The organism is Aquimarina aquimarini (assembly GCF_900299535.1).
GTDB classification, from domain to species: domain Bacteria; phylum Bacteroidota; class Bacteroidia; order Flavobacteriales; family Flavobacteriaceae; genus Aquimarina; species Aquimarina aquimarini.
The window spans coordinates 1-57,671 of the sequence record NZ_OMKE01000018.1 but is presented as its reverse complement, the minus strand read 5'-3'; the positions used below and the strand labels follow the sequence as shown (position 1 = coordinate 57,671).

46 protein-coding genes (1 of these 46 running past the window's edge) are annotated in these 57,671 nt (G+C 34.0%); 18 read left to right on the top strand and 28 right to left on the bottom strand.

Annotation, left to right across the window (positions count from 1 at the left end; all coding sequences use genetic code 11):
* On the bottom strand, positions 1-337 hold the beginning of the coding sequence (gene gdhA / locus DG508_RS10105; protein WP_108868024.1) for an NADP-specific glutamate dehydrogenase. 1,007 nt of this gene lie to the left of the window's left edge; 337 of the gene's 1,344 nt are visible here — the first part of the coding sequence; its start codon is at positions 335-337; its stop codon lies beyond the left edge, outside the window.
* A 102-nt stretch (positions 338-439) separates the two neighbouring features.
* Complete coding sequence (locus DG508_RS10100; RefSeq protein WP_108868023.1) at positions 440-1,579, bottom strand: cystathionine gamma-synthase; 1,140 nt, start codon at positions 1,577-1,579, stop codon at positions 440-442.
* Between the two features lie 114 nt (positions 1,580-1,693).
* Here DG508_RS10100 and DG508_RS10095 point away from each other — a divergent pair, with 114 nt between their 5' ends.
* Positions 1,694-2,473, top strand: a complete 780-nt coding sequence (locus DG508_RS10095) for a DUF3298 and DUF4163 domain-containing protein (protein WP_108868022.1) — start codon at positions 1,694-1,696, stop codon at positions 2,471-2,473.
* On the opposite strand, the gene DG508_RS10090 is transcribed toward DG508_RS10095, so the two are convergent.
* Positions 2,468-2,923, bottom strand: a complete 456-nt coding sequence (locus DG508_RS10090; protein ID WP_108868021.1) for a DinB family protein — start codon at positions 2,921-2,923, stop codon at positions 2,468-2,470. The genes DG508_RS10095 and DG508_RS10090 overlap by 6 nt on opposite strands.
* A gap of 181 nt (positions 2,924-3,104) precedes the next feature.
* Between DG508_RS10090 and DG508_RS10085 the strand changes: the two genes are divergently transcribed.
* Together DG508_RS10085 and DG508_RS10080 are read left to right on the top strand one after the other, a co-directional pair.
* Positions 3,105-3,452 carry an arsenate reductase family protein gene (locus tag DG508_RS10085; protein ID WP_108868020.1) on the top strand — a complete coding sequence of 116 codons (348 nt, stop codon included), beginning with the start codon at positions 3,105-3,107 and terminating at the stop codon, positions 3,450-3,452.
* Positions 3,453-3,455: 3 nt separating this feature from the next.
* Complete coding sequence (locus DG508_RS10080; protein ID WP_108868019.1) at positions 3,456-4,349, top strand: DMT family transporter; 894 nt, start codon at positions 3,456-3,458, stop codon at positions 4,347-4,349.
* A 38-nt stretch (positions 4,350-4,387) separates the two neighbouring features.
* Here DG508_RS10080 and DG508_RS10075 read toward each other — a convergent pair whose 3' ends face one another.
* Positions 4,388-4,864 (bottom strand): acyl-CoA thioesterase, encoded by a 477-nt coding sequence (locus tag DG508_RS10075; protein ID WP_108868018.1) that lies wholly within the window; start codon positions 4,862-4,864, stop codon positions 4,388-4,390.
* Between the two features lie 228 nt (positions 4,865-5,092).
* Between DG508_RS10075 and DG508_RS10070 the strand changes: the two genes are divergently transcribed.
* Both DG508_RS10070 and DG508_RS10065 read left to right on the top strand, forming a co-directional pair.
* Positions 5,093-6,061: a YheT family hydrolase gene (locus tag DG508_RS10070; protein ID WP_108868017.1), complete on the top strand. Its 969-nt coding sequence runs from the start codon at positions 5,093-5,095 to the stop codon at positions 6,059-6,061.
* A 640-nt stretch (positions 6,062-6,701) separates the two neighbouring features.
* Positions 6,702-9,995, top strand: coding sequence for a GEVED domain-containing protein (locus tag DG508_RS10065; RefSeq protein WP_234418213.1), 3,294 nt, complete (start codon positions 6,702-6,704; stop codon positions 9,993-9,995).
* 86 nt (positions 9,996-10,081) lie between these two features.
* Here the strand turns inward: DG508_RS10065 and DG508_RS10060 are convergent, their stop codons facing one another.
* Together DG508_RS10060 and DG508_RS10055 are read right to left on the bottom strand one after the other, a co-directional pair.
* Positions 10,082-10,795 carry a 3'-5' exonuclease gene (locus tag DG508_RS10060; protein ID WP_108868015.1) on the bottom strand — a complete coding sequence of 238 codons (714 nt, stop codon included), beginning with the start codon at positions 10,793-10,795 and terminating at the stop codon, positions 10,082-10,084.
* Complete coding sequence (locus DG508_RS10055) at positions 10,785-11,951, bottom strand: serine hydrolase domain-containing protein (protein WP_108868014.1); 1,167 nt, start codon at positions 11,949-11,951, stop codon at positions 10,785-10,787. The genes DG508_RS10060 and DG508_RS10055 overlap by 11 nt, the downstream gene beginning before the upstream one ends.
* A 234-nt stretch (positions 11,952-12,185) precedes the next feature.
* Here DG508_RS10055 and DG508_RS10050 point away from each other — a divergent pair, with 234 nt between their 5' ends.
* Positions 12,186-12,401 (top strand): VF530 family protein, encoded by a 216-nt coding sequence (locus tag DG508_RS10050; RefSeq protein WP_108868013.1) that lies wholly within the window; start codon positions 12,186-12,188, stop codon positions 12,399-12,401.
* Between the two features lie 133 nt (positions 12,402-12,534).
* On the opposite strand, the gene DG508_RS10045 is transcribed toward DG508_RS10050, so the two are convergent.
* The 3 genes from DG508_RS10045 to DG508_RS10035 all read right to left on the bottom strand — a co-directional run bounded on the left by DG508_RS10045 (position 12,535) and on the right by DG508_RS10035 (position 17,914).
* The gene (locus DG508_RS10045; protein ID WP_108868012.1) at positions 12,535-15,996 is read right to left on the bottom strand and encodes a DUF5689 domain-containing protein; all 3,462 of its coding nucleotides are present in this window, start codon (positions 15,994-15,996) and stop codon (positions 12,535-12,537) included.
* A gap of 307 nt (positions 15,997-16,303) precedes the next feature.
* Complete coding sequence (locus tag DG508_RS10040; protein WP_108868011.1) at positions 16,304-16,783, bottom strand: hypothetical protein; 480 nt, start codon at positions 16,781-16,783, stop codon at positions 16,304-16,306.
* A gap of 156 nt (positions 16,784-16,939) precedes the next feature.
* Positions 16,940-17,914, bottom strand: coding sequence for an endonuclease/exonuclease/phosphatase family protein (locus DG508_RS10035; protein ID WP_108868041.1), 975 nt, complete (start codon positions 17,912-17,914; stop codon positions 16,940-16,942).
* Positions 17,915-18,036: 122 nt separating this feature from the next.
* Here DG508_RS10035 and hflX point away from each other — a divergent pair, with 122 nt between their 5' ends.
* Positions 18,037-19,245, top strand: coding sequence for a GTPase HflX (hflX, locus tag DG508_RS10030; protein WP_108868010.1), 1,209 nt, complete (start codon positions 18,037-18,039; stop codon positions 19,243-19,245).
* 9 nt (positions 19,246-19,254) lie between these two features.
* On the opposite strand, the gene DG508_RS10025 is transcribed toward hflX, so the two are convergent.
* Complete coding sequence (locus tag DG508_RS10025) at positions 19,255-20,283, bottom strand: DUF3078 domain-containing protein (protein ID WP_234418212.1); 1,029 nt, start codon at positions 20,281-20,283, stop codon at positions 19,255-19,257.
* A 285-nt stretch (positions 20,284-20,568) separates the two neighbouring features.
* Between DG508_RS10025 and DG508_RS10020 the strand changes: the two genes are divergently transcribed.
* The 3 genes from DG508_RS10020 to DG508_RS10010 all read left to right on the top strand — a co-directional run bounded on the left by DG508_RS10020 (position 20,569) and on the right by DG508_RS10010 (position 25,524).
* Positions 20,569-21,576, top strand: coding sequence for a dienelactone hydrolase family protein (locus DG508_RS10020; RefSeq protein WP_108868009.1), 1,008 nt, complete (start codon positions 20,569-20,571; stop codon positions 21,574-21,576).
* Between the two features lie 114 nt (positions 21,577-21,690).
* Entirely contained in the window at positions 21,691-24,957 is a 3,267-nt protein-coding gene (locus DG508_RS10015) for a S41 family peptidase (protein ID WP_108868008.1), read from the top strand.
* Between the two features lie 156 nt (positions 24,958-25,113).
* A complete protein-coding gene (locus tag DG508_RS10010; protein ID WP_108868007.1) occupies positions 25,114-25,524 on the top strand; it encodes a hypothetical protein in 411 nt (136 codons plus the stop codon).
* Positions 25,525-25,697: 173 nt separating this feature from the next.
* On the opposite strand, the gene DG508_RS10005 is transcribed toward DG508_RS10010, so the two are convergent.
* The 6 genes from DG508_RS10005 to hemB form a co-directional block, all read right to left on the bottom strand.
* Positions 25,698-26,177 carry a methylated-DNA--[protein]-cysteine S-methyltransferase gene (locus DG508_RS10005; protein ID WP_108868006.1) on the bottom strand — a complete coding sequence of 160 codons (480 nt, stop codon included), beginning with the start codon at positions 26,175-26,177 and terminating at the stop codon, positions 25,698-25,700.
* Positions 26,174-27,259 carry a CNNM domain-containing protein gene (locus DG508_RS10000; RefSeq protein ID WP_108868039.1) on the bottom strand — a complete coding sequence of 362 codons (1,086 nt, stop codon included), beginning with the start codon at positions 27,257-27,259 and terminating at the stop codon, positions 26,174-26,176. The genes DG508_RS10005 and DG508_RS10000 overlap by 4 nt, the downstream gene beginning before the upstream one ends.
* 79 nt (positions 27,260-27,338) lie before the next feature.
* Positions 27,339-27,857 carry a DinB family protein gene (locus DG508_RS09995; RefSeq protein ID WP_108868005.1) on the bottom strand — a complete coding sequence of 173 codons (519 nt, stop codon included), beginning with the start codon at positions 27,855-27,857 and terminating at the stop codon, positions 27,339-27,341.
* Positions 27,854-28,264, bottom strand: a complete 411-nt coding sequence (locus DG508_RS09990) for a c-type cytochrome (protein WP_108868004.1) — start codon at positions 28,262-28,264, stop codon at positions 27,854-27,856. The genes DG508_RS09995 and DG508_RS09990 overlap by 4 nt, the downstream gene beginning before the upstream one ends.
* A gap of 6 nt (positions 28,265-28,270) precedes the next feature.
* A complete protein-coding gene (locus tag DG508_RS09985; protein WP_103864901.1) occupies positions 28,271-28,657 on the bottom strand; it encodes a permease in 387 nt (128 codons plus the stop codon).
* 121 nt (positions 28,658-28,778) lie between these two features.
* Positions 28,779-29,753, bottom strand: a complete 975-nt coding sequence (gene hemB, locus DG508_RS09980) for a porphobilinogen synthase (protein WP_108868002.1) — start codon at positions 29,751-29,753, stop codon at positions 28,779-28,781.
* A gap of 282 nt (positions 29,754-30,035) precedes the next feature.
* Here hemB and DG508_RS09975 point away from each other — a divergent pair, with 282 nt between their 5' ends.
* Genes DG508_RS09975 through DG508_RS09965 form a run of 3 tightly spaced genes read left to right on the top strand, consistent with a single transcriptional unit; the run spans position 30,036 to position 35,154 of the window.
* Complete coding sequence (locus DG508_RS09975; RefSeq protein ID WP_108868001.1) at positions 30,036-30,917, top strand: ABC transporter ATP-binding protein; 882 nt, start codon at positions 30,036-30,038, stop codon at positions 30,915-30,917.
* Complete coding sequence (locus tag DG508_RS09970; protein ID WP_108868000.1) at positions 30,914-34,516, top strand: ABC transporter permease/M1 family aminopeptidase; 3,603 nt, start codon at positions 30,914-30,916, stop codon at positions 34,514-34,516. Before DG508_RS09975 ends, DG508_RS09970 begins: the two co-directional genes overlap by 4 nt.
* Positions 34,517-34,530: 14 nt before the next feature.
* The gene (locus DG508_RS09965; RefSeq protein ID WP_108867999.1) at positions 34,531-35,154 is read left to right on the top strand and encodes a hypothetical protein; all 624 of its coding nucleotides are present in this window, start codon (positions 34,531-34,533) and stop codon (positions 35,152-35,154) included.
* Positions 35,155-35,277: 123 nt separating this feature from the next.
* Here DG508_RS09965 and DG508_RS09960 read toward each other — a convergent pair whose 3' ends face one another.
* The 12 genes from DG508_RS09960 to DG508_RS09905 all read right to left on the bottom strand — a co-directional run bounded on the left by DG508_RS09960 (position 35,278) and on the right by DG508_RS09905 (position 46,393).
* Positions 35,278-35,670 carry a hypothetical protein gene (locus tag DG508_RS09960; RefSeq protein ID WP_108867998.1) on the bottom strand — a complete coding sequence of 131 codons (393 nt, stop codon included), beginning with the start codon at positions 35,668-35,670 and terminating at the stop codon, positions 35,278-35,280.
* 211 nt (positions 35,671-35,881) lie between these two features.
* Positions 35,882-36,055 carry a hypothetical protein gene (locus DG508_RS09955; protein WP_199912774.1) on the bottom strand — a complete coding sequence of 58 codons (174 nt, stop codon included), beginning with the start codon at positions 36,053-36,055 and terminating at the stop codon, positions 35,882-35,884.
* Between the two features lie 69 nt (positions 36,056-36,124).
* Positions 36,125-36,676 (bottom strand): hypothetical protein, encoded by a 552-nt coding sequence (locus tag DG508_RS09950; protein ID WP_108867997.1) that lies wholly within the window; start codon positions 36,674-36,676, stop codon positions 36,125-36,127.
* Between the two features lie 120 nt (positions 36,677-36,796).
* A complete protein-coding gene (locus DG508_RS09945) occupies positions 36,797-37,789 on the bottom strand; it encodes a hypothetical protein (RefSeq protein ID WP_108867996.1) in 993 nt (330 codons plus the stop codon).
* Positions 37,789-40,806, bottom strand: coding sequence for a hypothetical protein (locus DG508_RS09940; protein ID WP_108867995.1), 3,018 nt, complete (start codon positions 40,804-40,806; stop codon positions 37,789-37,791). The genes DG508_RS09945 and DG508_RS09940 overlap by 1 nt, the downstream gene beginning before the upstream one ends.
* Before the next feature lie 4 nt (positions 40,807-40,810).
* Positions 40,811-41,812, bottom strand: coding sequence for a PAAR domain-containing protein (locus DG508_RS09935; RefSeq protein WP_108867994.1), 1,002 nt, complete (start codon positions 41,810-41,812; stop codon positions 40,811-40,813).
* Between the two features lie 37 nt (positions 41,813-41,849).
* Positions 41,850-43,679, bottom strand: coding sequence for a type VI secretion system Vgr family protein (locus DG508_RS09930; protein ID WP_108867993.1), 1,830 nt, complete (start codon positions 43,677-43,679; stop codon positions 41,850-41,852).
* Positions 43,680-44,460: 781 nt separating this feature from the next.
* Positions 44,461-44,709, bottom strand: a complete 249-nt coding sequence (locus DG508_RS09925; protein WP_234418211.1) for a hypothetical protein — start codon at positions 44,707-44,709, stop codon at positions 44,461-44,463.
* Positions 44,710-44,763: 54 nt separating this feature from the next.
* Positions 44,764-45,249, bottom strand: coding sequence for a hypothetical protein (locus DG508_RS09920; RefSeq protein WP_108867992.1), 486 nt, complete (start codon positions 45,247-45,249; stop codon positions 44,764-44,766).
* A gap of 273 nt (positions 45,250-45,522) precedes the next feature.
* The gene (locus DG508_RS09915; protein ID WP_108867991.1) at positions 45,523-45,795 is read right to left on the bottom strand and encodes a hypothetical protein; all 273 of its coding nucleotides are present in this window, start codon (positions 45,793-45,795) and stop codon (positions 45,523-45,525) included.
* 67 nt (positions 45,796-45,862) lie between these two features.
* The gene (locus DG508_RS09910; protein ID WP_103864115.1) at positions 45,863-46,084 is read right to left on the bottom strand and encodes a hypothetical protein; all 222 of its coding nucleotides are present in this window, start codon (positions 46,082-46,084) and stop codon (positions 45,863-45,865) included.
* Between the two features lie 57 nt (positions 46,085-46,141).
* Entirely contained in the window at positions 46,142-46,393 is a 252-nt protein-coding gene (locus DG508_RS09905) for a hypothetical protein (protein ID WP_108867990.1), read from the bottom strand.
* Between the two features lie 113 nt (positions 46,394-46,506).
* Between DG508_RS09905 and DG508_RS09900 the strand changes: the two genes are divergently transcribed.
* From DG508_RS09900 to DG508_RS09880, 5 genes are all read left to right on the top strand, one after another.
* Entirely contained in the window at positions 46,507-48,258 is a 1,752-nt protein-coding gene (locus DG508_RS09900; protein WP_108867989.1) for an AraC family transcriptional regulator, read from the top strand.
* A gap of 574 nt (positions 48,259-48,832) precedes the next feature.
* Positions 48,833-50,992 carry a prolyl oligopeptidase family serine peptidase gene (locus tag DG508_RS09895; protein WP_108867988.1) on the top strand — a complete coding sequence of 720 codons (2,160 nt, stop codon included), beginning with the start codon at positions 48,833-48,835 and terminating at the stop codon, positions 50,990-50,992.
* A gap of 274 nt (positions 50,993-51,266) precedes the next feature.
* Entirely contained in the window at positions 51,267-53,468 is a 2,202-nt protein-coding gene (locus tag DG508_RS09890) for a prolyl oligopeptidase family serine peptidase (protein ID WP_108867987.1), read from the top strand.
* Between the two features lie 34 nt (positions 53,469-53,502).
* Positions 53,503-55,299 (top strand): erythromycin esterase family protein, encoded by a 1,797-nt coding sequence (locus DG508_RS09885; protein WP_108867986.1) that lies wholly within the window; start codon positions 53,503-53,505, stop codon positions 55,297-55,299.
* 36 nt (positions 55,300-55,335) lie between these two features.
* Positions 55,336-57,510: a prolyl oligopeptidase family serine peptidase gene (locus DG508_RS09880; RefSeq protein WP_108867985.1), complete on the top strand. Its 2,175-nt coding sequence runs from the start codon at positions 55,336-55,338 to the stop codon at positions 57,508-57,510.
* The last annotated feature ends 161 nt before the right edge of the window (positions 57,511-57,671 follow it).

Genomic DNA, 57,671 nt, shown 5'->3' with positions numbered 1-57,671 from the left:
ACACTTGTTCAAAAGCCAAAAACTTTAATATACTTATATTTACAGAAGGGTGAAAACGCAGCCCTCCTTTATACGGACCTATCGCAGAATTCATCTGAATTCGGTACCCTCTATTCACATGAATTTCTCCTTTATCATCTACCCATGGTACACGAAACATAATAGCTCTTTCTGGCTCAACCATTCTTAAAAGAATGTTCTTGCCGTTATAAATTTCATTTGAAGCTATATACGGGATTACGGTTTCTGCTACTTCTTGTACTGCTTGCAAGAACTCAGGCTCATGAGCGTTACGAGCCTTTACTTCTTCCATAAATGCATCTATCTTTGCTTGCATATGTTAATTGAATTAATAAATTCTTATCTATAAGTTGAAATATTAGGCCAAATATATGATATTCCCAAAAAAACAAGTTTATTTTTTGAATATAATAACATTTTATCCTATCGCTTGCTCAAGATCTGCAATTAAATCATCTACATCTTCAATCCCTACACTCAATCTGATCAACGAATCAACCACTCCTGTTTTTTCTCTTTCTTCTTTTGGTATGGAAGCATGTGTCATACTAGCAGGGTGTCCTGCAAGACTCTCTACTCCACCTAAAGATTCAGCCAACGTAAAGACTTTTAATTTTTCTACAATTTTAATTGCTTTATCATAATCACTGCCTTTGGTTACAAAAGAAATCATCCCTCCAAAATCATCCATCTGTGCTGCTGCTACCTTATGATTAGGGTGATCCTCAAAACCAGGCCAATATACTTTTTCAATCTTAGGGTGATTCTTTAAGTATTTAGCAATTGCCTCCCCATTTTCACAATGGCGTTGCATTCGCACATGCAATGTTTTGATTCCTCTAAGCACCAAAAAACTATCTTGAGGCCCACAAACAGCACCACTTGCATTTTGAATAAAGTATAGCTTCTCTGCTAGTTCTTCATCTTTTACAACTAGTGCCCCCATAACCACATCACTATGTCCTCCCATATACTTAGTAGCACTATGCATTACTATATCAGCTCCTAAATCCAAAGGCCTCTGTAAATATGGTGTAGCAAATGTATTATCTACTGCTAACAATAGATTGTTTTTTTTAGAAATCTCTGCTACCGCCTTAATATCAATAATATTCATCATTGGGTTAGTTGGTGTTTCAACCCAAATTAATTTGGTCTTTTCTGTTACATATTGCTCCAAATTATCAGCATTCTCCATACCTATAAAATGAAATTTAATTCCAAAATCTTCAAAAATCTTGGTAAATAAACGATATGTCCCTCCATATAAATCATTGGTAGAAATTACTTCATCACCTGGTTTCAATAATTTAATTATAGCATCTATCGCTGCTAATCCAGATCCAAAAGCTAATCCAAATTTTCCGTTCTCTATACTGGCAAAAGAATCTTCTAATGCTTTTCTGGTAGGATTATGTGTTCTACTATATTCAAACCCTTTATGCCCTCCTGGAGTCGTTTGTGCATAAGTAGATGTTTGATAAATAGGAGGCATGACTGCACCATAAGCTGGATCATGTTTCTGTCCTCCGTGAATTGTTTTTGTGTTAAATTTCATCTAAATATTAGTTTTTGGCAAGAATAAATTAACTTGCTTTTTTTAATGTAAAAAACATAAACAAATGTATGATTAAATTCGTTCTAATCATATTTCAATGAATATCTTTAGTAGATGATTAACACAAAAACTAACAGCAAATCAAGAATCATTTTTTTATTGATAATTTCAATAGGATTATACGCTTGTAACAACAGAGAATCTTTTTCTATTGAAAAACAAAGTTTCACCACAGATATGATCATAGATTGTGAGTCTGTAGATTGCGCTTCTATTGAAATTAATTTGCTAAACATTATTGGAGATGGCCCTGTAGCCAAAATGATCAATAAAGAAATTCAAAACACCATTTGTATTGGTCTAGGTATTGACAAAACCTCTACTACTCTTTCTATAAAAGATATTGTATCTCAATTCAACACCTCATATCAAAATATACGTAATGAATTTCCTGATGATAATATTCCACACGAAGCCACTATAGACTGTGAACTAAATTACCAGAGTGATAATCTTATTTCTATACTTATTGACTCTTATGTATTTACTGGTGGCGCACATGGCAACGGTACTGTTTCTTACTTAAACGTCGATACTGAAAATGGTAAAAAACTATCAAATAGTGATTTATTAAAAGATCATAATCATTTTAAGCAATATGTTGAAAAAATCTTCAGAGAACAACATAAAATTCCTGAAAATGAATCGATCAACAGCACTGGCTTCTTTTTTGAAGATGATACTTTCAGCTTACCAGAAACTATAGGGTTTACCAGTAATGAAGTAGTCCTTTACTATAATCAATATGAAATCAATTCGTATGCTGAAGGGCCTATTGAATTAAGGTTGGACAAAAAAGATGTTTCTTCTTTTTTTACCTACACCATTTTATAATAGTTTTCTTAAAGCCATTGCGTATCCCAAATGGAGGCCTTCATGATAATCATTAAAAGTCAAAGCATTTTGGGCAGATGTTAGCACAAAACCTGCGCTAGTAGTATATTCATTATAACTTTTGAAGACATCATCACTTAAATCTTTTTCTGTTTTATCCAAGGTGGTAAATAAAAGCTCCTTTATCTCTGCTACTTCTTCTACCGTAACATTCCGTTCTGGCTTAGTTCCTTTTTTGTATAAATCTACCATTTGATCACTAACCATCATAGGTAATCCACTTAATTTATATACAAGAAGTTGTTGAGTTACTATAACATGTGCTATATTCCAAATCAAGTTGTTTTTAAAACCTTCAGGAATCTTATTCAACTGATCTATTGAATAGTGATCCAACATTTTTTCTAATGCTTTTCTATTTACTCGAGCTATTATCAATGGGTCTTGCATAGTATATACCTGTTTATTTTATTGATTTTCAAAAGTCAGTTAGAATTCTCTAGTGACAATATCATTTATAAACGATATACATCACTGCAATTCATTTCATAATTTTTAGCCAAAAATATAAGATTTAATTGTAAAATGGATTTCCTTTGCGGTGATTTTGATACTTAAAATATAATTAGCTGTGAAAAAGATATACCATTTATCGACTTGTGATACTTGCAAACGTATTAGAACTGAATTAGAACTTTCTTCGGATTTTATTTTTCAAGACATCAAAACAGAGGCTATTACTGTGTCACAAATTGAAGAAATGCAAGATTTAGCTGGTAGTTACGAGGCTCTATTTAGTAAAAGAGCCCGATTGTACAAAGAACGGGATCTTAAAAACAAATCCTTATCAGAGGGCGATTACAAAAAATTAATTCTTGAACATTACACTTTTTTAAAACGCCCTGTTATCATAATTGAAGATCAAATTTTTATTGGTAATGCAAAAAAAACGGTAGAAGCTGCCAAACTAGCTAAATAATCAATGAGTAAAAGAACATTAGCTCTTATTGCTGCAAGTTTTGTAGCTGTTTTTTATGGAGCAAATTACACCATTGCCAAAGATGTAATGCCTCATTATGTGCAGCCTTTTGGTTTTATTGTAATACGAGTATTGGGCGCAGCACTATTATTTTGGGCTATTGGATTATTAGGGCCAAAGGAAAAAATAGCTCATAAAGATTTTGCAAGAATCGCTGTAGCAGCCTTATTTGGCGTAGGGATCAATATGCTTGCTTTTTTTGAAGGCCTAAACCTTACCACTCCTATTAGTGCCTCTGTACTTATGGTGACTACCCCTATTATTGTACTCATACTAGCTGTGATATTCCTGAAAGAAAAAATACGAATATTAAAAATAATAGGAGTATTGGTTGGACTTTCTGGAACATTACTTATCATTCTTTACGGTTCGGGAAGCTCGGGAACATCAGCAAATCCAATGCTAGGGAATTTTCTGGTTTTCATTAATGCTGCTTCTTATGCCTGTTATATCATTGTTGTAAAAAAGATTACTCAAAAATATCATCCCTTTACTTTTATGAAGTGGATGTACACCATTGGATTTATATTTGTCTTGCCTTTTGGATTTTCGCAACTACTAGATATACAGGTTGATTCAATCCCTCTTGATGGTTATCTAAAAATTGGTTATGTTATTCTTTTTGCTACATTCGGAACTTATGTTCTAAATATTTTTGCAATAAAAGAGCTCAAGCCTACTACTGTTGCCGTCTTTATTTACCTACAACCCCTTTTGGCATCAACATTTGCCATTGCACTAGGCAAAGATGAGTTAGATATCATCAAAATAGGAGCAACTTTCTTGATTTTTGTTGGAGTATACCTAGTCACCAAAAAACCGAAAGCATTGTCCTAAATCAGAGACATATAATCAACTAATTATTACACTAAAAACTAGCTTAAATCTACTGGGGTTTTAGCAAATTTTCTAGTATCATCTTTGGTTAAGACCCTAAAATCATCAGGGTGCTCCATTTTTCTTAACAACTCATTCATTTCTTCAGGAAGTGCAATTAATTTTCGACTGTCTAAGTCTATCCATGCTCCCATCATTTCGCATCTCGCAAAATTCCTTCCTTTTTGATCGTAATAATTATGTCTGAATTCAAAAAATTTTCCATCTTCACTAAGACCTGAAACCTCTAAAGAGACCTGTATAGGCTTTCCATAAAACACTTCTTTAAAATAATAGATATGTTCATAAAACACAATAGGTCCAATATTAAATTTGGCTAACGACCTTTGGTCAAACCCGTTTTCTATCAAAAATGCCATTCTGGTATGTGCTGCAAATTCTATGTATGCTTTATTAGCAAGGTGGCGGTTTGCATCTATATCATTCCATCGAATTTCAAATTCTTTTACATGCATACTATATATTTTTTATAAGATTGCAAATTACAAAATAATTTATCTCATCAATATCCGTTCTTTATATTTATATCCTACCTAGAAAATAGATTTTCAAGCCAAAAAGAAATTAATATAGGATTAACAAATCCATTTATCCTGTTTTGATAAACTCTTAGGTCTTCTTATTTTTAACACAAAAGAGACTTTTTGATAAGGAACATAACTAAATAAAAACACTTCACACTAATGCCAATAATAGAATCTAAGTATTCCCCTCCATTTTTATTTAGAAACGGGTATATCTCTACTATATATCCTAATATGATAAGAACTGTAAAAAATGTTTTTCAAAAAAGAGAACGAATACCTCTTGATGATGGAGATTTTATCGATCTGGATTGGAGTTCTAGCACTACTCCAAACTCAAAAAATGTAGCTGTAATTATCCATGGTCTTGAAGGTAACGGGCAACGACAATATGTATTGGGCCTAACAAAACACCTTAATAACAACGGGTGGGATTCTGTAGCCATGAATCTAAGAAATTGTAGTGGAGAGGTAAACCGCCTTTATAGATCGTATCATGCAGGTGTAAGTGAAGATTTGGATTATATCATCCAACATATTCTCAAAACGTATTCTTATTCAAACATATCATTATGCGGATTTAGTTTAGGAGGTAATATTATGCTAAAATACTTAGGAGAAAATCACGAGTCGGTAAAAGAAATAAAAAGTGCTGTAGCTGTATCAGTGCCATGTGATCTTTATAATTCATTATTAGAAATCAACAAACCATCTAATTATATTTATCAGCGACGGTTTATCAATCACCTCAAAGCTAAACTGTATCAACGTCAAATTTTGTTTCCTAAAAAGTTAAGTATATCAGATATCAAGAATTGTAAGTCTCTCATTGATATCGACAATTTATACACCAGTAAATCACATGGTTACCAAAACGCTATGGATTATTATTCCAAATGCAGTAGCAAGCAATTTATAAAGTACATACAAACACCTACACTGATTCTCAATGCTAAAAATGACTCTTTTTTAGGAGATCGTTGTTACCCAATTGAAGAATCTAATACTAATAAAAAAGTGTTTTTAGAAATTCCAGATTATGGAGGTCATGTAGGGTTTTATCTACCGAATAATATTTATTATAATGAGCTACGCACTTTGGAGTTTTTTAAAACCATAACTCTCTAATAGTTTACGGGTTAGAATAAGAAAAAAGTAAAAATATTATGCGTACACTGTAGTTTTTTGAATTTATTATAAAAAATATAACATTTTATTAAGATTAATCTATATATTGCTCATAATAATATCTTCACACACTATATTGTTCATCATTTTTTATGTAGTACTCCATAATTATTAAAACATCAATTATATCAAATTAAATATATAAGCACTTCAGTTTTGTGTGACCATATCGGTAATTATATTTAGGGAAAGTAATTGGATTGATTTATCAATTCGAATGTGTTGGGGGACACAATAGCCTTATAATTACTGAACTCCCTTTCTAATCGATGAAAGGGAGTTTTTTATTTTCAAAAAAGTCCTTTTTCACACCTCAAGCACCACCTGTAGCGAGATTCAAAATATTCACAAACAACACATATTCAAAATATTACGTTTTTAAAACAAGTAAGTTACGGAAAAACATCATATCAGTTTTTTCTTACAAAACTACTACTAAAGCTTTGTTAATGTTTTATAAAGCAAATTCTTTTCCTTTTATCGAAAAAACTTTTTTTACTAACAATAATTCAAGAATTTTAATCTTTTACTTGTAATTTTTCAAGGAAAGAACTCAAATATAAACACAAAACTAACAAAAATGAAAAAACGCTACCAAAAACCCATTTTTATGGGTTTTAAAAATCGACTACACTCAAAACTCAACATTTTTGCAATTGCTGCAGCATTATTTTTTTCGGGAGGACTTTTTGCACAAACGCCCCAACAAAAGCAATTAATTGCACAAAAAAGTAATTTATCAAAACTCAATGAGTTACGAATAGAGTCTGCTCAAAAAGCAACCTTACAAAAACAAGAAGCACTACAAGCAGCAATACTAAATGGATGGCAAGTTAAAATCTCAAATACTAATGGAAGCTTTTCTGAACTTCAAAAATTAGCAGAAGACGGAAGTCCTATTTATTATACTACCTTTAATGTAGCTGCAGCAAAATCAACCAGAGCTGATCACCTTCATTCTGGTGGATCTTTAGGTCTTAACCTTGATGGTCAAAATATGACCGCTTATGTTTGGGATGGTGGAGCGACAAGAACCACACATCAAGAGTTTGATGGCCCTGGCGGTAGTAATAGAGTAATCATTAATGATGGGGTAACTACTCTAAACGGAAATAGTTTTCATGCACAACACGTGACAGGAACAATTGTTGCCTCTGGAGTACAAGCCAATGCAAAAGGAATGGCTCCTCAAGCAAAGGCAAGAACAAGCGATTGGAACAATGATGCTTCTGAAGCAACAACGGCTGCATCAAATGGTATGTTACTTTCTAATCACTCTTATGGTTTTAGAGGAGACCTAGTGCCTGATCAATATTTTGGTGCTTATATTGATGAATCTAGAACTTGGGATCAAATTATGCATAATGCACCGTATTATCTTATGGTCGTTGCCGCTGGTAATGATGGTAACAAAGATACTTATAACGCACAACCTCTTGATGGAAATTCTCAATACGATAAACTAACAGGGCATTCTACATCAAAAAACAACCTTGTTGTTGCCAATGCAAACGATGCCAACGTCAATGCCAATGGAGATTTAATTTCTGTAAGTATTAATAGCAGTAGTAGTGAAGGTCCTACTGACGATTATAGAATTAAACCTGATATTACTGGTAATGGTACTCAAGTATACTCTACTTATGACAATAGTGATACTGCATATAATAGTATTACTGGTACATCAATGGCATCACCTAATGTAACAGGTAGTCTTTTATTACTACAACAGCACTACAACAACCTTAAAGGGAACTTCATGAAAGCCGCTACTCTAAAAGGGTTGGCTTTGCATACAGCAAGTGATATTGGTCCTTCTGGTCCAGATGCTGTACATGGTTGGGGACTTCTGAATACTAAAAAAGCTGCAGAAGCAATTTCTAATGCTGGAAATTCTTCTAAGATTGAAGAATTAACCTTGACTAGTGGTCAGAGCTATACTATAACTGTAGATTCTGACGGAACTAATTCTTTGGTTGCTTCTATTTCATGGACAGATCTACCAGGAACAGCAGTAACTGCAACAAATTCTAATACTCCTGTTCTAGTAAATGATCTTGACATAAGAGTATCTAAAGGAGCTACAACATATAGCCCATATAAATTAACGAGTATTACTACAAATGCAACAGGCGATAACACTGTTGATCCTTATGAAAGAGTTGATGTAAATAATGCTTCAGGAACATATACAATAACAGTAACCAATAAAGGTACTTTAAGCGGAGGAAGTCAAAACTTCTCTCTTATAGTTACTGGAGCATCAGGAACTCCTGTAGTATGTACAGCGACCGTACCTACAGGAGTATCTTCTTCTGCTGTTGGTTCTGATACCGCTACTATTGGATGGACTGCTGTACCTGCAGCTTCTTATGACCTAAGATACAGACAAACTGGAACGACAGCATGGACTACCGTAGCGGTAACAACTTCTTCTCATGTGATTAACGGGCTATCGCCTACAACTTCGTATGAAGCACAGGTAAGAAGTAAATGTAGTGATGGCACAACTTCTAACTATAGTGCTTCAACCAACTTTACTACTACCGATGTACAGCTAAACTACTGTAACTCTAATGGACAAAATACTTCTGATGAATACATCAGTAATGTAAAATTAGGAACTATTAATAAAACATCTGGTGCTGGAACTGGAGGGTATAGTGATTTTACCGCAGAATCTACAACACTTGCAAGTTCTAATACCATTACCATTACTCCTACTTGGACTGGAACAACCTATAGTGAAGGGTATAGTGTGTGGATTGATTATAACCAAGATGGAGATTTTGCTGACCCAGGTGAACAAGTATGGTCGAAAGCTCCCTCTAAAACAACTCCCGTAAGCGGAACTTTTAATGTACCAGCTACTGCAAAAACAGGAAATACTAGAATGAGGGTATCTATGAAGTATAATGCAGTACCTAATCCTTGTGAGGCTTTTCAATATGGAGAAGTAGAAGATTATACCGTAATCATTGGGGGATCTGGAGGGGATACTCAAGCTCCTTCTGCACCAACCTCATTGGCCGCAGCTAATATTACCAATTCATCTCTTTCTCTATCATGGAATGCCTCTACTGATAATGTAGGTGTTACTGGATATGACGTATATCAAGGTAATACTATTGCTACATCAGTAACTACAACATCAGCTAACATAACAGGTTTAACAGCAAATACAACGTATCAGTTTAGTGTTAAAGCAAAGGATGCCGCAGGAAACCAATCCGCAGCTAGCAATACAATTAACGCAACTACAACTGGGGTGCCTTCTACATATGAGGTAAAACTCAGAATTACTTTTGATAAGTATCCACAGGAAACAAGCTGGGAAATTAAAAATGCTAGTAATCAAGTAGTACACTCTGGAGGAACTTATGGATCGCAGCCTGATGGATCAACTTTGAATATTACTAAAACACTCGATACTGGATGTTATACCCTAGTATTCAAAGATTCTTTTGGTGATGGAATTTGCTGTTCTTATGGAAATGGATCTTATGAACTGACCAATGTAGCTTCTGGAACCGTATTAGCTTCTGGAGGAAACTTTACCTCTCAAGATACTTCTAACTTCTGCATTGATGCAAATCCAGCATTACGTAATACAGGTTCAAATATAAAAACAAGTACAAAACACACTACTCTGTTTGATATCTATCCTAACCCTACAAAAGGCTATATAACCATTGTAATGGAGAAGTCTGAGAGAGCAAACTATACGATTACTAATAAAGCTGGTCAACTAGTACACAAAGGGTATGTATCTGGAAACAAAATTGAATTAAACAATCTACCTGCTGGAATGTATTTTGTATCGGTTACTTCTGGAAATAAGACGTATACCAAAAAGTTAATTTTACAGAAATAAGTCTTTAAAACTAAACTGAATTCTTATAAGCGCCTTTCATTAATCTGAAAGGCGTTTTATATTTAGACTCTAATAAATTAATTCGTCTACACAGAAATCACCTCATCATCACTCAATAATTCTTCTTGACGCATTCTTAATAAAATCTGCGCAACAGCAACGGTATCTTTTTCGCAGTAGATAATAATACGATCGATATCTTGATCTTTATAAAAAACTTCTCGCACTTGGCTACCATCTATATCATCTTTGGGAGAAGGAATTCCTAAAATTTCCGTAAGCAACTTTAATGAAGTATAATGTTTATAGTCACCAAATTTCCATAAATCTAGCGTATCCAAATGTGAAACTTCCCATGGTTTTTTACCAAAAAGATTGAGTTTATGAGGCAAAGCAATAGAGTGAATAATCATTCTACGAGCTATATACGGAAAATCAAACTCTTTACCATTATGAGCACAAAGCAAATGATGAGGTCTTCCAAAATGGGTTTCTAGTAAGTTTTTAAAATCTATTAATAACTGTTTTTCTTCTCCATAAAATGATTTAGTTCTAAAGGATCTCATTTCTCCTTTGAAAGCAAAATATCCTACTGAGATACATACTATTTTACCAAATTCTGCCCATATTCCTGCCTTTTCATAAAACTCTTCTGGAGAAAATTCATCTTTGCGTTGATACTTGGTCTTATCAGCCCATAGATACTTCATCTCTTCACTAAGTTCTTCAAAATTCATATGCTCAGGAACAGTTTCTATATCTAGAAACAAAATATGTTCAAGATTGAGTTTATGAAGCATCTTCTATCATTTTATAAGCTTCTTCAATATATATATAGAAATCCTCTGTAAAACTTTTCCCTAGAGGGAACTGCCCTCTATTATGCCCTAATCTCACAATTACTAAATTATCTTCGGGAATACATATTACATATTGCCCCAAAATACCACGCATAGCAAAAATGCGTTTATTCATATGATTGGACAGCCATAATCCATATCCATACATAGATCCATTATCAAATTTTGGTCTCGTTGCCATCTCGACAAACTCTTCTGATAATATTCGTTTTCCAGCAAACATCCCTTTATTTTTAAACAATGTGCCGAAACGAGCAAAATCTCTTGCATTACTTGCAATACAGCAGTATGCTTTTTCCATTCCACTATCTTCACTATCCAATTGCCATAAAGCTTCATTTTTCATCCCCATAGGTTTCCAGAAACTTTCACTTAGATATGCAGATAGTGTTTTTCCTGTGGCCTTTTCTATAACCATACCTAATAACTGTGTATTACCACTTAAATATTCATATTCTTGTCCTGGCTCATCAACAACACTCAATCCCAGCATCACATCTCTAATATTTGGATCATAATACGCTCTTGCTGTAATAGAAAACGGATTGGTATAATGTTCTATCCAATCTAATCCCGATGACATTGAAGAAAGATCTCCAACAGTAGTTTTTGCGGCAAGTCCTTGAGAAAATTCAGGAAAAAAATCTCCCAATGGCTGATCCAGGTTTTTTATGTATCCATCCATTATAGCTTTTCCTAACATGGCAGTCACAATACTTTTTGCCATAGAAAAAGAATTGGTTTTAGAATCTTTGTGGTAACCTTCTGCATACTTCTCATACCAAATACTATCATTTTTTATTATCATAAAAGCAACAGTACCCAACTGCTCATTGGTTGCACTCAACCTATCTGTAGCTTTTGTTTTATTATAGTCATGATGCAATGCCCAAGGTATCGCAGTATCTCCTTTTTCTATAGTATGATTATCAAAATAAGAATAATCATCAATATAGGCAGTTGTATGACCTGTTATATACACGACTCTTATTCCTTTGAGAATGTAGTCGTAATCAAAAATATATAATAAAGCTGTACAAAGTAGGACCAATGCAAGAAGTCCTTTTACAAAAGTTTTAAGTATTCGTTTAATCATTTTATAAAGATTATTTTGTAGTACCTTGCTATAGTATAGTTAATCATACAAAAGAACGGTATGAAATCTGGTAAACTAGCAAATTACTCATATCATTACAGATATAGCTAATGTAAGAAAATTAATCCCATTTTTAAGAAGCGATTATCCTTTGTCTGTCTAGATAGAATAATCATAACCCTTTATGTATCTTTGTATCAAAATATGTAGATCAAAAACATAGCAAAAAAGGATATGCAAGAACAACCTAACAACCCATTACATGGTATAAAGCTGGCTGATATTGTAGAACATTTGGTAGTGCAATATGGGTGGAAAGAATTAGGTGTACTAATTAATATTCAATGTTTCAAAAATAACCCTTCTATCAAATCCAGCCTTAAATTTTTGCGTAGAACCCCATGGGCAAGAGAAAAAGTAGAGAAATTATATCTCAAGTCTATTAAGTAAAATAACGTATTCAAAAAGTATTGATTTTATAAATTGTCAGTCAGAGCCTGTCGAATACTACTTAAGAACCATTAGGTTAAAAATTCGACAGGCTTAATTGACATCTCTTTTTGCTTAGAAGAACATGTGGCACTTAATTTTTCATTACCTTTTTAGTAACGTTTAAAGTTCCACTAGTATTAGACATATGAACTACATAAAACCCTTTTGGGTACAGATTCATATCAATAGACAAAATAGATTTTCCAACAGTAAGCTTCATCGTTTGAACATAAATTGTTTTACCTGTTATATCTGTAATGGAAATAGCTACATCACCTTGTGTAAAAGTATTAACTTCTACAGATAATTTTTCTTCAACAGGGTTAGGAGAAAGTAAGATATGGGCTTCTTCTAAACCAAAATCACTACTAAGTAATTCACTTTCTAGAGCGGTAGGCTTTTTGGTAGAAATATTTGTAGCACTCTTGTTGTTAGAAATACGTTCATCAGACTCAATACACATAATTGCATCAAGATCGTACCCATCTGCAAACCAAGGAAAAGAGTCTTTGTCACTTGTATCTACCACCTTGATATATTTTGCAGAACGTAAATTACCAGTAGCAAGATCAAATTCTCCATCTTGACAAGTAGTTCCCAAGGAAACAAATTCTATCCCATCCTGAGATGCAAATACTTCTGCTGATTCTGGATAGTATTCACATGAAACATTGTCTAAAAAGCCTGTAGATTCAAATACAATAAATTCATTGGTATCTGGATTATCAAAAATTTCATTATCCAATTCTAAAGTAATCGACCCACCAAATCCAAGACTTACAAAATTAAAATACCTTCTTTCATGCGGAGCACCTATACTATTTTTAGCTTTCCCTCTAAGCCATGATATCTCACGACCATCTCTTCTTCTTCCTTGATCAAAAGCTACTATTGATGCAGCCATACATTGATTTTCTACAAATTGTGGTGTAAGTAAAAACCGTGCAGAAACTGGTAAATGATCTGAGGTGGTGAATGCATAATCATTATCATATACCTCATAATGAACCGTCACAGAGTTTGCTATATAAGCACTATCAAGCTCGTTGGTTATTGCAATATGATCGATCATATTTTCTCTAAAAACAAAAGACCTCAAACCTGCATCGCTTAATGCAGAAGATACAATACTATAATTCACAGTATCGTCTACGTATGCCTGAAAACTTGAAATAGTAGAAGGAATATCTGCAACAGTCTGATCAACATCATCATTATAATCCCCTAAAAGAATCACCTTATTATTTGCAAAATTAGTATCTAAAGAGTCTTTTAATACCTCTACATCATACCTACGCATATCATATCGATTCTGAGCACCAGAGCCTCTATTTGCTCTGGCATGCAATGCAATTAGATCCATGCGTTCTGTTACTCCATTGATAGTAATATCTGCTGTCATTAAGAAAGGTACTCTTCCGCTGGCATAAAAACGTGATGGTTCACTAGGATAATCAACAAGGGCCGATGCATCTCCTCCGTTATATAGAGGATGGATAGATGTAAACATCGCTCTTGTTTCTATTACTGAAACTGTTTTTGTATTATAAATAAATCCTAGCTTTTGTGATACTCCACCAGAACCTGGGCGAGAAACAGCATCAGAAAGAATATAATCATACCCTGGTAATAAACTCACTAATTCTGCAAACAAAGTATCATCTGCGATTTCCTCTACTGCGTATACATCTGCATTCAATTTTTTGAGTACAGTCGCTGTACTATCCCTCTGAATAGCATCAGAAAGAGGGTTTTGCCCTACTGGCGAATTGTTTTCATCGCCAAACCATTCTATATTCCAAGCAACAACATCAAAAGTATCTTCTTTGGGGTAACCCACTGTATCTCCTGGAGGAATAAACTCTACTGCACAGGGTATATCTGAGGATTGTCTAGGTAGTAATTGAAAAAAATCTCTATACCTTCCTACTACTCCAGTAATTTCTGAACAGGTAACAGGTTGTTCTTTTCCTACAACAGAAGCCACATCATTATCAATACGCAATTGTCCACTCCCGCTTGTATCAGTAAGTGTAAAATTAGAATTCCCAAATAGAATATCTCCTGGATTAGGAAAAGCAGGTTGTAACACTCTAACTAATTCGCCAGGGTGATTAGCAAGTGCTGCCAAAGTAATATCTATTGGGGTTATTGGATTTTGTGGCAGACCATTATGCACAACTTCTGTTACTGTACTAATCTGTATTTGGTCATTAAAAGTGGCTCTAATTCCTGTTATGGTAACAGAGTCTCCAACTTTCAAAGCTGCATTGGCTTGAATCTGATCATCAAAAATAGCGATACCTCCTGTCTCATCTTGTATAAATGCTGGCCCTCTAAAACTATCTGTGACTGTAAGCACTCCTGTAATTGTTACTGCTGTACCTACTACTGTTGCCCTAGCTTCTCTAATACTAATAGGGTCACCAGGAATCACAATTACACCTTGATTACTGGCTCCAGGAGTTGGCATCTTTGCTTCATAAGAAGAAGTATTACGCATTCCTCCTTCTCCATTAGGAATACGTTGTAATGATTCTTTATCCTTATTACCATTTACCCCTTCATTTACCTGTGGCTGATTAGGGTTCAGTAATACCAATAACTCCATATCGTCAGCATCATTGGTATCATATACAATTGCATCAATTATATTCTCTGTAATAACAGGAGTCCCATTAGGAAAATTAGTCGCCTCTCCAAAATACAAAACTACTGCATCTGCTCCATTTTGAAATGTATTACCTGGAACCACCAAATCAACATTGGTTACACCAGCATTACCAATTACAAAATATCCTTGTGCATTTGTAGAAAACCCATCTAGATTAATAGCATTGTAACTGGCATTATTACTTCCATTATAATTTACCAATACATAACTATCTAGTGGTGTATTCCCTACACCACCATCATACAATTCTACAAATTCTAATGTATCAGAACCTTGAGTATCTGCATCAATTTCATTAATTACAAGCATGGCCAAAGAAGCTTCAAACGTTTGATTTGTGTTTACAGTTCCATACGAATTTGCAGTAGTAGTCTCCCAAACAAATGCGGCAGCACTGGTTCCAGTACCTGATAATTGCAGAGAACTCCCTACAGCCGTATTACTGGATTCTGACACGCCAATATCTGTACTTGTCAATCCCAAGGCTGGACCATCTATTGCAGTAATTACCCCTTCATAACTCAAAAATTGAACAACTGTATTAGTAGCATCAACCAATGCAATCCCATCAGGAGAGCCATTTTGCAATCCATTGGTAGGAAATATTTTTACCATGGTTCCAAAACCATTTTGTTGATCTGTAATCACTCCCGAAATAGAAATTGTATTATATACAGAATTATTTGATCCGTTATACAAAACAAGACTCCAACCAGTAAGATCTGTTCCAGCTGTTCCCGCAATTTCAATTGCTTCTTCTACATCTGTACTTGAGTTATCGTAGTGTATCTCATTAATAAATACAGATTGTGCAAACCCATTTTGAATCCCTATAAGATAAAAGACAACCAATGGAATTAAGAGTAGTTTTAACTTCATGACTTTTTGATTTATGTGTGTGATTTTTTGAATAGTGTTAAGATAGAACGTTATCAAAACAATGTCTGTCTTCGAATGTTAAAAAAAGTTTATCATTACTTCTTTATAAAAAAATATGCCCTTAGAAACTTTATTGTCCAAGAGCTGATAAATTGTTTCTTCATCTTATTAAAGATACAATTTAAAACCTTAAAAAACCAAAGAAACTATATTTTACCACCTATATAACAATCAGTTGCACACCAATCTTGTCATATAAAAAAGCACCTCATATGAGGTGCTTTTCTAGAATAGCATTTACTTACTTTTAGTTATTCACAGTTATCGTTTTCCATTGGCGACTATAGGTTGCTCCTGTATTTTTATTATACATCTGGAAGCCTATTCTCCACTTAGCAGTATTTCCATTTCCAAAAGTTGGAAACTTTGCCGTTACCGTACTAGGTTTATCATTATAGGTCTGTTTATGTTTCCATTTTCCATTTTTACGCACTTGGAAACGCACTTTGAATCGTCTTAAATGGCTTGCCACGGCATTTTGTTCTGCTTGAGGTATGATCACACTATACACCTCATCTTCGTATGCATTGATATTTGCATTGCCATATACCCCCGCAGGCCATCCTATGGCAATTACCGCTTTTGCAGCAGCATTATCAACAATCTCTACTTCGGTTTTTTCTGACACTAATGTTTCATCGGTTTCAGAAAGATCATTTTTACTACAGGAAAACAATAATAGCCCCGTACATAAAAAAACTAGTTTTCTTAAATTTTGTGTTTTCATATTCAAAAAAGTTATTTGTTCGTTTGACGAATATAGAAGGTGCTTAAATCAAAGAAGTCCGAAAAGATTGAAATTCAATCTTTTCGGACTATTTCTGGGGCTTTCACCTGTTTTCTGCCCCGTTAAACACCTTATAAGAATTAAGGTAGAAGCTATCTATTCATTATGTTTTACTCTTACATATACAGGAAAATGATCACTATACCCACCTGTATATTTTTTACCAGAATACGTTCTAAAAGGAGTTCCCTTATAACGGCCTTTATAAATTTTAAGAAAATCTTTATCAAAGATACCAGCATCAGAAAAACTGTGTTTCTCTTTCTCATACCTATGAAAATTATGACTGAAGATAATCTGATCAAAGAGATTCCACTGGCTTCTATAACTAGTACTCCCTCGGTAGCGAGTATGTAGTTTTTCCATCGGATTAAAAAGATCATTTTGTACCAAATGTTTTTTGACACTTTCACTAAAAGGATCATCATTAAAATCTCCCATAATAATAATTTTCGCCTCAGGATCCTGATCTGTGATCTGATCTATAACCTCTCGATTCTTTTGTGCTGCCACAATACGTTTATAGCCCGTATCTTCTACTCCTGTGCGTCTGGATGGCCAGTGATTTATCAAAACATGAATCTCTTCTTTATTCAATATTCCTGTTACCCAAAGGATATCGCGGGTATAATCTCGCACTCCTTCATCATCATGTATCATTACAGAAATTGTTTCAGAATTTGTAACCTCAAAATATTGTTTCTGATACAACAGTGCTACATCAATACCTCGTTCATCAGGAGAGTTGTAATGTACAATACCGTATTCTTTTTGCTTGAGATGTTTTGAATCAACTAGGTCTTCCAGAACTTTTTTATTTTCTGCCTCTGCTACACCGATCAAAGCAGGGGCTTTCCTTGTTTTAGAAAATCCAATATTAGAAATAGCGGTACCAAGCTTCACTATTTTTTTTTCATATCTCTTACGATTCCACCTTTTTTCTGCGTCTGGCAAAAAATCATTATCCAAAGTATTAGGATCATCTCTAGTGTCAAATAAGTTTTCAAGATTATAGAATGCTATAGTATAATGATTTGTATTTTTTTTTCTGAAATAGAATTTATTGGCCATCACATTTAATTTTACAAGAAACCATTTATATTGTTGATTCTTGAGCACATAATTATCGTACTTTTGTACATTTGTTTGAAGGCACAATATAATAAATTAAGATATAGAAGATCAGTTAGCTAATGTTAGAAAAGAAGGAAATAGCATACGAGAAAACAGTTTTGATAGGAATTGTCACCAAAAATCAGGATGCAGACAAGCTTGAAGAATTTTTGGATGAGTTAGAGTTTCTCACCTATACTGCTGGCGGTGAAGTCGTAAAGCGATTTACACAAAAAATGGATATGCCCAATTCTAAAACATTTATCGGAACTGGTAAAATGGAAGACGTGAGGGCTTATGTTGAACAACATGAAATAGGAACTGTTGTTTTTGATGATGAATTATCACCTGCCCAGTTACGTAATATTGAGCGTATTCTAAAAGCAAAAATCATTGACAGAACCAATTTGATACTTGATATCTTTGCACAACGTGCTCAAACAAGTTACGCTCGAACTCAGGTAGAATTGGCACAATATCAATATTTATTACCCCGATTGACTGGTCTGTGGACTCACTTAGAGAGGCAACGTGGAGGGATCGGTATGCGTGGACCAGGTGAAACAGAAATAGAAACTGACCGCCGTATTGTAAGAGATCGCATATCATTATTAAAAAAGAAATTACTTACTATCGATAAACAAATGGCTACCCAACGAGGTAATCGTGGTAAGTTGGTTCGTGTAGCACTAGTAGGATATACAAATGTTGGTAAATCTACATTGATGAATGTTATTGCCAAAAGTAAAGTTTTTGCAGAAAACAAACTTTTTGCAACACTAGATACAACAGTAAGAAAAGTGGTTATTGGCAACCTTCCTTTTTTGCTTAGTGATACAGTAGGTTTTATCAGAAAACTACCTACACAACTTGTAGAAAGTTTTAAAAGCACACTAGACGAAGTAAGAGAAGCTGACTTATTATTACATGTTGTTGATATTTCTCATCCACAATTTGAAGATCATATAGAATCTGTAAATAGAATTCTAAGAGAAATAGATTGTACAGACAAGCCAACTATAATGGTTTTTAATAAAATTGATGCATATCAACATGAAACTATCGATAGTGATGATCTAATTACAGAAAAAACAAAAGCACATTATACCCTAGAGGAATGGAAACAAACCTGGATGAGTAAAATTGGTGACAATGCTCTTTTTATTTCGGCTATCAATAAAGAAAACATTGATGATTTCAGAAAACGAGTATACAAAGAAGTGAGAGATATCCATGTAACCCGTTTTCCTTATAATAACTTTTTGTACCCAGAAATTGTAGAGGAATAGAAATCAATATCAAAACTCATATTTAAGACCCAAGCCGATTACTTCTCGTATTTGAAATCCACTAGTAGCATTATCATCATAGATTGATTGAAAAACAAAACTACCTGTAATATATTCATTTACAAGTAAATTCACATTCAATGTATAATCAATATCTACATTGGCTGGGTCTTCTATATAATTAGAATAGAGATTCAATAACTGTTCTATCGTTACATTTTTTAGCACAGTAATCTTAGCATACGCAGCTAGAGACCCCCCAAATTCAAATCTGGAATCCTCCCCTGTATCTACCCCAAAATAATCCCCATCTTCATATTCTTCTCCTACAGTAAATTGATCATCTACAAATATCAAACGCGCAGTAACAGGTGCGATATTAAAGTGCAGGTTATCACTTTTTTTCCACAATACTCCTGGCCCAATTTGTATAAATGCAGGAGAAAAGAAATGAGTCTCTTCTGTACGAATCGTTTCTTCTGTATCAGGATCTTTGGTGAATCGATATCCTTTTGCAAATTGAGATCTAAAATTCACAAACAAAGAATAGTTCCAAAAACTCTCTCCTATTCTTTGTCCCAATCTAGAATTAAACTCTATTCTATCATTTGTTTTTCGAGCAAAACTCTCATCTTTCAAAAAAGTTAACCCATAATCTGCAATAACTTTATTATCCCATGTCAACGTTTTCTTTTTATAATTAAATTCAAAATTCAAGCCTGTATTTCCTGCAATATTAGAGGTTCCTCCTCCTTGCCAATCATAATTAAATGCTGATTGATTGAATAGTAAAGAAAAATTAGCCTTAGTCTTCCAACCCACCTGTTCTTTTTCTTTTGGCTTTTTTGGTGTAATTTCTTTAAGTTTTTTTTTCAGAACAATCATATTCAAGTCATTAGGTGTGCTTTTTAAAACACTATCTAAAGCACGTTTCAAATCTAACTGTATTGAATCAAGATATTTTACTTTTTCTTTTTCCTGCCCCGAAGTTTTAATCACTAGGAAAAGCATGGAAATAGCTAAAAAAAACCTTCTCATTTGATCTTCTATTTCAGGGGTAGGACACAAAGATACGGTATGCACTTAGCTTTTTCAAATTAGAGATATTCATATCACAACACTTTATAAAAATTACTTTTTAATCAATCTGTATTTATTCCCTATTAACATAAGCACTTCAATGCCATATTATTTGGCGTATACATACACTATTAATGTTAACCGTAGGTTAATGGATAACAATCTTTTAAAAAGAAACGATATTTAAGATATTTTTGAAATAGCCTCTGTATAAATTATCATTAATTAAGATTAGAAAAAACGATGAGATACCTAAAAACATTAATTTTATTTTCTTGTTTTATGAGCATTTGTAAATTATCTTTTGCACAGTGCGACAAAGATTTAGACATGTTTAATCATTATTCTGTTAAGTTAGAAAATGACACAATAAATTATCACACTTATGCTAAAAGAAATATTGACTCTCTAACCACAATACTTCTTTACATCCAGGGTTCTAAGGCATCCTCTTTATATCAGGTAAAAAGAGAAAAAGAGAAATCTTGGATAGGAACTACAGTACCTATAAATCTTAAAAATATTCCCAATAATTACCTTTTTGTATTGATTTCTAAAAAAGGGATTCCGTTTTGCACCAAATTAGATGAGGATATTCCTGTTCCTGAATCATATTATAAAAACCAAACTCTTGACTATAGAACACTTCAAGCGGATCAAGTGATTAAAGATTTAACTAAAAGACATAAAAATAATTTTAAAAAAATAATTGCACTTGGACATTCTGAAGGCAGTGATGTTATTGCTAAATTAGGAACCATAAATAACGATATAACTCATTTTGGGTATTGGTCTGGAGGTGGGTACACTCAATTTCTTGATTTTATAACCTTTATTAGAAAAAAAGTAGACAAAAATCAAATAAGTGAGGAAGAAGCACAGATAGAAATAGACTCTCTTTTTAATACCTTTAAAGATATAATGAAATACCCTAATGCCACAGACAAATTTTGGGAAGGAAAAAACAATAGTTATAATAGATGGAGTCATTTTTCTGAACCTCCCATTGAGAATTTATTACAGATTAACAAACCAATATTTGTTGCCATAGGAACAAAAGACCAAGCTGTACCCATAGAATCTGCTTATTTAATACCTATTGAATTTATTAGGCATAAAAAAAATAACTTAACTTTTAAAACTTATCTCAATCTAGATCATGGATTTGGAAAAGAATTAAAAAACGGAAAGTTTGAAGAACATTGGGATGACATATTTAAAGATTTTTTAGAATGGGTAAATAAAGAATAATGTTTGCTAACTCTACATACACCTATAACAATCAACCTTCTTACTTTTACATTTTTGAGAAATTATAAGTCTTATTTAAAAACAACATTTATCAATCACAAAAACAATTATACCATGAAAAATCTCGCAAAGAGTATTGCGCTATTTACCTTATTGTATCTTTTACCTAATCAAAATTATGGCCAATTGCCAGCAAAAATGATACAACACCCAGATGTTTCTAATTCTCATATATGTTTTACATATGCCGATGACCTCTGGATTGTAGCAAAGCAAGGTGGTACTGCACATAGATTAACAACAAAACAAGGTCGGGAAATCACAGGAAAGTTTTCTCCTGACGGAAAAACGATTGCATTCAATGCTAATTATGACGGGAATTTTGATATCTACACCATTCCTGTAACTGGGGGAATTCCTAAACGTATTACCACACATGGCATGCCTGATTATATCAAAGGATGGTCACCAGACGGTAAGTTTTTGATATATACCTCAGAAATGGAAAGTGGTAAGCAACGTTTCTCTAAGGCTTTTAAAATTTCTATTGATGGAGGATTACCCCTTAGAATCCCTATCAGTAAAGTCGAAGAATTAGATCTGCACACCAATGGAACCCTTATCGCCATGACAGACAAATCCAGATTGTATAGAAACTGGAAACGATATAGAGGAGGAACAGCCGCAGACATTTATCTTTTTAACACAAAGACACTTACTTCTGAAAACATTACCAACAACAATGCAAATGATGAATTACCTATGTGGAATAATGATGACTTATTCTACCTCTCTGACAATGGTCCTTCTAAAAAATCTAATATCTGGCGATATAACCTGCAATCAAAACAGCATGAGCAGATAACATTCTTTACAGAGTATGATATAGAACGACCATCTATAGGAACATCAGAAATTGTTTTTGAAGCTGGTGGCACTTTATACCTACTTGATCTAGCATCAAAAAAGACCAAAGCCATATCAATTGATGTAGTTGGAGATTTTACCTCGCTAAAACCTCAGGTAAAAAAAGCAGAAAAATACATTCAAAGCGTTGGTATTTCACCAGATGGTAATAGAATTATTGTAGGTGCCAGAGGAGATATATTCTCTGTACCAAAAAAAGATGGAATTACTCATAATTTTACCCGCACCAGTGGAGTTGCAGAGCGATATCCTAGCTGGTCTCCTAGCGGAAGATATATTGCCTATTGGAGTGATAAGACAGGAGAATATGAGCTAATGATCAAAGACCTGAAGAACAATACCAAAAAACAGATTGCACAACAAGGGCAAGGATTCAGGTATCAATTATTCTGGTCTCCAGATAGCAAAAAATTGGTCTTTATAGATCAAGAGATGCATATTAAACTAGCAAACATAACCACCAATACAATTACAGAAATAGATCAGGAGATACAATTGTTTCAAGACGGACTGTCTGATTTTTCTGTTAGTTGGTCAAATGACAGTAATTATATAACCTACGCCAACTCTCATAAAAACGATAATAAACAAATTATACTATATGATATTGTAAAGAAGAAGAAGAACATATTAACTTCTGCTTTTTACTATGATGCAAACCCCGTTTTCTCTTCAGATAATCAATACATCTATTGCAGTACAGATAGAGCTTTTGAGCCTGTTTATAGTGACTATGATAATAGCTGGATATATCCAAATGCAACAAAAATAGGGATCATTCCTCTTACTAAAGATGCTATCCATCCTATCGAATTAAAAAATGATGTCGTTGCTATAAATGAAGGTTCTAAAAAGAAAGAAGCTACCAAGGATCAGAAAAAAGAAGACACAAAAGAAAAAGATCAGTCAATACAACCACTACGTGTAGATCTTGAGGGAATCGAATCAAGAATGATCATATTACCAGTTGAATTGGGTAACGGTGGACAATTAAGTGCTGCCAAGAATAAAATTATTTTCTTAAAACATCCCAGAACTGGTTCTAAAGATGAGAAATCAGTTTTAAAATATTATGATTTTGAAGAAGATAAAGAAGAAACCATACTCGATAATGTAGAAAACTACCAGCTTTCGTTTGATAAAAAAAGCATCTTGGTATTCAGTGAAGAAAAAATGGGAATTGTAGAAGTAGCCAAAGGGCAATCTATAAAAGACCCTATCGACACTTCTAAAATGGAAATGACTGTTACTCCTAAAGAAGAATGGAAACAGATTTTTACTGATGCATGGCGTCTAGAAAGAGATTTTTTCTATGACAAAAAATTACATGGCTTGGATTGGGAGGCTATGAGAAAAAAATATGAACCTCTGGTTGAATATGCAGCAAGTAGAAGTGATCTAAACAAAATCATTGGGTCACTGATAGCAGAATTGAATGCATCACACACCTATAGAGGAGGAGGTGATATGGTACGTGCTTCTAATAAAAACATGGGATATCTAGGTATCGATTGGGAAATGCATCAAGGAAAATACAGAATAAAAAAGATCATTACTCCTGCCTCTTGGGATACAGAAATAAAGTCTCCTTTGAGAAAACCTGGTATCTTGGTAAATGAGGGTGATTATATACTACAAGTTAACGGGATTGATTTATCAGAATATGTAGACCCTTATATTGCTCTAGAAGGAAAAGCCAATCAAACCGTAGAAATCACTGTAAGCAAAACCTCTGATGGCAAAAACAGTAAAAAATACCTTGTACAACCTATCAAAAGTGAAACAAGACTTAGAAATCTTGCATGGATAGAAAAAATGAGGAAGTATGTCGATGAAAAATCTGGAGGACGAATAGGTTACATATATGTACCGAGCACAGGAAGAGATGGGCAGGAAGAATTGGTAAGAATGTTCTATGCACAACATCATAAAGATGGATTAATCATTGATGAACGATTTAATAACGGAGGACAAATCCCTGATAGGTTTGTAGAGCTATTAAACCGTCCGTTATTGAGTTATTATAAGGTACGAGAAGGTCAGGATTGGGCATGGCCTCCTAAAGGACACTACGGACCAAAAGTGATGCTTATCAATGGATGGAGCGGTAGCGGTGGTGATGCTTTTCCTGACTATTTCAAGAAAAGAAAAATTGGACCTCTTATTGGTACACGAACTTGGGGAGGACTTATCGGAATTTCTGGAGCTCCTGAACTAATTGATGGCGGGTATGTTACTGTCCCTACTTTTAGAATGTATAACCCCGATGGAACCTGGTTTGCAGAAGGTCATGGTGTTGAGCCTGATATTCATGTTCCTGAAAACCCAGGAGAAGATACCAAAGGAATCGATGTACAGCTAGATAGAGCTATTAGCGAGGTTATGAATCGACTCAAAGAAAAAGACAAAGAACCTAAGCAGGTTATTCCTTCTCCAGAGGATCGATCAAAATAGATGTATTCATTTAGTAAAACAATTCAATAAAACTGATACTTCACCCCCAGTATTTTGGGGGTGTAAAATCACTGAAAACGGTATCTAACAGTAATAGAAAATAAAATAAATTTGAGATATTATTAATTTTTAAAAAATCTAATATTTCGATTAATTATGGGATTAGCAGAAAAAAGAGCCTTAAAGACATTTCAAGAAGGTACATATGAGCAATTAAGGAATAAAATAAATTCGATCGCTGGATACGATGTTGAGTTCGATATAAACTGGGAGAGCCTTACTACAAATAAGTATTCTCATTTATGGGAAGACACATTTGCAAAAGTCTATTTCGCTCCAATTATTAATGCATTTACAGCCATTACAGTAGATGACATGGGTAAGGAAGCACTCAAAGAAACACTCACAAAAATAAAAATAAAGGATGAAAATGATATTTCAAATCCTGACCGCACGTATGATTTTACAGATGGGGTGTTAACAATAGATCACTCAAGCTATATAAATATAGACCAGATAGACCAACGCACTTCCAAATTAATTCAAGTTTTAGAGTCACAACTATAACAATTCATATGAGGTATTGTTTCATACCACATTAAGTGTTAAATAAGATATAACCATTCCTCTAGGGTTTAGACATTCTTTAGAGGAATTAGTTTTTTAACACATTATAGCTTGTATCTTTTTAACTTTGAGAAATCACCAATAAATTTACAAACAACAAAACTGGATAGAAACTAGAATAATGATTGTTGTTTTACAGGATTTTCATGATCCAACAACCATTTTTTTCTCCATAATCCACCAGCATATCCAGTAAGAGCCCCATCACTACCGATGACTCTATGACAAGGCACAATAATCCACAGCGGATTTTTACCATTGGCACTCGCAGCCGCTCGAATCGATTTTGGATCCCCCAATCTCTTGGCAATATCTAGATAAGATACTGTTTTGCCAAAAGGGATTTTGAGTAATTCACCCCATACTTTTTTTTGAAAATCTGTACCTATAGGATTTAGGCTAAGATCAAAATCTGTGCGTTGTCCTTCAAAGTACTCTTGTAGTTGTAGTACAGCACCTTCTAAATGAGATGGAACATCTGTAGAAGGGGAATGGGCAGATTCTTTGGTGACAGAAACACTAATGATACCATCTTTATCACCAGAGATAGTAGCCATTCCCAAAGGGGTTTCTATATGCACCTCATCAATCATTCTTCTTTTTTGTCATCTAGAATACCTAATCTTCTGGCTCTATTTTCCCAGTTTTTTCTGGCTAAATCTTGCATATTAGCATCTGTATCACTTTCGTCAACAATTTCTAATCCTAATAAAGTTTCGATCACATCCTCCATTGTTACCAAACCACTTACTGATCCATACTCATCTACCACCAATGCCATATGCTCACGTTGCTCTACCAGTTGTTCAAACAAATCAGGTACTGCAACATTACGATCTACCACAAATAATTGTCTTCTTAGATCACCTAGCACTTTATCATGATGATCTTCTGCCATTTCTTTGTACACTTCATCTTTGAGTACATACCCAGTAATATGATCTGGATTATCTTTATATACAGGAACTCTAGAAAATCTCAATGCTTTATTAGCTTCAAAAAAATCGGCTATATTTTGATCCTCAGGAGCGATTTTCAGAACACTTCTGGGAGTCATTATATTTTTGGCTAAAATTGCTTTAAAATTCAGCAAGTTTTTAATCACCTTGGATTCAGATTCTTCAAAAACACCTTCTTCATGTGCAATATCAGTCATTGCAGTAAAATCTTCTCTACTTAATACCGATCCATGATGTCCTTTGCCACCAATAAGCTTAGTGGTAAGACGTAATATCCATAGAATACCAGTATATTTTAGAGGTGCAATCAAAATTATCAATGCCTTAGAGGTAAAATTTGCCAATTGTTTCCAGAACGTTGCTCCAATAGTTTTAGGAATAATCTCTGATAATACCAGAATCAACAATGTCATAATAGTAGAGACAATCCCTACCATATTTACTCCTAATATTTCAACCTTATATGGCAACTGTTCTGCCTGTACTCCTACCAAGATCGCACCTACTGTATGTGCAATGGTATTAAGAGTAAGAATAGCAATCAATGGTTGATCTACATCTTTTTTAAGATTCTCTAATGTTGTCGCATAGGATTTTCCTTCTTTCTTTTTTACATTGATAAAAGTTGGTGTCACACTCAGCAATACTGCCTCTAGTATAGAACACAAGAAAGAAAAGAAAATAGACAGTACGGCGTAAATAATTAATAGGGTCATATTATTTTTAAATATGGTACTAAAGTACGGATTTTGAAATGTATTATTAGAACTCACCTTGAGTTCTTAGTATAAATTATTACCACCCTACAAAATCTGGTGGCTTCACATCATTTAGATTAAGGTATACAATAAGTTGTCCTCTATGATGGGTAACATGATCTTGTAAGAGATTTAGGATTTGCAGTTTTGATTTAGGTCCTGCAAAAAAATCAACTTCAAGTGATAGGTCGTTATCTTTTGTATTTTGTATCTGTGTATATACGGTATCAAAGGCAGCACTTACCAGTTCAATAATTTCTGTTTTAGTTTCAGGCAAATTACTATTTGATTGTTCTCTATCAAATTTTTCTTCAGAGAAATAGGTAGTTCCTAGCCAGAGCATATTTCCTCTTATATGAAATAGCTGTTCTTTAAAGCTCATTTCGCGCTCTGTAGGCTTATAGTTATATCGATCCTCGGGCATCTGTTCTGCTATTTTCAAGAGATAGTCCTTAGAATTTTTCCACTTTTCTAAAAACGCATCTTTGGGAGTAGATTGCTGTGACATAGCAACACCAGAAACCAGAAGAAAGCATACCATTAGTTTATGTATCATTTTGTTTCGTTTGTGTTTACTTCTGTCATATATACTTTGACCGCCTCAAGTTCTTCTTCAGTAAATGTTTGAATGATCGCAAAGTTGGTTTTCATTACAGCATATGTTTCGGGATCTACGATAGGGTCTGCTTTTTGTTTTAGAAAAGCTGTTAAGTCTCCTTTTTCCTTTGCATACACCTTCATTATCTGATCAACAGAAGGGCCTATAGATTTTTTATCAACCTTATGACAGGTATAACATTTTCCTTTACCATTAAACACGCTTTTACCCAAATCATAAGGAGAAACTTGTTCTTTTTTTGTACCTATTCTAATCGTCGATTCTTCTTTTTTATCAGATTTACAGCTTGCAGAAAACAAAGCTATCACACCAGATAATATGCTTAATTTGTGGATTTTTTTCATCAATGGCTATCTATATTTTTCTTTTATTCTCTCTATATCTTTTTTAAATCGTTCTAGTAATTCTTTTGAAAACCCAGTCACCATTTCTTCTTCCTTATCACTCATCCCCTCACTAGCTTCTGCAATTTTTGCCAATGCATACAATACAAAGTCGTATTCTTTATCAGGGCCATTATCAGAGAATACTTCTATTACTTTTTTATATAAAGTTTCGATATCATTCTGATTCTTGCTTTCATAATCAAAAGACCATTTAATTTCTGCACCGCTAGGATGTCCTTTTAGAATTTGTTCTAGTATTTCTACCTCTTCTTTTTGAATAACCCCATCCCGCATCGCCAGTACATAGAATAATTCTCCAAATGTTTGATATAATCTGTCTTTACTTACCATTGTGTGTATGATTTATGTTGGTTTTCCTTTTTGATTTTAACCTAGACAGAGCAAACGTATTATACTAGATTACAAGCAATCGTTATAGCTATTTTTACCGATTCTTTAATCAAAAAAGAAATCAACCTAAAAGTTTCACTACATCTTTGGCAAAATAACTTGCTATAATCTGTGCCCCTGCTCTTTTGAATGCCATGATCTGTTCTAGCATTACTGCATCATGATCCAGCCATCCTTTTTCTGCTGCTGCTTTGAGCATTGCATACTCACCACTTACTTGGTATACTGCTACTGGTACATCTACTACATCTTTTACATCTCGTACCAGATCAAGATAGCACAATCCTGGTTTTACCATCACTATATCTGCCCCTTCTTCTATATCCATCAAGGTTTCTTTGATCGCTTCATCGCGATTTGCAAAATCCATTTGGTATGTTTTTTTGTCACCAAACCCTGGTGCAGAATCCAGTGCATCTCTAAAAGGGCCATAAAATGATGATGCGTATTTGGCACTGTAACTCATAATGCCCGTATTCTTAAAGTTTTCTTTTTCTAGAAGTTCACGAATACTCAAAATTCGCCCATCCATCATATCACTAGGTGCTACAAAATCCGCTCCTGCCTGTGCATGAGATAACGCCATTTCTGCAAGTATCTTGCAGGTTTCATCATTTATAATATATCCTTCTTCTACAATACCATCATGTCCATATGCAGAATACGGGTCTAAGGCAACATCTGTCATTACCACCATTTCTGGCACTGCTTCTTTTACTGTCTTGATAGCTCGTTGCATTAATCCATCAGGATTTACGGCTTCTGTACCTTTATTGTCTTTGAGATCATCAGGAACTTTTACAAAAAGTAATACCGATTTTAATCCCATCTCCCATAATTCTTTGACTTCTTTGCCTAGCAAGTCTAAGCTATATCTAAAGTAATCTGGCATCGAGGCTATTTCTTCTTTAATTCCTTTGCCTTCTACGATAAATAAAGGCACTAAAAAATCATGAGGAGTTATCGTATGTTCTCTAACCAAAGAACGAATTGCATCATTGGTTCTTAATCTTCTATTTCTACGAAGTTGTTGCATGGTAACAATAAATTTGATCTTGCAAAGATACTGATATATCTATTATCACAGACGTGTTATCCTTGCACATCTAAAGGTAATTTTATTTAAAAAAAACTCAAATTATGTAACATAATCTTAACAAATCTTACTAACATTGAAGTATCTAATACCTGTTATGATTTAAAAATACAGTAAAAGAAAACGATGATTTTTTCCTTTGAAGTAACACAGACAAAAAGACGTTTTATCACAGTAATTTTAATTTGTAGTATGGTATAAACCCGTAAATTTTAAAAAAATATGCTTACCATACAAAATCTTAACAAAACATACCCCAATGGAACACAAGCGCTAAATAATGTTTCCTTGACTTTAGAAAAAGGAATGTTTGGGCTTTTGGGGCCAAATGGTGCTGGTAAATCTACATTGATGAGAACCATTGCTACCTTACAATTGGCAGATTCGGGAACGATTGATTTTGATGGTATTGATGTTTTTAAACAACCTCAAGAATTACGCAAGATACTAGGATATCTACCACAGGATTTTGGTGTATACCCAAAGGTATCTGCAGAAATGATGCTTACCCATATTGCCAAGGTAAAAGGAATCACCAATAGCAAGGAGCGCAAAAATTATGTTGCAGATTTATTGAATAAGGTAAATCTATATAAGTTTAGAAACCGTAACCTTGGGGATTTCTCTGGCGGTATGCGACAGCGTTTTGGCATTGCACAGGCATTATTAGGGAATCCAAAACTGATTATTGTAGATGAACCCACGGCTGGTCTAGACCCTCTAGAGCGCAATAGGTTTCATAACCTACTCAGTGAGTTGGGAGAAAATGCAGTTGTAATCCTCAGTACTCATATTGTAGATGATGTGACCAATTTATGCAAAAACATGGCTGTATTTAATGAAGGTAAAATTCTGGTACAAGGCAACCCGCAAACTTTATCAGACACCCTAAATGGCAAGGTATATAGAAAACAAATTGATATTGCAGCACTAGATGCTCTAGAGAATGAATATACTGTACTATCAAATTACCTGAGAGGAGGTCAGTTTTATGTGAGTGTATATAGTGACGCTCACCCAGGAGAAGGGTTTGAACTTATTCATAATGACCTAGAAGATTTCTACTTTTACTGTATCAACAAAAAAGAGGAGGCAGCGATATGATAGAGATATTTTTATTTGAACTACGCTATCGGCTAAAAAGGCCTGCTACCTGGATTTATGTAACCCTAGGCTTTGCGATTGCTGCGGTAATGGCTGTTTTTGAAAAATCAGTTACTGCACAATTCATCAATAGCCCCAATAATATAATAGGAGTCATTGGCCCAATATCTATCATTTGTATTTTCTTTTATGCCGCCATTATGGGGGTTCCTATTTTTAGAGATAAAGATCATAAAACGGCACAGACCTATTTTACATTTCCGATTACTCAAAAATCATATGTTTTGGGTCGTTTTTTGGGGAGTTATACTATTGTTACCCTACTCAATATATTTATTGTCATCGGGGCAATCACTGGTTTTGGAATTGGTATCTTTTTAGATCGAGCAGATTATGGAACCTATACTAGTTTTAATCTATCCTCTTACCTACTCCCTTTTATATTTTTATTACAAATCAATGCCCTTACTATAGGAGCTTTGTTCTTTTGTCTCATGGCTTTTTTCAAGAAAATGCCTATTATCTATCTAGGAGGAATTTGCCTGTTTTTATTATATAGCATCTCTGGTGATCTTATGAGTAGTCTGGATAACCAATGGCTAACCCCATATCTTGACCCTTTTGGAAACAGAGCTTTTTCTTTTGTCAAAAAATACTGGTCTATCAATGAGCTTAATAGCAATCAACTTCCTATCTCTGGCAGTTTTTTATTAAACAGGATACTTTGGTTATTAATAGGGTTGATTTTCTTTCTAATCACTTTCTTTAGATTTGATTATAAAAAATTTCTACTATCTGGCAAAAAAACAACATCAATACCTACCGAACAATACACCCCTTCAAAAGTTACTGCTGTTTTACAGGTATTTTCTAAAAAAACAGAATGGAACAATCTATTATCACTCAGCAAAATTGAGTTTCTCTCTATTTTCAAAAGTCCTGTATTTATCATTATGTTGATTATAGGAGTGCTCTTTTCTATATTCAGTATTTATAATCTCAACGAGACATACGGTACGCCCAACCTGCCACTTACTCGCTATGTGGTTATGTATATCAATGGGGTGATTTCTTTTTTCTCTACTGTCATATTAGTGATATACTCGGGAGAAGCCGTGCATAGCACCCGCAAGAATAAGACCTTTGTCTTTTATGATGCCTTACCCATTAGCAATTCCAGCTTATATTTCTCAAAAATAATAGCCCTTCTTGGTATCTCTCTGGTATTGGTTGTATCAAATATTGTGATCGGTATTCTATTTCAAAGTATCAATGGATATTTTGAGTATGATTTGGGCATGTATTTTACCTATAATTTTGCATTGGTATTTCCTGGTTTTATTATGACTATTTTATTGTCCTTCTTTGTTCATGTACTTGTCAACAATAAGTTTCTGGGGCATTTTGTAGTTATTTTAATCTATTTTGGGGTACCGCTTCTGGTTACTTTTGCTTTCAAAAGCAGTAATCCTATGTATATGTTTACTGGTACTACTCCTATTTTCTTAAGTGATCTCAATGGTTTTGGGCATTATCTTACTGGGATTAGCTGGCTCAACTTATATTGGATATTGTGTACTGCTATTTTGATGTTTATTGGTAAACTCTTCTGGATCAGAGGTTTTTTTACTACTGCCAAAGAACGATTTACTATTGTAAAACAACGAGTAACCACAAAAACAATCCTACCACTGGTATTGACTAGTATCGCTTTTATAGCGGTTGCGGGGTATAGTTATTACAATCTTAAAGTAATCAATACTATTGTAGGAGGAAGTCATTCTGAAAAAATAGCCGCTGCGGCAGAAAAAAAGTATGCAAAATACATGGGGCAACCACACCCGCAGGTCACTGATCTCAAAACATATATTGATATTTTTCCAAAAGAACGTACCATCAAAGCCAAGGGAGATTTTAAGATTATCAATAATTACGATACTGCTATTGATACCTTACTGCTAGAGGTACAATATCCAGGTGAACATATCAGTTTGCAAGCCATACGCTATAATGGGACTGTGCTTACTCCCGTAGTTACCGATTCTGTATACAGAATGTATTTCTACAAACTACCAGATGCTATGCAACCCAACGAGCAGGCTGATCTTACGATAGAAGTACTGGCAGAAACCAAAGGTTTTGCCAATAGTATGGAGACTCAGGTATTGCATAACGGTTCTTTTTTCAACAATAATATTTTTCCTCGGTTTTATTATGAGCGAAGTCTGGTTGATAATGGAGTTCGTGTAAAACATGGATTAGAAAAACTGAATTACCTCTTTCCTCCCAGAACAGATTCTACCGCACTCAGAAAAAACCTGTTTAATGAGGATGCTAATTATATAAATTTTGAGGCTGTGCTTAGTACTGCCAATGATCAGACTGCTATTGCTCCTGGTAAATTGATCAAAGAATGGCAAGAAAATGACAGAGCCTACTATCATTATAAACTAGAGTCGCAATCAGACTTATTCTTTAATGTAGTCTCTGCCAGATATGATGTAAAAAAGTCGAGTTGGACTGCCCCTAGTGGCAAAAAGGTAACTATAGAGATTTACCACTCTGCAAAACACAAACGCAATCTTGAGCATTTTATCAAAGGGGCGCAAGTTGCTCTGGATTACTGCTCAAAGAATTTCTATGAGTACCCCAATTCTGTACTGCGTATTGTAGAGTTTCCTGCGCATGCTACTTTTGCTCAATCATTTGTAACTACTATTCCCTACTCAGAGAATTTTGGGTTTGCTGCCAATTTTGATAAGGCCGCAGATTTTAATTATGCATTTAGGGTAACCGCTCACGAGGTTGCGCACCAATGGTGGGCACATATTGTTACTCCTAGTAAAACTACAGGGGCAAATATTATTTCTGAGACATTGGCAGAATATTCCTCGCTGATGACCATGAAGCATGAATATGGCGAAAACGGCATCAAGAGTTTTTTAAAATACTCTCTAGATGATTACCTGCGTAGCAGAGCCTTTAGTTTTAAACCCGAGCGTTCTTTGATCAATGTAGAGGTTGGCCCTCATATATGGTACCGCAAAGGATCTATGGTTATGTATGAATTACAGGATATCATTGGCGAAGATAAAATCAATAAAGCGCTCAGAGGTTTTCTAAACGAATACAAAAACTATGAGAAGGGGGTCTATCCTACCTCAGAAAATCTATACGATGCGATTTACAAAGTTGCTCCCGATTCTTTAAAATATGCAGTAGAAGATGGTTTTAAAAAAATCGTTCTTTATGAGAATCGCGTTACCGCCGCTACTACCAAAGAATTAGACAATGGCAGCTATGAAACTACTTTTACCGTAGACTCCAAAAAAATATATTATGATGATACAGGCAAAGAAGAACGTACTGACGATACCACCAATTATATAGAAATAGGCTTATTTGGTAAGGATATTACAGATGCACAAGAGGTACCTCTAAAAAACCCGTATTATCTAGAACGAAAATGGTTGCAACCTGGCGAAAACACCTTTACTATTATTACAGACAAAAAACCAATAAAAGCAGGGATCGATCCCTATAACAAATTGATTGACAGAAACTCTGGCGACAACCTAAAACCTATTGAAGAAGAGTAACAATACTATAGCACATGCATTACAAAAGATTTATATCGATTATAACCCTTCTTATTATAGCCAGTATTGTACATGGGTGTGGGTTTTGTAATATTATTACCAAACAATACGTCTTTACAAAAGATGGAAATCTAAGACCTGCCAAAAATAGATTCAAATTAGGAAAGACTCCTTATATACTCAAAGAGGATGACCTCATCAAGACCAACTGTGTATATCAATCCTGTACTGTATCTACTGATGAGGAGTACACAAAATCTTCTACCTGTGATAGTATCCCTGCAAATGATCTAGTTACTTTTTTTCGGTTTTTCAAGAACGGACGGTTTTTAATAAGTCATATACTATCAAAAGATATCAATGCCCAATCATACAATACGCTAAAAGGAGATGTTGGATATTATACTATAGAGAACGGAGATTTAATGCTAGAATATTTTTCTGTAAATTTTGGAGGTATGGCCTCTGATTGTGGTAGGTATTATACATCCATATACACCCTGCATGATGATGCTATTGTACCATCCTCTCAAAAGGTATCCAACAACGGTATTTGGTACGCTTGGGAAAATATTCCTTATACACAATCCTTCAAAAAAATAGAAATCAAAAATCTAACTACAACACCCGACTGGTAAACAGCTCATTCTCGACTTGATCGGGAATCTATCATGGCGCAATGAGAAACTTCGATATTCAAAATTCAGTATTGGATATTCGATATTCCTTTTCGGTTTTACATTGATAAATTAGTAACGGCATTAGCCACCTATAACCAATAATACACCTATTGCCAACAAAACGACCCAACCAGGATGTTTTGCTTTGGTTCCTATAAGTACCAAAAAAGAGGAAAAGAACATTGCATATAGTATCGATTGAATTATAAAATGGGTAGTATCTGTGTACAGCTCTTCTTTGTCTTGCGATATTTTTAGTAAAATCGCACCTATTCCTCCTCCAAAAACTGAAGCCAAGTGCCATGTTGCCCATAGGATTCGCAAATGTCTTTCTTTTAGCCCCTCACTAGATATCGTTGGCACCAAACTCCCTTTGTTTCGCTTGTTTTTAAAAATCAAAAATTCTCCAAGAATCGAATGCACGATCCCTAATATAAAGCATAAAACCCCTGCTATACATATATACATATTCATGTGTTCTTTTTTTTGTAGTGGTAATAAATAGTGTTTTGATATTATTTGAATCCCAAATTCGTCAATTTGAGTAGTTTTTCATAATAAAACAGAGAAAAACTACTCAAACCGACATTTTTTATAGAACTGATAACGGGTTGAATAGTCAGAAACTTCAATATTCATTTTAACTTTTACATTTTACATTTAGAATTTTGCGGTTTTACCTTTCTTACCACCCCCCAATACGTTCACGTTCTGCTTGTTGTTCTGGCGTGGCTTCTGGTGTTGGAATGTTACTATAATACAACGGTTTAGGGAACCCTAAAGCTTTACGTCTTTCATAATCCTGTTCTCTATACGCATCAAAAGCAGTTCCAGGAGGCAGGGGGCGGTTTTGATCCATATACCATACGATAAAACCCCAATAAGATTTAATGTTAGACTTTACATATGCTTATATTTTCTATTAATCTTATGTGATAAAATTCTCAATGCACCATTTTTGAGTTTCTGGCTCATAATTATGTACTGTGATACTGAAGTTTTCTGAGGAATTATGATCCATTTTTTCTTTATCTTTTATCATTTTTATAATGATAGATGCCGCTTTTCTATAGGCTACCTCTTTAAAGACTCCATCAGTGAAATTAATTCGATTTACATAGGGTCTATTCTGTGCGATTAACTCTGGAGTAACAACGCAGTAATGTACCATCAAAGAATCTTTTCTTCTGACCAAATGGACATCAAAATACCCCGCATTTTTAATGGCTATTTCATTGATTGCTGTATCAGCAATATGTAATCTGTCATTAAAAAGTAATTTCCCGTGGATATCTTTAATGTGAATATAAGGGTTAAATAGTTTTTTATACATGCAAGGTCTTACTATGTTTACCAAAGTATAGATAATATGTATGTATCTGTCCTCTGCATTTTTTGGGATTTCATTATCAATCTCACAAACCACATTGGGTTGTGAGATCTCATCGACCAGTTTTTGTATGTTGATATTTTGTAACATTTTTTATGTTTAAATAAGTTTTACTACTGTACTATAATTTTACTCAAATTGAGTTTTCTTTATAGACTCTATGATGATATTGTTCTAGCCCTGCCTGATCACTGCCACAGTTTTAGTAGGCTACTTGCCTAATGCGTTTAGTTTTTCTTCACAAAAGGCACGACGATTTGGGGGTAATTTTGATAAACCTGCCCGTGCTTCTTTATACTGCCCTCGCTCTATCAAAAAATATGGATCGTTCATCAAATCTCTACGTACGTAGGTAGGGAAAAAGTATTCTTCTATGGCTTTATAGTATTTATATAATCGATCTTGTAGTACTGGCCAGCCCCCAGATGCCTTAAAAACCCTGCCAATGGCAGCTATTCTTCTACTTCTTCCTTTTTCTCCATAACTAGTAAAACAAGGGGCTAGTTCTTCATCGGTATCTGCTGGATATTCTGGATTTTTGCAAAAAAGATCTGGCATATATATATATATATAATAATCAGGATATTGCCAATCATAATAATCGCCAGTAACTTTTCTGGGTGTATTGTTTCCTGTGGTATCAACTAATGCCCAATAAGCTCTAAAATCCTTTGGGACTAATTTTTTTTCATATATCATATCCTGTTGTTCATAGGTCAGATGAAAGCTTTTGATTCCCATTCCTCCACTTCCAAATGAGCGTATTCTTTTTTTATATTTCCCAACTACAAATGCTTTTGAGGTATCTAATAGCTTTAATCCTTCTAAATAACGCATATCTTGTTTACGAATATTGATCTCGTCTTGTTCAGTAAATCTGACCCCATCACGCTGAGAGTATTTATTAAAAAATCCCAATAGTATATTGACCCCAACCAGAAGCAAGCAGCATTGATATAGCCATAGCTGCCATTTGGGGGCAGTATGCAGTGTAAGCAGGTATACCTGTAGACAGATAATACCGCTGATAAGTAGCATAAAAACAGATTCTATGTCTAATGCAGTAGCAAAAGCATAGGCTAAATTTTCAAAATGATGTAGTCCTACGATCAAAAAGGGAATAAACAGCAGGCGATATGCAGGGTAGTACTCTTCTCCTTGCCCTGGTAGGGGGGTATTTTCTTTTTCAAAATAACTTTGCATTATATTTCTATACTAAAAGATTTGGTAATGATTTGTTTAGAATTCCGTTTAAAATCGATAGTAATATCCCCCGTGAGTTTATCGATATCTTCGTTTTTAAAGATAAAAATTTTATTGATATTAATCACTCTACCTCTGGCATCTTTGGTTACTTGCATTTGCTTATAATTGATTCTTCCAGCAATAGAAGTATCCATCTCGGGATGTTGCATTGATAAGGAGATATCTGGAAGTTGTTTTGTATATTCTGCTTCGTTATTGATTTGATAGGGATCAAAACGTTCTACAAAACGATTGATACTGTGTTTTTTTAGATTAGAAAAAGTAATGGTGGCATTGGGGGTCATCAATCCAGGTTCTATATCTACAGCTATTGTGGTATATTTATTGGGCAATCGATGTCTCTGTATACGGGTTTTTGCCTGATCAGACAAACCTGGCAGTCGAGGATCAGAACCTGATGCCATGCGGCGAGTATCCCCATGCTCTTCTTGATGAATTTTGCCCGCTACAAAAAACTCAAACATAATATCATTCATCGTCTTGATTTCTGTAAGAATAACTGCCTTTTCATTACGGTTAAACTTTTCAGAAAAAAGTATTTCTGAAACCTCTTTTGCAGAAGCCTTATTAATTCCTTCGAATATTGGTAAATCAAAAATATCAGCATCATCCCCAAAAATAGAATGTTTAAGCCATTTTTTTATTTTTTCATCATCCCACCAGTATTGTAGTGTTAACCCTACAAGGCTAATCACAATACCTGAGCTAATCATGGCTGTAGCGGGTATACTAGCGGTTCCTACACTTAGGGCAGCGGTTTTTCCTCCTGCTACCATAGTAGCTGCGCCAAAGGCAACAAGTGCTCCCCCCAATGCATAACTCACATAGGCATCACGTAGTTTTAACTCGCCCTTGCGGTGTGCATCTATAGCCGAATTGGTTCCTATCATACAATCAATAATACCCGATACTACCATAAGAGGTGCGATAACTGTTGTTTTGTTGGCTAGCAAGGTATTGATATTGTTACTTTTTATATATTTCTGACTGGTTTGTAATAGCCAGCCATAATTTTCTGCTACCAGATCGGCAGAGGCACCTACTAATCCAAATATATTATTAGCACTATGCTCGGGATCATCTTGTAGGGTTTTTATGGCAATAATAAGGTTATAGATCTCAAAAACACCTATCAATCCTTTTAGTCCTTTTGAGTTTAGAAATTTGGTTATCGGGTCGTTGTCTATAATTTCGGCTATGGTATCTGCTGTATCAATTGGTTTTACTCTTTTTGAGGTAAGGTCGAACTGTGCAATAATTTTACCCAAACGCTTTGCTATTTTGGCTACAGCCTTGTTGCCAAAAACTTTGCCAATGGTTGGGGCAGAAGTGTCTAGTATATTTACCAATGCCTGTTCTGCCTTACGGGTGGTCATCCCTATTGCTGTATACCGATCTTGATTCATCACATCATCACGCAGCAATACCCCATATTGTGCCAAAAAATCTTCGCTAGATCGTACATTGCTATTTAACCCATTGATAAGGCATAAAAAACTACTGGTGTCCTGTAGTTCTGCTTCTAGAAACTCTTTGCCATAGATGGTGTATCCTATAAATCGGCAGGCTTCTCCATAGGCTTCTGTAGCTTCTACCAAATGTACCTTATCGGTACTGGTGGCATAGTTATATACAGTTTGTATTAATTCTGGACTTCTGAGCCACTCGATCAGGTTGATTATCCCTGATAGCATTTTGTCGTTTATTTTTTTATATTCTTTGTCGTACAGATATTTCCAATTATCCATACGTTTCACATTTACCCGAGCTTTCATAGTGGGATTTTTATCAATCATGGCGGTAATGGCCTGATGCAAAAAATATTGCCCAGACCTGTTTTCATCCTGTATCCAAGCTTCACGATCTTTAAAACGTTTCTGAAATACTTTTGCTCTACGTTTTAGCTCCTCTAAAGGGTTGGGGTAATGAATAACTACACCTGTCCCAATATTTTTATATAGAGTACTAGATAAGTGATAATGTATGGCGGGGGGTAATTCTCTATTTCTATGTTGATAATCTGTGAGGATTTCTGATCCTGATCGATTATCATCATTAAGGCCGCATAATCCATACTTGGATATGTTTACATGTCTGGCACTATCTGTAGTATCAAATTCTGGTAGTATAGAGGAGTGATTTGTACCAAATAATCTTTTTTTTGATAGCTTTATGGGTGAATATACAAACTGATATTTTTTTAAAGTCTCGTTATCTTCTGCAAAAAAATTGCTTATTTTGGCGCACTCCTGTGGGATTCCTATTTTTTTTCGATAGCTATAATCAGTTTGCGATAATTGCACTTCTTGATATTTTGAGTCTTTTATGACAAATGTATGTTTGAGTTCATTGTTTTCGTCAAAAATATAGATACATCCTTTTTTTGCTTTTTTTGCTTGAGTTTTATCCCCATTAATACCATTAACACCTGTACCCAATTTGCCTGATATTATTTCTCTTTGGCAATTCGTAAAAATTTGATTTCTTCGTTGTACAAATGCATCTATGGTTTCATTTCTTTTTTTGGAAACAAAAGGAATGACATGTCCGTTTTCTGTTCTAAAATATGCGACACCTTCATTGTCTTGATACTCTTTATGTTTCCATGCATAATCCTTGTAATCGTTATACTCTGCAACGGCAAAAAATAGATGTGGCGGTGTAGTGGCTAGATTATTTACTGTTGTAGCATTTCTGGTTGCTCTTTTTACATAGCTTGCGGTAGCAGTATTTACCATGTTTAGGTAGAACTCGGCATTGGATATTAGTTTTATACGATCCCCAGAGGTTACTTTTTTGTATCTCAATTGTTTTTTTATTCCCTCTGCTACTTGATCTGCTAAGGATTGAGAGTGCTCATCCTCACTGATACTTGTGGTTTCTTCTATGATTGTAGTTGCCAAAGAATCATATGTATCGTCTGTTGCAGTATATGTTTTGGTAGTAAATGTCATAGTGCTAATATTTTGCTGTTGTAATTACAGTGCCATTTACAGAAAATACTATGGGATAGTTTCTAGAGGCGCTACATTCTTCTACAATGGCATAGCCATCTGCATCAAGTTGTCCTTCGATCATATCTCCATCGGGTAGAGCTATGGTATAGTTTGCATTTGCCAAGGGTTCTTCTGTCTCGCTATTCATTACCTTTAGTTCTAGTTGATCTTTGATAGTTAGTAGCTCACTTTCTACAGTTTCGCCATCGGGGTTATCATATTTTACTACATACTCTGGCAGTGTATATTCCTGCTCTTGTAGCTCTTGGGCACTTTCTGTATCATCATTATCTTGTATATATATGGTTATCCATAGCACATTGATTCTATTATTTTTGATTTCACCTATTACTGATGATACGCTATCATCTATACCTTGTTCATCTTTTTCATAGATAATCAGGGGGATGTAGCTCCCTTCGGTAGCATCTGCACCATGTACATCTGCGTATATGGTTACTTCTTTACCTACTGTGGTTTCAGAGATAGGGTTACCTTCTTTTCTCCATTGCAGATTGGTTACTATAATTTCTTTTTGCTCAGCTTCTCGTAATGCTTCTTGATTTGCTTGTGCTTCTGTGGTATTACCCAATAATCGGTTGGTAATACCAATCTGTGGGAATGGGATTTTGGCAGTAGGCATGGTATAGGGTTCCATAGGTTCTTTGACAAATCCGTGGGTGATATTGGCCTCTCCTGTAGTGATTATACCCCCGTGAGCAGTCATATGCCCTACCATAGCGGCAGGCTTACCGTTATGGAATATTGCGGGATGCCCCTGTACTATCGTATCTGGCCCTCCTACGGCGCAGATACATTGACTCTCTGCAGTAGCTGCTGGTTTGTTGTTGTGCATGATATTGGCCTCTCCTGTAGTGATGGGCCCTCCTATATGTGGTGTACTGCCACTACACATAGGGCAAGTATGCATACTGCCTATAGTGGCTGCTGGTTTTGATGACATGATTTTATGTGTTTTGAGTTCTCAATTGGTTACCTTATTATTTGTAATCGGTTTTGCCACTGGCTCCCTGTATGGTGGCTTCTTGCCCCTGTACTTTTGCTTGTTGCCCCTTGAGAGTTGCTGTGGTTTGGCCTTGGGCAGTTACATGCTGTCCTTTTAGAATTGCATCACTTACTGCTTCTACTGTAATGGTTGCATCACTGCGCACTGTGGTATCTCCTGTGGCTTGTACTGTCGTTGTGCCTTCTGCCAGAATTGCGGTATCACCTTGTGAGGCGGTATTAATATTACGCTGTGCTTGTACTGTTACATCTTCTTCTGCTTGCATTACAATATTCTTGGCATTAAATGTTAATGTATTGGGGGCATTGATTAGCATATTACCATCACTTTGTAATATCACATGACTATCACTATTGTTTTTTAGAGTAATACTATTATCGGCATCGTTTAAGATAACTACGTTGCCACCACGGCTATAGAGTACTTTTTTTGTATTCTCTGCATCATAATACGGGCTGGGTGCGCTCTGATTATAGGTAGCCCCAATAACTATAGGTTGTTCTGGATTATCCCCCTGAAATGTACACCACACTTCATCCCCTGTTTCTGCCACCATATAACTACCATGTGATGCCCCAGCATGCGTATTGAGACAACGTACCCAAGGGGTGGTACTATTCGCACTTATTTGCCACGGGAACTGTAGTTTTAATCTATTAAGCCCCTGTGTATCATTATTATCTATCACAGTAGCAGACATTCCTTCTATCTTGGGGGTAGCATAGATATTACTATAAGGTGGGTGTTCTAATCCTCGTATTACTGCCTCTATCTCATTGTGGTAATACCCGTGGTTATTAAATATATGGGTAATCTTGGTAAGCTCATATACCCCAAAAGGTTGATCTGACAGCGCATTGCTATAATTATATCCTATGACCTCTATCTGATCGCAAAGCGCAAGCCCCATAATCTCTGTTGTGCCTGTAGCAGTAATCATACGTGATAATTTGCCTTGCGATTGCACTTTGGTCATATATTCTATCATTTGCTGACCGCTATGCTCGTCTTGCAAATGGGGGTAGTAATAGGTGCTTTCTTTGGCAAAGGTTTCTGTAGAACGATGTATCGTTGGGGTGAGTGTATCGGGGATATTGCTATTGGTTTGGGTAGTATGGGCATAGAATTCCTGATCTACTGTAGCATCCTTATAGTGTACCCCAAAGGCATGATTTTCTAAGTTATCATTTACTTTAAACTCCTTGATATCTTCTCCCAATCTGCCCTGCCATTGTTGCACGGTATCTGTATTCCTGCCAATATTGAGCTGTACCCCATTATAATAGGTATATATCCCATAGCGTGCGCTCATACGTTTTATAAAATTCCAGTCTGACTCATTGTATTGTACCGTATACCCCAATTGTAGATCGGTTTCTCTACCATAAGAGGCATTGATAAGATTGGTTGGGTAGCCCTCTAATACGGTATTCATTATATTTTGAAAAGAGGTATTCTGGTCAAAACTCTGGCATTGTATGGTATCGTTTAATAAAGAAGTAGGGCTGGTACCTCTAAAAATCACACCACTCTCTTTGCTTTCTTTACCGTGGGTATGTCCTACACTCAAAATAATACCTTTAAACTGTAGTGCGCCACTCTCTGAATATATAGAAATCTCCTGATTGTGGTACTTATCGTGATCCTGAAAAGGAACGGTGTCTATATCTTTATCTAGGAACGAGGAAAACGACACCTCAAAAAAATGATGGTCATTGAGCTGTTGGGTAATCCTGCCCTGAAAACTAGTATAGCCTAGTAAGGGTTTGCCGTTGATCAAAACGGTAATGGTATCTGATGTCATCCTTCAATAGATTTAGTTTGTTTGTGTGTTGAAAAAAGTGTCTACGTTAACTAAAGTCTAATCAGGTTTTGGGTGGGGTAAATATAAAATAAAACCTAGTTGTAGACCCCGATTATGACCGCATTAAACATACGGATACGCCATAATTTTGGTGGTTAGTTGTTAGTATGTTGGTTTTTGGTTCTTGGTTGATTGTTAACTTTAACATTCAGTATTCGATATTCATTTTTACTTTTTTATTTTACATTTTGCAGTTTTATAGTATATTCTAGCATACCTACTTATGTTAATTTATTAGCACCTAATTTTGTTACCTCCTGATATTGTTAATTTTACGTTAAACATGTTTTTAGATTAAGTAATGAGAAACTTCAACATTCAGTATTCAGTATTCGATATTCAGTGTTCCTTACTTTTCTCGTTTTACAAGTTTCCCAAAGATGGTGGAGTACTTGAGTAGGTTGTAGTAAACTATATGAACCGGTAAACTAACTAAAACTACAAGACTCTACCTTTGCACTCCATCTCTTTGGTAGTGAATACACATTCACCAAACTCAACTTAAAACCTCAAATAAAAACACACCAATTATAGTTTGTTATCCCCGACTTGATCAGGAATCTATCACGACACATTGAGAAACTTCAACATTCGGTGTTCAGTATTCGATATTCATTTTAACTTTTACATTTTACATTTAGAATTTTGCGGTTTTACATTTAATAAATTAGTATTGAGTATTGAGAAAACGTCGATATTCCTTTTTCACAATTCTCATTTCTCAACTGTTTATGTCCAATTTTGGGTCAACATGTCTCAAATTTGGGAGGTCTATATAATGTGATGGACCGATTTTACCTTCCGTTGGGTCTATTTGATGAAAATTTAGACTCAGGAGTCCCAATTTTGGGTCTATAAAGTCCAACGATGGGTGTCTATAGTCCAAAATTGGGTGGTTCTTCTCTAATTTTGAGACCTCAAAGTCTAATTTTGGGACTCCTGAGTCTAACGGAACGTCTTTTTGGTCCAACAGAGCGTCTTTTTTACCCAATCGCTGTTTTTTGATCAAAAATTGGGGCACCTACTACTCTTCTTCTTCTTCGGGGGTTGTTTTGGGAGTACTCTTGGTACGATTAAAAAACTGTTTGAGTTCTGCTACTTTTTCTGTAAACCCTGCTTTGCCCGCTCCTTTGCTATATTGTGAGTATGAATAATCATTAAGCGCATCCTGGTAGTTATCATAATCATGTAGGATTTTGGTACTTTCTAGGCGGTATGCCAAACTCTCTAATCTACCCAACAGGTTTTCTGCAAATACACGAGCTTGGTAGTCGGTTTCAAATTCTTGCCAGTCTACATCGGGAGAACTTAGCGAATCGCTATGCTGTCTGTAATCCCACACCTTGTTTACAAATAATTTGTTGGTCTCATTAATAGCCTTATAGCTACTGCGCTCTTTTTCTGTCAATGCCGCCAGTTTGCTTGTAAAAATGGTTTCTAATTGCCCCACCAGTGCCGTCGCCTGGTCTCGCTCTTCCTGTGTCAACAGGTCTTGAATAATATCTCTCATATTGTGGTTTTTATTAATTAGTAGTGAGAATTGAGTAGTGAGAATTGAGAAACTTCAACATTCGGTGTTCAGTATTCGATATTCAAAAACTCGTTTTCACTTTAGAATTTTACATTTATAAATCTTTATTCAGTGTTCCTTTGTCATTCCCAGCTTGATTGGGAATCCATCACGACGCAATGAGAAACTTCAACATTCAGTGTTCAGTATTCGATATTCATTTTTACTTTTACATTTTACATTTTACATTTAGAATTTTGCGGTTTTACACTTCTAAACACTTTGATAGTTTACATTCTTATGCCGTTGCTGTCTTGTAAAAAACCCAAAAGAAAATCCCACTGATTTTGTATACTCATAGCTTTGTAGGGTAACATTATATACAATAGGGGCTTCTAGGGTTTTCATAATATCGATAGTACGATAGAGTTTGGTTTTTGAGACCCCTAATCTGTGTGCAAATGTTTCTGGTGCTCCTGTTGCCCGTAAGCGGATCAGCTGATCCATACGCTCTATAGTCTTGATCTGTTTGATAATCACATTCATGTTTTTTTCTTACCGTTTATTTATTACTCATGTATTGGGGTGGGTTCTTGCTGGTATGACGGTTGTATTATTGGGTGTTTTCTTTTATTCTTTCTTTAATCTTTTGCTGTACACTATCTAGGATATGATAGATTGTAATCACATTTTTGTTTTTGATTTTTACTTTGGGGTTTACCACAGAGAGTACCTCGTCTACAATTTTTTGTGGGGCTTTGGTGCGTATGGTGACTTTGTGGGCAACTAGCGCCTTTTCTTCTGGGGGTAATTGGTTATAGGGTGTAAAAAGCATAAGCAGGGAGTTTATGGTGGGTTATTATGATGTGCACTATTCTTGATACACTACCAATTATGGGGTATTGGGGCTACACAAACCATTTTTGGGGGTAAGCAGTAAGATATTGCGTGCTTTATAGATCAATTGTACCGCATCATCACTAGAGGTACCTTTGGTATATAGCTTATTGATCCAATCATACAGTATCATCTCATAGGGAGCATGGCGTACTAGATTATACATAAAGGTATCCATTTTAAGGTGTAACATTTGTAAGACATCAGACATAAACTGATGTTTATTATTATATTCTAAACACTCCATGTTGGTTAATTTTTTGTGGAGTCAAATATAATGGCAGAAATTACGTTGAAACAAAGGAGAGAAATCTTGATTTACAAATAATAGGGTAGGAATTTATATATTTAGACTCCTAAATGTTTATTAATAATACTTGTAATTTGATATCATTTTATTATCATATTATTCATAATAAAAAAAGAGGTATATTCTTATCTTTTTTTTGCTGTACTTGTATCCTGTTCAATATAACTAGTCAAGAATTTAAAGAGAATGATTCCCTAGAAAAATATTCTTATGTTCAATTAGAAAATTTGTTTTATCTAAATGAAGATAATCCAGCATTAGCTGAAGAATATGTTGATTATTATTTAAAAAAAGCAAAAAAAGCAAAAGACAGTATTAAAATAGCGGAGGCATTTTATATGTTTAGTACTACAAAAAAGAATGAAAATCCTATTTCTATTATAGATAGTATTATCAAGTTTACTAAGAACAGTAATCATTTTGAGTACCCCGCAAAAGCTTATTCATTAAAAGGAATACTGTTATATAAATTAGGAAAACATAAAGAAGCTCTTGATGTTTATCTGCTTGCATATGATCATGCAATTAAAAATGGAAATATTGAACAAAAATCTGAGATTAGTTTCAAAATAGGTATTCTGAAAAATGACTTAGGAGATTATAAAGAAGCTTTAAAATCATTTAAATCTTATTACAATTATATTCAAGAATATTATAAAAATGATAGTTTACATTATAAGAAGCATGTAAAAATCCTTTTTGCTATTGCTGACGGATATAATAGGCTAAGAAAGCATGACTCTGCTAGTTTTATATTGAATAGAGCATTTCAATTATCTAAAGGATCTAAGAATAGTTCGTATAATCCTTATTTAACAGCAATGTCTGGAATAACTTATTACTACATGAAAGATTATCAAAAAAGTAGAGATAGTATATTTAAGTCATTATCAGGTTTAAAAAAAATAGGAGACTTTGGTAATGTATCCACGTCACATTTATATCTTGGTAAAGGATACTATGATCAAAAGAAAAGTTATCAAGCTTTGATTCATTTTAGTAAGGTAGATTCTATTTTTAAAGGAAAAGGATTGGTTTACCCAGAAATGAGAGAGGTTTATGAAATATTTATCGATTATTATAAATCTAAAGATGATAGAGAAAAGCAACTATATTATCTTGAAAGTCTAGTTAAAATAGATAGTACTTTAAATAATGATTATAGATATTTATCTAAAAAAATTGAGAAGAAATATAATACATCTGAATTATTGATTGAAAAACAAAACCTTATTACTTACATAAAAAATAAGAGAGAGAAATCAACTTTTTGGATTATCTTTTTAAGTGTTTTTTTATTAATAGTTACGTCTTTAACTTATAACTATTATTGGAAACAGAAAAAATTAAAGAGAAAAATTGATCAGTACCTTAATAGAGAAAAGGAAATAAAAAATCAAATTCCAAGTAAAAAAAAACAGGGAAAAAGTATTAATTTATCTGATAAGGTTGTCGAAGAAATCAGAAAAAACTTGAAGAATTTTGAGAATAACAATCAATTCTTGAATAAAAATTTAACACAAAAGGATGTTGCAAATCTTATAGAAACTAATTCAACCTACTTATCAAAAATAGTTAATCAATTTGAAGGTAAAAACTTTGCTGTTTATATAAATGATTTAAGAATTGATTATGCAATTGAAGAAATAAAAAATAATTCTAAGATTAGAAAATACTCTATAAAACATATTGCTGAAGAAGTAGGGTTTAATAATGCTGAATCTTTTTCAAAAGCTTTTTACAGAAAAACCGGATTATATCCTTCATTTTTTATAAAAAACATAGAAAAACTAATTAACTGAAAAACAGTTGGTTTTGATTTATTTAGTACTGGATTTACAAATCTAGACTTTAACCTTTAGATTTAATATTCCTTGTTTTTAATAAAGCAATATATTTGATTGAAATAATATTAAATCAAAATAATGGGCTATGAAAAATCAATTCAAGAAACCTGAGAAAAGTAAAAAATTATCTCTTAAGAAGTTTGAGATATATAAATTTCAAAAGTTGAATAATATTAAAGGAGGAAATTCAACTAGTGATTATACAATGAGAACTATATCGAAATAATTGATCTTTTATTTTTAAATAAATTTTAGGTTCTAATTTAGTTTTACTTAAGTGTATTAAATGATTTTTATCGTTAATATAAATTTTAGATAAAGAAGTTAATTTTGAATTAGAGCCTAAAATTTAATTCTTTCTATTTGATTAGAAAAACCTTAAGAAGTTTAGTTTTATACTATCAGTAAACTTTTAATATTTTACACATTATTAACTAATGATTTTTTAGTTTGTAAATTAGAATGTTAAATTGATTATACCTTAATGGAATATATGTATGAAATATCTTATCATTAACGCAACTTTTATATGAAAATCAATTCATTTATTTCTATCTGTTTATTAAGTATTGGCTATTTAAGTTGCCAAAGTAGTTTGCCAAAATTATCACCTGATACTATAGTAGACACGTATCATGGTCACCAAATAGAGGATTCCTACCGAAAAATTGAAAATTTAGATGACCCTGAAGTAAAAAAATGGCTAGAAGCCCAAGAAAACTATACAAGAAATGAACTTAATAAAATCTCTAAAAGAGGTTATTTAATTGATAAACAAAGAGATTTTGATGCAAGAAATGTAATTTCTGTCTCAGATTTATATATAACTAAAGAGGATGATTATTTTTATATTAAGAGTAATGTAAAAGATGGTAACGCAAAACTATTTTATAAAAAAGGGATAAAGGGGCAAGAAACACTACTATTTGACGTAGAACTTTTCAGACCTAATGGGGAATACATTATTAATTATAGTAAGCCCAGCTGGGATGGATCAAAGGTTGTAATAGGCTTAACAAAAAACGATGAGGAAATTTCAGAGCTGTTTGTTATTGATGTTCATTCCAAAAAGATATCACAACCTATTACTAAAAACTCTTGGCCGTCCGCTATAGGTGGAATACAATGGTTGCCCGATAATTCTGGATTTACATATGTTCATTTGCCAATCACTGATAATAAGTCAAATAAATTTTTGTTAAATACAAAATCCGTTCTTCATTTATTTAATGATGATCCAAAACATACGATAGAACTATTATCAAAGAATAATAATCCTAAGCTAAAAATCCTTAAAGAGGATTTTCCTGTAGTATCTATTTTAGATAATACAGATCAATATATATTTGGTGAAATTAGAGGTGCTTCTCCTTATGCAGACACATATTATTCTCAAGACAAATTCAAAAATTTATTTTGGAAATCATTATTTACCAAAGATGAAAAAATTAAGAAATTTAGAGTAGTTCATGACAGTATTATTTATTTAACGGCTAATAATGCATCAAATTTTGAAATCAGAAAAACTTCTATTCTAAATCCAGATTTTAAAAATCCAATTACAATAGTTAAAGAATTACCAGAATCGGTTATAAAAGATTTTGTATTGACCTCAAAAGGTCTTTTCTTTAGTACTACCACCAATGGAGTCGTGGCTGATCTTTATCGTAAAGATCATAATGGGTTAACAAAAATTAAATTACCAAAAGTATTCGGATCAATTAATTTGTCTGCAAAAAGTAAAGAGCATGATGATCTTTGGATAACTACAAAGGGGTGGATGAATGGTGCTACAAGATATAGATTTGACCATAATTCTAATTTGTTAATTGAAGAAAACATAACACCCAAAGCTGATTTCCCAGAGTTTAACGATTTAATCGTTGAAGAACTTTTAGTCAAATCTCACGACGGAGAAGATATACCCTTATCTCTAGTATATAAAAAAGGAATTAAAAAGGACGGTAGTAATCCAGTTATGCTAAGAGGATATGGATCGTATGGGTTTTCAATGTTTCCGTACTTTTCACCAAGTATTCTTACATGGGTCTTAGAAGGAGGTATCTTTGCTACGCCCCATGTTCGTGGTGGTGGGGAAAAAGGAGAGAATTGGCATTTAGGCGGATATAAAACTACCAAACCCAATACATGGAAAGACCTAATTTCTTGTACTGAATATTTGATATATAAAAAATACTCGTCAGCAAACAAAACTGTTATTTGGAGTGCCAGTGCGGGTGGTATTCTTATTGGCAGGGCGTTAACAGAAAGACCTGATTTATTTGCTGTCGCAATAATCGAATCAGGATCAATGAATATGATTCGATCAGAAATTCAACCAAATGGTGCTAATAACATCAAAGAATTTGGAACTGTAAAAATTAAAGAAGAGTTTGAAGCCTTATTAGAAATGGATGCATATCATCATATAAAAAATGGGGTATCATATCCTGCTACTTTAATTACAACAGGCTTGAACGATCCGAGAGTTGTTGCATGGGATCCTGCAAAATTTGCAGTAAAACTTCAAGCAGCAAATTCCTCTCAAAACCCTATTTTATTTTCTGTAGATATGAAAGGAGGACATGGTTTTGACACGTCCAAAGCTAATGCTTATAAAAAGAGAGCTGATGTTTTATCTTTCGCCCTATGGCAAACAGGGCATCCTGAGTATCAACCTAAAGAGTAATATAAGATAGTCAACGCTTATAGTACATTATTTATGATAAAATAGTTTTTTTAAAACAGAAGCAAATAAGATAATTATTGGTTTTATAATTTTGATCAGACAATATCATATATTGTCTAATGGGTGTGTTTCAGAAAAGAACCTTTTTAAAAGTGTCACTGATATTTTATCTATAATATTTTAAGAAACGTGACACCTAGATCAAGCCATGAAGTAAGTGTACTTATAAGTAAAACTCACTGTTTTGTTTACAATTAAAAATTGTTATCAGTCTATGAAAAACGTATTCCTCTTTTTATTCTTTTGCAGCTCCTTCTTGGGGTATACTCAGGAAATCAAAAAGCAACTTCTCACTAAAAAAGAACTTAAAAATTGGTATCATAAAGACATAATTAAAGATACTATTCCTGGCACAACTTTAGTCGATCGTTTCAGAGATTACGAAAATTTAAAGAATCCAACTACTCTCAATTGGTTAAAAAATCAATCCAAAATATCTCAATCATTTTTGGATTCGATCCCAAGAATCGATACACTCATAAAGTATCAACAAATAAATAATGAAATCCTTAAAAGTGATCTAAATCACTTGAAAATCTATAAAAAAAGAACTTTTTATACAAAACAAGATGTTGAGTCTAACCATACATCTCTCTATTGTATAGAAAACAAAAGGTCAGTAAAAATCTTTAATACTAAAGAATATAACCCTGAAGATAATTACATATATTCCATAACAGATGTTCAACCATCCTGGGATTGCTCAAAAATTGCTATTTGTTTATCATATAAGGGAAGAGAAACTTCGGATCTAATAGTATATGATTTAAAAACCAAAAATTACCAACAAACTAATATACGATCTGTAAAACCATCAATAGGTGGTATTAATTGGTTACCCGATAATTCTGGATTTTTATATACATGGGTCGATCCCGAAAAACAAAATACTAATCAAAATAATCTACTTTCTAAAGTTAAAATTTATAATCTAAACAGTCATATATCAACTGATTATTTTTCAAAATATGCTGTACAAGAGATTTCAATTCAAAACGAAGATTTCCCAATTATCTATATTGATCATCCAGAAGATAATTATTTAATTGGAACAGTCTCTAGTTCTTCTCCATATTTTGATTCTTATTATAAACCTATAAAAAATTGGAAAAATCCAGATATATTATGGAAACCCTTATTTAATAAATCAGAAAAAATAAAATTATATTATCAAGATCAAGATAGTATTGTTTATCTAACTTCTAAAAATTCTCCCCATTTTAAAATATGCAAAACAAGTATTAAGAATCCCGATTTTGAAAACCCAAAGGTTATTGCAAAGGAAAAAGAAAATGAAATTATTAAAAGCTTTGTACTAACTAAACAAGGTATTTTCTATTACACCCAAACTAATGGAGTAATTAGTAAATTATACAAGGTGTCTAACGGAAATGAAAAAGAGATAAAACTACCTTTCTCTACAGGAAAAATAAATTTGTTTTCTTTTGGTTCAAATGACAACTATTTATCAGCAACACTTCAAGGATGGCTTAACAAGCCTATGAGATATACTTTTGATGTAATCAATCAAAGACTCGTTGAGGATGCGTCGTTATCCATTTTGTTTTCTAATAACGAAAAAACACAATTATCTAAAAACTTAATTATAGAAGAGATAGAAGTAACATCTTGGGATGGAAAAAAAATTCCTTTATCTCTAATATATAATAAAGAAACTCCCCGAAATGGAACTACGCCAGTAATCATGAGAGCATATGGAGCGTATGGAGCAATCATGCCTCCAATTTTTCATTATGGTTTTTTGTTACCAGCTCTAGAAGGTGGTATTTATGCAGTTGCCCATGTAAGAGGAGGAGGGGAAAAAGGAGAAAATTGGTATCAAGGAGGGTTTAAATCTACCAAATCAAATTCATGGAAAGATTTTATCTCTTGCTCCGAATATTTAATTAAAAACAAGTATACATCCAAGAAAAAAATTGCGATATGGAGTGGCAGTGCAGGTGGAATAGTTATAGGTAAAACCTTTATTGAAAGACCAGATTTATATGGTGCCTGTATAATAGATAATGGGATTTTAAATCCTATAAGATCTGAAAACGGTGTCAATGGTGCTGATTTAGCTAAAGAATTTGGATCAATAAAAAATTCTAACGAGTTTAAAGCTTTGTTAGAGATGGATTCATATCACAGTATTAAAGAAAAGGAACACTATCCCGCAGTACTTTTAAGAATGGGGTTAAATGATTCTAGAGTCGCTCCATGGCAATCTATAAAATTTGGTGCCAAATTGCAACTTGCATCGAGTTCAAATAACCCAATTTTAATTTATCCAGATTTTAATTCAGGACATGGAGTAATAGGCAGTTTTCAAATAAAAAAATATACAGATATAGCTAATGCAATTGCTTTCGCCTTTTGGCAAACAGGGCATCCTGAGTATCAACCTAAAGAATAAAACACAATCCATTCTTTAAGAAATAAAAGTAAATATGCCAACCATAAAATTTGAGGTGTTTAATTTGAGATCAATGATTCTTATAAAAAAGAATACAGTATGGGTTCTTTTTTCCTTATTTCTGTTTTGTACAATACACCTTATCGCACAAGAAACATCGTTTCAATTTGAACAAGGTAAGGACATCCAGATCAAAGGAGTTGAAAAACATTTATATAAAGTAAGCTTAAATAATGGCGAATTACTACAATTGCATCTACTACAAAAAAATGTAGATCTGCAAATCATAGCTTTCTCACCCAATAACGATACCCTACAACGATTTGACGCTCCTAATGGAAAAAACGGATTGGAAATCGTTGAATTACCTATAAAAAAAAGTGGTATATATCATTTTGAAGTTAGCCCACTTCTTCCTAAAAGATTTACAGGTGCTACCAGACAAAAATATATTGACAACATTGATGGTAGTTATCTTGTTTCAAAATATAAAGTATATTCACAAAAAGAACATATTCAATTACAAAACAGAAGGAAAGCACAAAAAGATAGTGTGATCTCATGGATCAAGAATACATCAATCCCTTTACAAAGTGTAAAAGCAACAACTGGTCTTACTGATCTTATGGGTTTAAAGCCTATTTTAAAAGATGTACAGGTTGTCGGTCTGGGAGAAACCAGTCATGGTAGTAAAGAAATTTTCCAGATGAAACACCGTATGCTAGAGTTTTTGGTCAAAGAAATGGGATTTACCATTTTTGCAATAGAGGCTAGTCATATAGGGTGCAAACCAATAAATGACTATGTTTTATATGGTACAGGTACTAGCAGAGAGGCATTAACAGCTCAAGGTTTTTGGATTTGGAATACCGAGGAGGTACTAGAGATGATCGAATGGATAAGAGACTATAACCGATCAGCTCCCGATAATAAAAAAGTAAAATTTATGGGGGTCGATACACAAATAGTAGCATTGGATTCGGCTTATGCCAATGTTAGTAATTTTATAGAAAAAACAAAAATAGATACACACCCAAGGGTTAAGATGGATTCACTTTTTCTTCAAATAAAAAACCCAACGAACAAAACCGATATGTCTTTGCAAAGACAAGAATTATATGCACTGCTATCCTATCTGATACTTCATGAATTCAGACTTATTCATAATACTTCTCAACAGGAGTATTCTAACGCTGTTTCTGATATAAGAAAAATTATACAAGGTGTTGAATCTGGGGATGTAACGTATAGAAAAAGCTTTGATTATAATATTCGAGACGAATATATGGCACAAACCGTTTTGGAAATTCTAAGAGAACAAAAACCAGAAGCCAAGATGGTGCTTTGGGCACATAACGGACATATTGCTAAAAACCCAGAAGCATTTGCCAATGGCCACAAAAACCCTCTGGGAAGTGTTTTAAAAAGATATCTGGGAGAAAAATACTATGCTATTGGTTTTTCTACCAATCAAGGAAGTTTTAGGGCTATAAATTATAATGCTAAAGAAAAAAAATATGATAAAAATGCAGTTTTTACTCTTCCTCCTGCCAAAGAAGGAAGCTTAGACTGGTATTTTGCGCAAGCCAATAAAGATATTTTCTTTATTGATTTTGTGAAATCACTACACTCTAAAACAATCGCTACCTTTTTAAGTGAGGAAAGAAAGGCGTATTCTAATGGTGCTAGTTGGAGCTTGGATTATGGGATAACACCTGCTTTTGATATATCACCAGGTAAAAATTTTGATGGTATGATCTTTATCAAAGAAACATCTCATTCTATACTTACGCCTGCTGGTAAAAAAGAAGTAGAAAAGAGAATTAAATAACTTATCTTGAGAACACAAAAAAATTTTTGTTTTAGTATGATATCTCACATACTACATTCTTCTGTACTATGCTATATATTTATAATAGTAGGCTATACGGCAGTTTCTCAAGAAAAAATAAAAGATAGCCTTGTTATAGATACCTACCACGGCTATAAAGTAGAAGACCTCTATCGTAATCTGGAAAATCTTAAAGATACTACCGTTATCAACTGGTTACAACAACAAGGGGAGTATGCTCGTACTACTCTAAAACGTATCCCAGCAAGGCAACAAATTATTGATAGGCAACTAGCCTATGATAAGAAAAAGAAATTTGATGCCTCTAAAATCAAAACCTTAAGTAATGGGCGCTGTTTTTATCTAAAATCATATGCAGAAGAAGGAAGCTATAAGTTATACTATCGTGAACAACATGATGCAAAAGAGTTTTTGTTATACGATCCTATTACTTTTTCTAATACAGAGAAATACCACATCAACTATATACAACCTGATTGGGAGGGAGAAAAAATAGCGATAAGTCTTTCTAAAAAAGGAGAAGAAGCATCCAAAATAATTATCCAGGAGGTAGCGACCAAAAAGGTTTTTCCGCAAATTATTAAAAATTGTATTCCTACAATCGGGGGGATACAATGGGAATCAGACAATAATGGGTTTATCTATGTGCATTTTCCTATCATAGACCCAACAAGTGATCAATATTGGATGAATACCAAGGCCATACGCTATACCATAGGTAGTGATCCTGATATACTGGTGGATATTTTTTCTAAAAGTAATAATCCAAGCATGGGTTTAAAACCCGAAGATTTTCCGTTTGTACGTAATCATGCCCCTAATGATGGGTATCTTGTTGCCAAAGTTGGAGGTGTTTCTGCTTTTGATGATTTCTATTATAAAAAAGAAAAAGACCTCACCGCAAAAGGAATTCCCTGGAAGCCTCTTTGTAAACAAGCTGATAAGGTTCAAAAAATTGTATTGCGAGATCATAAACTTATCTATTTATCTGCAAAAAATGCTTCTCATTATAAGATTTGTGAAACCTCTATAGATTCTCCCAATTTTGATACTTCTAACGTCTTGATTCCTGAAAAAGATGACGAAGTCATCACAGATTTTGTAGTAACTGATAAAAGGTTGTTTTTTACTACCAAAAAAAATAGTGTTATCGCAAAACTCTTTCTTTACAAGAATGCTACTGTAAAAGAAATACCCCTACCCGCTCCTTCTGGTAAAATAGAAATTAAGTCTCTGGGAGCACAGTCTGATTTTTTAAAAGTTTCTATAGGAGGATATATCAATACGACTACTTCTTATTATTATGATATATCCAAAAACATTTTTATTCCAGAAAATATTGATGCCAGTACAGAGAACAGCGATTTTAACAATGTAACAGTAGATGAAATCGAAATCCCCTCTCATGATGGTGTTTTGGTTCCTTTATCTATTATACGAAACAACGATTATAAAAAGAATAAAGATACAAGGGTTCTATTTTATGGCTATGGATCGTATGGAAGTCCTGGCACTCCTTTTTTTGACCCTACTCTTTTGTCATGGGTAACAGAAGGAGGTATCGTAGCCATTGCCCATGTACGCGGTGGTGGTGAGAAAGGAGATGCATGGCATAAAGCGGGCTATAAAACTACTAAACCTAATACCTGGAAAGATATGATTGCCTGTACAGAGTATATGATAAAAGAAGGATATACCAATCCTGATAAGTGTGTGATTTGGGGAACTAGTGCTGGGGGGATTCTTGCAGGAAGAGCAATGACAGATAGACCTGATTTATACAGTGCTGTCATTTTATCGTCTCCTGCTCTTAATATGCTTCGCTCAGAGATTCAACCTAATGGTCAAAATAGTATTAAAGAATTTGGTACCGTAAAAATAAAAGAAGAATTTGAAGGGTTATTAGAAATGGACTCCTATCACCATATCAAAAAAGGAGAAAAATATCCCGCTACTTATGTAACTGGGGGTATGAAAGACGGACGAGTAGTTATATGGGATCATGCTAAATTTGTTGCAAAATTACAGGCATATAATACCTCTGACAACCCTATTCTATTTAACGTGAATTTTGAAGATGGTCATGCAGGGATGAATAATAGCACTCAAGAGATCTATGAGAAATATGCAGATGCTTTTGCTTTCGCCCTATGGCAAACAGGGCATCCTGAGTATCAACCTAAAGAATAATTTTTTTACCCAAAACAAATAGAAAAAAAAAGGACAAAAAGCTTACTTACAGATAATTAGCCTCTTCTGCAAAATAAACACCTAAAATAAATAGTGATTTTCTCATAAGAATATACTTGTATTATATACATTTGCATCGCAAACTCGCCTAATAAATAAAC

Coding starts and splice junctions, on each gene's coding strand:
- DG508_RS09950 (WP_108867997.1), bottom strand. CDS start 36,676: ATGTTACAAAATATCAACATACAAAAACTGGTCGATGAGATCTCACAA.
- DG508_RS10100 (WP_108868023.1), bottom strand. CDS start 1,579: ATGAAATTTAACACAAAAACAATTCACGGAGGACAGAAACATGATCCA.
- DG508_RS10040 (WP_108868011.1), bottom strand. CDS start 16,783: ATGAAAACACAAAATTTAAGAAAACTAGTTTTTTTATGTACGGGGCTA.
- DG508_RS09960 (WP_108867998.1), bottom strand. CDS start 35,670: ATGAATATGTATATATGTATAGCAGGGGTTTTATGCTTTATATTAGGG.
- DG508_RS09945 (WP_108867996.1), bottom strand. CDS start 37,789: ATGCAAAGTTATTTTGAAAAAGAAAATACCCCCCTACCAGGGCAAGGA.
- DG508_RS10055 (WP_108868014.1), bottom strand. CDS start 11,951: ATGATTAAACGAATACTTAAAACTTTTGTAAAAGGACTTCTTGCATTG.
- DG508_RS09900 (WP_108867989.1), top strand. CDS start 46,507: ATGTTTATTAATAATACTTGTAATTTGATATCATTTTATTATCATATT.
- DG508_RS10000 (WP_108868039.1), bottom strand. CDS start 27,259: ATGACCCTATTAATTATTTACGCCGTACTGTCTATTTTCTTTTCTTTC.
- DG508_RS09955 (WP_199912774.1), bottom strand. CDS start 36,055: ATGGATCAAAACCGCCCCCTGCCTCCTGGAACTGCTTTTGATGCGTAT.
- DG508_RS10095 (WP_108868022.1), top strand. CDS start 1,694: ATGATTAACACAAAAACTAACAGCAAATCAAGAATCATTTTTTTATTG.
- DG508_RS10075 (WP_108868018.1), bottom strand. CDS start 4,864: ATGCATGTAAAAGAATTTGAAATTCGATGGAATGATATAGATGCAAAC.
- DG508_RS09930 (WP_108867993.1), bottom strand. CDS start 43,679: ATGACATCAGATACCATTACCGTTTTGATCAACGGCAAACCCTTACTA.
- DG508_RS09995 (WP_108868005.1), bottom strand. CDS start 27,857: ATGATACATAAACTAATGGTATGCTTTCTTCTGGTTTCTGGTGTTGCT.
- DG508_RS09970 (WP_108868000.1), top strand. CDS start 30,914: ATGATAGAGATATTTTTATTTGAACTACGCTATCGGCTAAAAAGGCCT.
- DG508_RS09965 (WP_108867999.1), top strand. CDS start 34,531: ATGCATTACAAAAGATTTATATCGATTATAACCCTTCTTATTATAGCC.
- DG508_RS10060 (WP_108868015.1), bottom strand. CDS start 10,795: ATGCTTCATAAACTCAATCTTGAACATATTTTGTTTCTAGATATAGAA.
- DG508_RS10015 (WP_108868008.1), top strand. CDS start 21,691: ATGAAAAATCTCGCAAAGAGTATTGCGCTATTTACCTTATTGTATCTT.
- DG508_RS10080 (WP_108868019.1), top strand. CDS start 3,456: ATGAGTAAAAGAACATTAGCTCTTATTGCTGCAAGTTTTGTAGCTGTT.
- DG508_RS09885 (WP_108867986.1), top strand. CDS start 53,503: ATGCCAACCATAAAATTTGAGGTGTTTAATTTGAGATCAATGATTCTT.
- DG508_RS10090 (WP_108868021.1), bottom strand. CDS start 2,923: ATGCAAGACCCATTGATAATAGCTCGAGTAAATAGAAAAGCATTAGAA.
- DG508_RS09985 (WP_103864901.1), bottom strand. CDS start 28,657: ATGGTAAGTAAAGACAGATTATATCAAACATTTGGAGAATTATTCTAT.
- DG508_RS09905 (WP_108867990.1), bottom strand. CDS start 46,393: ATGGAGTGTTTAGAATATAATAATAAACATCAGTTTATGTCTGATGTC.
- DG508_RS09880 (WP_108867985.1), top strand. CDS start 55,336: ATGATATCTCACATACTACATTCTTCTGTACTATGCTATATATTTATA.
- DG508_RS10050 (WP_108868013.1), top strand. CDS start 12,186: ATGCAAGAACAACCTAACAACCCATTACATGGTATAAAGCTGGCTGAT.
- DG508_RS09895 (WP_108867988.1), top strand. CDS start 48,833: ATGAAAATCAATTCATTTATTTCTATCTGTTTATTAAGTATTGGCTAT.
- DG508_RS09920 (WP_108867992.1), bottom strand. CDS start 45,249: ATGAGAGATATTATTCAAGACCTGTTGACACAGGAAGAGCGAGACCAG.
- DG508_RS09935 (WP_108867994.1), bottom strand. CDS start 41,812: ATGTCATCAAAACCAGCAGCCACTATAGGCAGTATGCATACTTGCCCT.
- hemB (WP_108868002.1), bottom strand. CDS start 29,753: ATGCAACAACTTCGTAGAAATAGAAGATTAAGAACCAATGATGCAATT.
- DG508_RS10045 (WP_108868012.1), bottom strand. CDS start 15,996: ATGAAGTTAAAACTACTCTTAATTCCATTGGTTGTCTTTTATCTTATA.
- DG508_RS10070 (WP_108868017.1), top strand. CDS start 5,093: ATGCCAATAATAGAATCTAAGTATTCCCCTCCATTTTTATTTAGAAAC.
- DG508_RS09915 (WP_108867991.1), bottom strand. CDS start 45,795: ATGAATGTGATTATCAAACAGATCAAGACTATAGAGCGTATGGATCAG.
- DG508_RS10025 (WP_234418212.1), bottom strand. CDS start 20,283: ATGAGAAGGTTTTTTTTAGCTATTTCCATGCTTTTCCTAGTGATTAAA.
- DG508_RS10020 (WP_108868009.1), top strand. CDS start 20,569: ATGAGATACCTAAAAACATTAATTTTATTTTCTTGTTTTATGAGCATT.
- DG508_RS10035 (WP_108868041.1), bottom strand. CDS start 17,914: ATGGCCAATAAATTCTATTTCAGAAAAAAAAATACAAATCATTATACT.
- DG508_RS09910 (WP_103864115.1), bottom strand. CDS start 46,084: ATGCTTTTTACACCCTATAACCAATTACCCCCAGAAGAAAAGGCGCTA.
- DG508_RS09990 (WP_108868004.1), bottom strand. CDS start 28,264: ATGAAAAAAATCCACAAATTAAGCATATTATCTGGTGTGATAGCTTTG.
- DG508_RS09890 (WP_108867987.1), top strand. CDS start 51,267: ATGAAAAACGTATTCCTCTTTTTATTCTTTTGCAGCTCCTTCTTGGGG.
- DG508_RS10005 (WP_108868006.1), bottom strand. CDS start 26,177: ATGATTGATGAGGTGCATATAGAAACCCCTTTGGGAATGGCTACTATC.
- DG508_RS10010 (WP_108868007.1), top strand. CDS start 25,114: ATGGGATTAGCAGAAAAAAGAGCCTTAAAGACATTTCAAGAAGGTACA.
- hflX (WP_108868010.1), top strand. CDS start 18,037: ATGTTAGAAAAGAAGGAAATAGCATACGAGAAAACAGTTTTGATAGGA.
- DG508_RS09975 (WP_108868001.1), top strand. CDS start 30,036: ATGCTTACCATACAAAATCTTAACAAAACATACCCCAATGGAACACAA.
- DG508_RS09940 (WP_108867995.1), bottom strand. CDS start 40,806: ATGACATTTACTACCAAAACATATACTGCAACAGACGATACATATGAT.
- DG508_RS10065 (WP_234418213.1), top strand. CDS start 6,702: ATGAAAAAACGCTACCAAAAACCCATTTTTATGGGTTTTAAAAATCGA.